Source organism: Pseudomonas fluorescens (genome assembly GCF_902497785.1).
GTDB lineage: Bacteria > Pseudomonadota > Gammaproteobacteria > Pseudomonadales > Pseudomonadaceae > Aquipseudomonas > Aquipseudomonas fluorescens_BO.
Genome location: NZ_CABVHK010000014.1, coordinates 112,661 through 167,394 on the forward strand (window position 1 = coordinate 112,661; position 54,734 = coordinate 167,394).

Here is a 54,734-nt window from a genome sequence, read left to right on the forward strand (position 1 = left end):
TCGGCGATGAAAACGCGCCGCAGCAGTGCGGGCATTGTTCGGTGTGTCACGGGAATGTGGCGCGCCTCCCCGAGCCACCGGAGTTGCCAGCGCTTGTGGATAAGAATTTTGCAGCGCTGTGCGCTGATTTTATCCACAAGCATCAACTGCACACGGGCGGTGTTCCCTCCGCTGAGCGGGTGACCCAGTTTTTGTGCGGGATCAGCGTGCCGCTGTTTACCAAGCTCAAGGCCCGATCGATTCCGGGGTTTGCGGCGCTGGAGGAGTATCCGTATGGCGAAGTCCGAGCCTGGTCCCAGTTACACCTCTAACCCGTAGGAGCTGCCGAAGGCTGCGATCTTTTGATCTGCGCCGCCGAAGATCAAAAGATCGCAGCCTTCGGCAGCTCCTACGTTGGTTTGTCGGGGGGGGGTCCGGCGCATCCATGCGCTGAATGTCCCCCATCACAGGAATAAATTTCAAAAATGCGCGGTGGCTGATTATGGTGGGGGTTGTCTTTGGATCGCCAACAAGAGAACAACTATGAGCCAGACACCGTTCAACATTCAGCGCGCTGCCGTGATCGGCGCGGGCACCATGGGTCGTGGCATTGTCATGTGCCTGGCCAATGCCGGGGTGCCGGTGCAGTGGGTCGATAACAATCCGCAGATGCTTGCGCAGGCGCTGGCCTCGGTGGCTGAGACATACGCGCACAATGTGCGTCAGGGCCGGATTGATCAGGATGAAGCTGATGCGCGCATAGCACGGGTCACGGCGGCTGCGGATTACGCGGCGATTCACGCTGTCGATCTTGTGATTGAAGCGGTTTACGAAAACCTGGAACTGAAGCAGAAAATTTTCCGCGAGCTGGATGACCTGCTCAAGCCCGAAGCCATTCTGGCCAGCAACACCTCGGCGCTGGATATCGACGCAATTGCCGCCGTCACGCGCCGCCCGCAGCAAGTCCTGGGCCTGCATTTTTTCAGCCCGGCGCACATCATGAAACTGCTGGAAATCGTTCGCGGCGCACAGACTGCGCCGGCGGTGCTCGATGCAGCACTGGCATTGGGCAAGCGCATGGGCAAAGTCAGTGTGGTGTCGGGTAACTGCCACGGTTTTATCGGCAATCGCATGCTGCATCCATATGTGCTCGAAGCCCGCAAGATGCTGCTCGAAGGTGCTTATCCACATCAGGTCGATGCGGCGTTGCAAGGTTTTGGTTTCGCCATGGGGCCTTTTCGCATGTACGACGTCGTCGGCATCGATCTGGAGTGGCGCGCCCGGGATCTGGCGGGCAAAGGGCAGGATGCTCCGGAAGTACAGGTTGATAACCGCCTGTGCGAGCTGGGTCGTTTTGGGCAGAAGAGCGGCAACGGTTATTACCACTACGAAGCGGGCAGTCGTCAGGCTGAGCACGATGCGGATGTTGATGCGCTGGTTTTGCAGGTCAGCGAAGGGCTGGGCTTCCAGCGTCGCGATATCGGGGCTGAGGAGATTCTGGAGCGTTGCTTGCTGGCACTGGTCAACGAAGGCGCGAAAATCCTCCAGGAAGGCATTGCCGAATCGGCGCACGACATCGATCTGGTGTACCTCAATGGCTATGGCTTTCCGGCGGACAAGGGCGGGCCGATGGCCTGGGCGGACCAGCAAGGGTTGGCGGATATTCATCAGCGGTTGTTGGCGCTGGAAACCAGGCAGGGTGATCACTGGCAACCTGCTCGGTTGATAGGCGAGTTGGCTGCGGTGGGCAAGGGGTTTACTGACAGGTGAATTATGTGCGTCTGTGATGACGCCTTCGCGAGCAGGCTCGCTCCCACAAGGGATCTCGGGCTCTGTGAAGATCAACTGTGGGAGCGAGCCTGCTCGCGAAGAACGATAACGCGGTTTAAACCTTAGACTGGTCATCCAACTTCAGGAATCGACGCTGATGCCTCAACGCACCGACTACCCACACTTCCAGCCCATCACTACGCGCTGGCACGACAACGACGCCTACGGTCACGTCAATAACGTCACCTATTACAGCTTCTTCGACACGGCAGTGAACACCTACCTGATCGAAGTCGGCGGTCTGGATATCCATGAGGGTGACGTGGTGGGGTTTGTGGTGAGTTCGGCGTGCGATTACTTTGCTTCCATCGCTTTCCCGGACCGCATTGAAATCGGCCTGCGCGTGGGCAAGCTCGGCAACAGCTCGGTGCAGTACGAACTGGCGGTATTCAAGGCCGGTGAAGATGATGCCTGCGCGGCGGGGCGTTTCGTGCATGTGTTTGTGGATCGTGCCTCTAATCAGCCGGTGTCGATTCCTGCCGGTTTACGGGGGGCGTTGGAGCGTCTGGTGGTTTGACCGGCAAAAAAAATCGCAGCCTTTTGGCTGCGATTTTCTATCTATCGGTAACGAGGCGATTCAAGCCTCAGTCGCGGTAGCGATGTTTGTATTTGTGTTTGTGTTTGCGGTGGCCGTAATGGTGGCCACGGTCATGGTGACCATCCCGGTAATGACGGCGGTCGCCACGACCACGATCATTGTCGTCGTCATCGCTCTTGTTACCCATATAGTTACCCAGCGCACCACCGGCGCCGCCGCCTGCTGCGGAGCCGATCAGGCTGCCGGTGGTGCCGCCCATGCTGCGGCCGACCACGTTACCGCCTGCTGCGCCCAACGCACCGCCAATGGCTGCTTCGCCACGGCTGCGTTTGTCTGCGCCGACTGCGCTACCACCGGCGCCGCCCAGGGCTGCACCAATGGTTGAACCTGTGTTGCCGCCTAACGATTGACCGACGACCGAGCCCAAAACCCCGCCCAATGCGCCGCCCACACCTGCTTCGGTGGTGCCTCCGGCAGAAGCGAAGCCACTGACCAGGCCAAGGGACAACAAGAGAATCGAGGAGAACTTCATAGAGGAACCTCAAGGGGATGACGGCGCGATCCTGAGGCTGTGTCGTGCCGGTGACAATCGAAATCCGACGAGTAACACGACTTGTACACAATTCTATAAGTTACTGTTTTTTGGGCGGAACTTAACTGTTTTTCGCCGGTCTTTAGCTACTTCGGACAGGCCGTTTTTGTGAAAAAACGGCCTTTTTTGTGGGCGATTGGAAAGTTTGAATCCTGCCGGGATTGATGGCGCCTGACCCGACCTCTTCGCGGGCAAGCCCGCTCCCACAGGGTTTTCTGTCGATCACAGATGACGTGTTCAAAACACGAATCCTGTGGGAGCGGGCTTGCCCGCGATGAGGCCAGAGCAGGCAAAGATTTAAGCCGACTTAGCCATGATGAGCCCTGAGTCACTCGCCGCTTCCAGCCGGATAGCCACAAACTTTGACGTTGGCGTATGGCTGCCATCCCCGGTGCTTTCCAGCGGCACCAACGGATTCACTTCCGGATAGTAAGCCGCCGCTTGCCCCGCAGGGATATCAAACGCCAACAGCGTGAAGCCCTTCACCCGACGCTCGCGGCCGTCGTCCCAGATTGAAACGATATCCGCCTTCTGCCCCGGTTTGAACCCCAGTCGAATGATGTCCGCCTCGTTCACGAACAACACATCGCGCTGCCCCTTTACCCCGCGATAACGGTCATCCAGCCCGTAAATGGTGGTGTTGTACTGATCGTGGGAGCGCATCGATTGCATGATCAGGTCCGGCAACACGCCGGTGGCGCGTGTGCGCTCATGCACCAAATCTTTCGGCAAGATATTCGCACGGAAATTGGCGCGCCCCGACGGTGTGTTCCAGCGGCGAGCGCCGGCGCTGTTGCCGAGGTAGAAACCACCCGGGTTCTTGATCTTCTCGTTGAAGTCCTTGAACCCCGGGATGGTGTCGGCGATCAGGTCGCGGATGCGCGCGTAATCCGCCACCAGCCAATGCCAGTCCACCGGTTTGCTGCCCAGGGTCGCGGCGGCGATGCCGGCAATAATCGCAGGCTCCGAGCGCATCTGGTTCGACAGCGGCTGCAACTGGCCGTTGGAGGCGTGGACCATGCTGAACGAATCTTCCACGGTCACCGCTTGCGCGCCCTCGGTCTGGAGGTCGATGTCGGTACGGCCCAGGCACGGCAGGATCAGCGCGTCCTTACCGTGGGCCAAATGGCTGCGGTTGAGCTTGGTGCTGATCTGCACGGTCAGGTCGCAGTTGCTCAGCGCCTGGAAGGTGCGCGAACTGTCCGGCGTCGCTTGGGCGAAGTTGCCACCGAGGCCGATGAAGACTTTTGCACGGCCGTCGGCCATGGCATGAATCGCCTCGACCACGTTGTGGCCGTTTTCGCGTGGCACCTTGAACTGGAAGCGCCGCTCCAGGGAATCGAGGAACGCCACCGGTGGACGCTCGTTGATGCCCATCGTGCGGTCGCCCTGCACGTTGCTGTGACCCCGCACCGGGCACAGACCGGCGCCCGGCCGGCCGATGTTGCCGCGCAGCAGCATCAGGTTGGCGATTTCCTGGATGGTCGGCACCGAGTGGCGATGCTGGGTGATGCCCATCGCCCAGCACATGATCACGTTCTTGCCTTTGGCGTACATGCGCGCCGCTTGCTCGATTTCCAGCAGGGTCAGGCCGGACTGCTCGACGATCTGTTCCCACGGGGTGTCATCGACGGCGCCGAGGTATTCCAGGACGTTGACGCTGTGCTCATTGAGGAAATCGTGATCGAACACGGCGGGCTCACCGGACTTCTGCGCATCGCGCTCCCATTGCAGCAGGAATTTTGCCATGCCGCGCAGTACCGCCATGTCGCCGCCCAAGGCAGGGCGGAAGTACGCGGTGTTGGTCGGTTTGTCGCCGTTGGTGAGCATTTCGATCGGGTGTTGCGGATGCTGGAAGCGTTCGAGGCCGCGCTCTTTCAACGGGTTGACGCACACCACCTGAGCGCCGCGTTTCACCGCTTCACGCAGCGGTTCGAGCATCCGTGGGTGATTGGTGCCCGGGTTCTGGCCCCAGACGAATATCGCATCGGCGTGTTCGAAGTCGCCGAAGGTCACGGTGCCTTTACCGACGCCAACGCTCTGCGCCAACGCGACACCGCTGGCCTCGTGGCACATGTTCGAACAGTCGGGGAAATTGTTGGTGCCATAGGCGCGCACGAACAATTGATAGAGGAAAGCCGCCTCGTTGCTGGCACGCCCCGAAGTGTAGAACTCAGCCTGATCCGGGCTCGACAAACCGCGAAGATGCCGGGCGATCAGAGCGAAGGCGTCATCCCAGCTGATAGGTTGGTAGCGATCGGTTTCGGCGTTATAGCTCATCGGCTCGGTCAGACGGCCCTGGTATTCCAGCCAGTAGTCGCTCTGTTCCAGCAACGAGGTGACGCTGTGTTTGGCGAAGAATGCCGGGTTGACAGCCCGTTTGGTCGCTTCCCAGTTCACCGCTTTGGCGCCGTTCTCGCAGAACATCACCATGCCCTTTTCCGGCGAATCGCCCCACGCACAACCGGGGCAGTCGAAGCCGCCGTTCTGGTTGGTCTTGAGCATGATGCGCAGGTTTTTCAGCGCATTGTCGCTGGTCAACCAGGCCTGGGCGACGCTGATCAGGGCGCCCCAGCCACCGGCCGGGCCTTTGTAAGGCTTGTAGCGGGGGACGGGTTTCTGGTCGGCTTGACGGTGTTGACTCACGCTTGATTCTCCAACGCTGGGCTATAGACCCGCGGCGCATTCTTCTGAGGCAGATGGATAAGGTTCAGGTTGTGACGGCGGGCCCATTGCACGGCAAGGCCCGTGGGGGATGAAAGGCTGACGAGGGTCTGGATGCCCGCGCGCAGCACTTTCTGGATCAATTCGAGGCTGCATCGGCTGGTAACGATGGCCAGGCCGCCGGAGGTCGGGATTTTTTGCCGGATCAGCCCGCCGATCAGCTTGTCGAGCGCGTTGTGCCGGCCAATGTCTTCACGGCCCAGCAACAACTCACCCTGACCATTCATGAACACCGCCGCATGCACCGCGCCGCTATGCTGGCCCAGTGGCTGGAAAGCGCTGATGCGGTGGCGTAAACCGTCGAGCCATTCGGCGGGTGGCAACGGCGCACCGGGCAACACTTTGAGGTCCGGCAACGCCTGCTCGACCGCTTCCACGCCACAGAGCCCGCAACCGCTGGTGCCGGCCAGTTGCCGACGCTGCTGTTTGAGGTTCCAGAAGGCGCGGTTGGCGATGGTCACTTGCGCGTACTGCGCCGACCCGGACCCGCTGAGTTGCAGGTCATAAATCTCGGAGGCGTCTTCGATGATGCCGCTCCCGAGGCTGAACCCGACGATGAAGTCTTCCAGGTCCGTCGGCGTTATCAGCATGACAGCCTGACTGATGCCGTTATAGGCAATCGCCAGCGCGACTTCCTCGGCCAGCGCGGTGCTGTCCGATTCGGAGTACTGGAGGTTGCTGTAGCTGTACGTCTGGCTGGCGGTGGGCGCGGGCGTTTCGAGGGCTGGCGCCGCGCTGACAGGGCGCTTGGCGTTCATGAGGCATCACCGACGGTTTGGTCAGCTTTAAGCCTATGCGCGTCAAGTTGTCGCGTCTAATCGCTAATACTGATCTGCCGATAGATGGCGTCGATCAAGACTTTGCCGTTGATTGTTGATAGATCGCGAAACAGGCTTCCGCCAGCGCCGATCGAGGCGCGCTGCGACGCATGATCAGCCCCAGTCGACCGAGGGTCTGGGCGTTTTCGATTGGTTGCAGACGCAAATGGTCGGTGAGGTTTTCGAGTCCGCCGTCCAGTGGCATCACGGCGCAACACAAACCGCCGTGCACCGCCTGTAACAATTGATGCACGGCATCGGTCTGCAACAGCGGCTGGGGCGTGAGGCCGCGGCTGTGGAAGTTATGGTCGATGGACTGGCGGAAATGCATGCCGCTGGTGAGCATGCCCAATGGCAGTTCAATCAACGACTCCCAGCTCAGCGGCGCCTCACTGAACGTGAAGAAGCGCTGATCGTAAAGCAGGCCCATCAGCGTTTCGCTGAAGGCCAGGGAATCGAAGCGTTCGGCGTCCAGCCGCTCCAGGTACGACACGCCAAGGTCCAGGCGATTGTTTGCCAGCTGTTCGAGAATCTGCTCGGAGCTCAGCGCCGAGAGTTCGAAACGCAAGTTTGGGTGTTCACGGTGCAGGCGTTGCATCAGCGGCACTGGATCGAAGCTCGACAATGGCACCACGCCCAGCCGCAACGTGCCGACCAGGTTACCGCGACAGGCAGCGGCTTCAGCCTGCAAACCGTCATAGGCCGCCAGCACCGTGCGGGCCCAGGCCAACACTCGCTCGCCGGGCGCGGTGAAACTCTCGAAACGCTGCCCCCGGTTGACCAACGGCAACTCGAGTTCTTCCTCAAGGCTGCGCAGGCGCATGGACAGGGTCGGTTGCGTGATGTGACAGCGCGCGGCGGCCTGGCCGAAGTGCCGGGTTTCGTCGAGGGCGATGAGGAATTTCAGCTGCTTGATGTCCATCTTCGCTCCAGGGCGCGGTCAGGTCAGGATTCTAGCGCCTGGGAGTCAGCGGCGTCATTGGTCGGGTGGGAACCGTGTGTTGCAACCTTGGTCTAGGCTTTCGTGTCTGGACAACCTTTATTCCATGGAGAGCACACGATGAGCCTTTTCAGTTTTCTCAAAGAAGCCGGTGAAAAAATCCTTGATGCGCTGACGCCGGACAAGGCCGAAGCTAACAGCGAGGCGCTGACCAAGCATGTGAAGGATGCGCTGACGGGCATCGATACTTCGAAGATTCAGGTGAAGGTCGAGGGCGATAAAGTCATCGCCAGTGGCGAGGCCGCGACCCAGGAAGAGAAAGAAAAGATCCTGCTCTCGCTGGGGAACGTGGCTGGCGTGAGTGGTGTTGAAGACCAGATCACCGTAACGGGCCCCGTGGTCGTGGCGGCGAAATTCGTCGTTGTCGAAAAAGGCGACACTCTCAGTGCGATCTCATTGCGCGTGTATGGCGATGCCAACAAGTATCAAAAGATCTTCGAGGCCAACAAGCCGATGCTCAAGGATGTGAACAAGATTTATCCGGGGCAGTCGTTGCGGATTCCCGAATAATGTGAGGCCGTAGGAGCTGCCGCAGGCTGCGATCTTTTGATCTGATGGCTTTGGACCTACCGAAGATCAAGATCAAAAGATCGCAGCCTGCGGCAGCTCCTACAGGGGATCAAAGCCCTGCAATGAGCTCGCGATAATCGACCACCGCCGCAAATTCAGCAGTGTCCTTCGGCCCCTTGCGGCTGTCCGGCTCGCGCACGGCCAGTAGATGCACCACGCCAAAATCCCGCGCACTGCGCAATATTGGCAACGTGTCATCGATAAACAGGCTGCGTGCCGGATCGAAACCGATATCCGCCTGCAATGCTTGCCAGAACTGCGGATTCTCCTTGGGGAAACCGTAATCGTGGGAGCTGATCAACCGTTCGAAGTAAGGCGCCAGTTCAATTCTTTCCAGCTTCAATGACAGTGAATCACGGTGCGCATTGGTGATCATCACCACACGTTTGCCAGCCTGTTTGATCGCCTCCAGAAACGTGTCCGCATCCGGGCGCAACGCGATCAGGTGCGCGGTTTCCAGTTTCAATTCACGCACCGGCAACTTCAATTCGGCGCTCCAGAAATCCAGGCAATACCACTGCAACTGACCCGCGTTGCGCTCAAACAGCGGCTGCAGTTCCATTTCGGCCATGGCCCGGCTCACCCCGTGCAACTCGGCATAACGCTGGGGCAAATGTTCCAGCCAGAAATGGTTGTCGAAGTGCAGGTCCAGCAGCGTGCCGTCCATGTCCAGCAGAACAGTGTCGATGTCGCGCCATGGCAGCAGTGACATAAAAAACTTCTCCAGCGGTAAAAAAATATCCGGGGTCAACAATGAGGATAGGCCGGGTATAGTAACGCGTTCACGTCCAGGAGCTCTTCATGCGCCAGAAACCCACCATACTCGCCCGCGAAATCGTCGCCACCAGCCGTTTGTTCTGCGTCGAAGAGCTGAAATTGCGCTTTTCCAATGGCGTAGAGCGCACCTATGAGCGCCTGGTGGGCAAGGGCGCCGGGTATGGCGCGGTGATGATCGTGGCGATGCTCGATTCGGATCACGCGGTGCTGGTTGAGGAATATTGCGGCGGCACCGATGAGTACGAAATGTCACTGCCCAAAGGCTTGATCGAGCCGGGCGAAGACGTGCTGGCTGCGGCGGAGCGCGAGCTCAAGGAAGAAGCCGGGTATGGCGCGCGACAGTTGGAGCATTTGACCGAGTTGTCGCTGTCGCCCGGTTACATGAGTCAGAAAATCCAGGTGGTACTGGCCACCGATCTCTATGAAGAACGTCTTGAAGGTGACGAGCCTGAGCCGATGGGCGTGGACAAGGTCAATTTGCGAGAGTTGTCGGCGCTGGCGCAGAACCCGAGGTTCACCGAAGGCCGCGCCTTGGCGGCGTTGTACCTGGCCCGTGACTTATTGACTCAGCGCGGGGTGTTCCTGCCATGAATTTCCCTAATCCGTTGATGGCGCCGGTGATCGAGCTGGCGTTGAAGGCTGGCGACGCGATCCTGCCGTTTTGGCGTACCGGCACGGCGGTGACCGCTAAGGCGGATGACTCCCCGGTGACCGCCGCTGATCTGGCGGCTCATCATTTGATCCTGGCCGGGCTGACCGCACTGGACCCGAGTATTCCGGTGTTGTCCGAAGAAGACGCCAACATTCCTCAGAGCGTGCGCGCCGGGTGGCAGCGCTGGTGGCTGGTCGATCCTCTGGACGGCACCAAGGAGTTCATCGCCGGCAGCGAAGAATTTACCGTCAATATTGCTTTGATCGAGCAGGGCCGCGTGGTGTTTGGCGTGGTGTCGATGCCGACCAACGGACGCTACTACGTCGGGGGTGCCGGGCTGGGCGCATGGCGAGGCGATAAAGGTGACGAGCCGCTGCCGATCCATGTTCGCGAACTGCCGCCAGCCGGTGAGGCTTTCACCGTGGTCGCCAGCCGCCGACATTCGAGCCCCGAGCAGGAGCGCTTGCTGGCCGGGTTGAGTGACAGCCTCGGTGAGCTGCAACTGGCCAATATTGGTAGTTCGCTGAAATTTTGTCTGCTGGCGGAAGGCGCGGCGGATTGTTATCCGCGACTCGCACCGACTTCGCAATGGGACACGGCGGCGGCGCAGGGTGTTCTGGAAGGCGCGGGTGGCGAGGTTGTCGAGTTGAGTGGTGTGCCGTTCAGCTATCCGGCGCGGGAATCTTTGCGCAACGAGTTTTTTCTGGCATTGCCGGCTAAAGCAGCTTGGCGCCAAAAATTGTTGGCGTTGGCTCGGGCCTGAAAGTCAACGGATCGCAGCCTCGTTGCACTCGACAGCTCCTACCCGTAGGAGCTGTCGAGTGCAACGAGGCTGCGATTTTTTGCGTTACCGGTGCAACACGAATTGCCCGGAAAATTTCACGGCTTCTTCATCGCTCTCGGCATTCACAATCCGCGAATGCAACGTCAACCGCGCTCGTCCATAGCGCTGATACATCGCCAGAAACTTTTTCCACACCGCTTCACTCGGTGCCTGACAGATCGCAATGGCGTCCATGGTCACCGGCAGCGGGTAGCTGATCTGCCCTTCGTGGATCACGATGTGCCCGTCTTCGATCCCTTCCTCGCGCAGGCGCAAATGCAGCCAGCCCCAACCCGCCAGTACGGCGCCGCAATACAAGCTGCCGCCGAACATGGTGCTCTTGTGATTGACGTTGGCTTCCAGCGGCAGGTGCAAACGCAGTTGCCGGTCATGCCAGTCGAGCACTTTGACGCCCATGGCCTGCGTCAGGGGAATGTCGCGGTGCAGAACTGATTCCAGGTGACGACTGTCGCGATTCATGAGGGGCCTCTAGGTTGAAGTGACGGCTCAGTCGAGTTCATCAGTGTGGCTGGCGCCGCTGTCGGCGAAGTTCAGCCCGTGCTTGCGCAGTTTGTCGTGCAAGGTTTTGCGCGGAATGCCGAGGGCTTCGGCGAGGCTGCGTACGGAGCCGTGCGAGCGCGTCAGTTCGGCGGCAATCAACGATTTCTCGAAATTTTCCACCTGCTCGCTCAAGCCGCCACTGACCACTTCGACCATCGTGCCGGCCCCGCCATCGGGCGCGTTGTTGTCCAGCGCCAGTTCCAGGCCGAGGGCAAAGCGTTCGGCAGCGTTTTGCAATTCGCGCACGTTACCCGGCCAGGTGTGTCGCAGCAGCAAGGCGCGTTGCCCCGGCTGCAGTTCATGGGGCGGCAAGCCGTGGCGGGCGCTGGCTTCATCGGCAAAATGCTGGAACAACATCAGCGCGTCTTCACCGCGTTCGCGCAATGGGGGAATGCGCAGCGGCGCGACGTTCAGGCGGTAATACAAGTCGGCACGGAAGCGGCCCTGATCGGCAGATTGACGCAGGTCTTCCTTGGTCGCGGCGATGATGCGGATGTCCAGCGGGATCAGCTGATTGCCGCCCAGACGCTCGACCACCCGCTCTTGCAGCAAGCGCAGCAATTTCACCTGCACGTCCAGGCTCATGCTTTCGATTTCATCGAGGAACAGCGTGCCGCCATTGGCGAATTCAAACTTGCCGATGCGGCGTTTTTGCGCGCCGGTAAAAGCCCCCGGCTCATGTCCGAACAATTCGCTTTCCACCACCGATTCGGCCAGCGCTCCGGCGTTGATCGCCACGAACGGGCCGTTACGCCGACTGGATAAATCGTGCAGCGCCCGGGCCACGACTTCTTTGCCGGCACCGGTTTCGCCGAGGATCAGCACGTCGGCCTTGGTCGCCGCCAACGCACCGATCTGCTCGCGCAGGCGCAACATCGGCGCCGATTGGCCGACCAGGCGGGTGCTCAATTGGTTGCGATCGCTGAGAGCCAGGCGCAGGCTGCGGTTGTCCAGCACCAACCGGCGCAACGCCAGCGCGCGGCGTACGCTGTCGAGCAACGCATCGCTGGCGAAGGGTTTTTCGAGGAAGTCATACGCCCCGGCGCGCATCGCTTGCACTGCCAGCGGCACATCGCCGTGCCCGGTAATCAGCAGCACCGGCAGCTCCGGGTCCTGGGCGTGCAGTTCGCTCAGCAGTTCGAGGCCGTCCATGCCGGGCATGCGGATGTCGCTGACCACCACGCCCGGCCAGTCGCGTTCCAGTTGCCCGGCCAGGCCCTTGGCTTCGGCCAGCGGGAGGATTTTCAGACCGGCCAGATCCAGCGTCTGGCTCAAGGCTTGACGCAGGTGGGGATCGTCGTCGATCAGCACGACCTGAATGCGGTTGTCGATGGTCATGCACTTCGGTCCTCGGACGGTTGCAGGCTTACGCCCGGTGCGCCGGCGCGCAGTTTCAGGGTAATCAGGGCGCCCCCTTCCTTGTGGTTGGCGAACGACAGCTCACCACCAAAGGCGCGCATCAGCGTTTCGCAAATCGCCAGCCCCAAACCCAGCCCCTGGGTGCGGGTCTTGGTGGTGTAAAAGGGCTCGCTGGCACGACCGAGGGCTTCCATGCAAAACCCCGGGCCGTTGTCGCGAATGTACAGAGTGACGCCTTCGGCCGTGGATTGGGCACTCAACCAGAGTTTACGCGGCGGGCCTTTTTCCGTCAGCGCGTCGAGGGCGTTGGCCAACAGGTTGCCGAGCACCTGACGCAGGCGGGTTTCGCCGGCCTCGACCCACAGCGCCGCCGCCGGCAGGTCGCGGATCAATTCCACTTCCATGCTCCGTCGGCGCTTGGCCAACAGCGCCAGCGCGTCATCCAGCGCCGGTTGCAGCGCCACGCTTTCCGGGGCGTGGCGGTCGCGCCGGGCAAAGGCGCGCAGGTGCGCAATGATCGAGGCCATGCGCCCGGTCAGTTCGCTGATCAGCTTGAGGTTGCCCCGCGCATCGTCGGTGCGCTGATGATCGAGCAGCACTTCGGCGTTTTCCGCGTAGCTGCGGATCGCGGCCAGCGGTTGATTGAGTTCGTGGCTGATGCTGGCCGACATGGTGCCGAGCGCCGAGAGCTTGCCGGCCTGCACCAGATCGTCCTGGGCGCGGACCAGTTCCTGCTGCGCGTGTTCGCGCTCCAGCACTTCCTGTTTCAGGCGGCGGTTGAGGCCTTCGAGGTCGCTGGTGCGCTCGGCTACGCGGGCCTCCAGCTCCCGGCGAGCCTTGGCTTCAAAGGCGATCCGTTCCAGGTAGTGGCGACGACGTTGCATCATCAGGCCCAGCAACAACATCAACACCAGCAGCGTCGCACCACCGATGGCGACCACCGTGCGCACCGGGCGATCGATCAGGGTGCGGGGCGCGAGAATGCTGACGCTCCAGCCGGTTTCGTCGATCTGCCGGGTCTGCGTCAGCCAGGCGTTGGGGGTGAGGTTTAACGGCTGCGGATCACGGGTCGGGTAAGGTTGAATCGCGGTGATCGCCTTGCGCTCGGCATCGGTCAACGGCCGGGTCGAGCCGAACCGCCATTCCGGCCGCGACGTGAGAATGACCACGCCGTTGTGGTCGGTCACCAGCAGTTGCTCCGGGGTTTTGCCCCACAGGCTTTCGGTGTGGTCGAGGTCGACCTTGACCACCAGCACGCCGAGTATTCTCTCGCCGTCGCGCACCGCCGCAGCAAAGAAATAACCGCGTTTGGCCGAAGTGGTGCCCAGCCCGAAGAAGCGCCCGAGCCGTCCGGCCATGGCCTCGCTGAAATACGGGCGGAACGAAAAATTGCGGCCGACAAAGCTGTCGTGTTTGTCCCAGTTGGACGCCGCGAGCGTCTTGCCGCGGGTGTCCATCAGGTACATGACTTCGGCACCGGTCTGCGCGCTGATGTTTTTCAGCAGGCGGTTGGCGTTGCCTTGGGTCACCCCGTCGTCGGGAGCCCCGAGCACGCTGCGCAGGGCGGGTAGTTCGCCGAGGATCTGCGGCAGCACTTCATAACGGTGCAGGGTGCCCAGCAGGTTGGCGACGTACAGGTCGAGGGTCTGACGGTTCTGCCCCGCCAGTTCGCTGCGGTAGTAACGCTCGGCCAGGTGCTCCAGCGGCCACAGCAACGGCGCCAGGCACAGCGCGAGCAGTGCGAGGCTGCGCCAGCGGGGTCTGCGGGGGAGGGTCGGGGTCATGAGCATCAGGCGCCTGGGGGTACAGGCGCATTATGCCTAGGCTTGCCCGGCAAGACACTCGCGCAGCGCTGTTTGCCAGTCCGGCTGACTGACGCCCCATTCGCGCAGCAGCAGTGAGCAATCCAGCCGCGAGTTCAGCGGGCGTGCGGCCGGTGTCGGGTATTCGCTGGACGGAATCGGCAGCAAGTTGGCGCAAGGCTTTCCTTGGTCGCGCAGCGCTTCGCCAATGGCCTGGGCGAAACCGAACCAGGACGTTTCACCTTGGGCAGTCAGGTGATAGGTGCCCCAGGCGCCAGTTTCGCCGGCCTGCCAGCGCTCGATCAGGGCGAGGGTGCTGTTGGCGATCGTGCCGGCCCAGGTAGGCGCTCCGATCTGGTCAGCAACGATGCGCATCTCCGGTTTTTCTTGCAGCAGACGTTGCATGGTCAACAGGAAGTTGTGGCCGTGGGCCGAGTAAACCCAACTGGTGCGCAGGATCAGGTGCTGGCCCTGTACGGCGCTGATAGCCCGTTCGCCCGCCAGTTTGCTCTGGCCGTAAACGCCCAGCGGGTTGGTCGCGTCGGCTTCGGTGTACGGCGCGCTTTTGCGACCGTCGAACACGTAGTCGGTGGAGTAGTGAATCAGCGGAATGCCGAGCGCCAAGGCTTCTTCAGCCAGAATGCCCGGCGCCTCGGCGTTGACCGCGAACGCGGTCAGCGGATCGTTTTCAGCCTTGTCGACTGCGGTATACGCGGCGGCGTTGATGATCAGGTCGGGACGGACCTGCCGCACCTGCTGACGAATCTGCCCGGGTTGAGACAGGTCAAGCTGACTCCGCCCTGGAACCACTACCTCGCCCAGTACACCCAGGCGCTTTTGCAACTCACTCGAAACCTGTCCATGTTGACCGCTAATAAGAATTCTCATGGAAACAGATCGATCTCTTGCAAGGTTTTGCCTAGTTTATCTTTGGCCGACAGTTGCGGGGCTTCTTCCAGTTCCCAATCGATGGCGAGGGTCGGGTCGTCCCAACGGATACAACGTTCGGCGGACGGGTTGTAGTAGTCGGTGGTCTTGTAGAGAAATTCGGCGAAGTCACTCAACACCGCGAACCCGTGGGCAAACCCTTCCGGCACCCACAGTTGACGGCGGTTTTCTGCGGACAAACGCACCGCCACCCACTGGCCAAAATTCGCCGAGTCGCGACGAACATCGACGGCCACATCCAGCACTTCACCGGCGGTCACCCGCACCAGTTTTCCCTGGGTGTTTTCCAGTTGATAGTGCAGGCCGCGCAGCACGCCTTTTTGCGAGCGGGAATGGTTGTCCTGAACGAACTCGCGCTTCAGGCCCGTCGCGTCTTCGAACGCCTTGGCGTTGAAGCTTTCGTAGAAAAAGCCGCGCTCGTCGCCGAAGACCTTGGGCTCAAGGATCAACACTTCCGGCAGCGCGGTTTCAATCACCTTCATTGTCCACCCTCAGCCAGTTTGTAGAGGTACTGACCATACCCGGTCTTGCCAAAATACTTGGCGCGTTCAAGCAAATGTTCGCGGTCGATCCAGCCTTTTTCGTAGGCGATTTCTTCGAGGCAAGCGACTTTCAGCCCTTGGCGATGCTCGATGGTCTGCACGTACTGAGACGCTTCGAGCAAGCTGTCGTGGGTGCCGGTGTCCAGCCAGGCGAAGCCGCGACCGAAACGCTCGACTTGCAGGTCGCCACGCTTGAGGTAGGCATTGTTGACGTCGGTGATTTCCAGCTCGCCGCGTGGCGACGGCTTCACAGCCTTGGCGATCTCGATCACGTCGTTGTCGTAGAAATACAGGCCGGTGACGGCATAGCTGGATTTCGGGACTTTCGGCTTTTCTTCAATCGACAGGGCGCGGCCTTCGTCGTCGAAATCAATCACACCGAAGCGCTCCGGGTCTTTGACCCAGTAGCCGAACACGGTGGCGCCTGACGGGCGATTGACCGCGTTATTCAATTGTTCGCTGAAACGCTGACCATGGAAGATGTTGTCGCCGAGGATCAGGCACACCGGGTTCTTGCCGATGAATTGCTCACCAATCAGAAACGCCTGGGCCAGGCCATCCGGCTTAGGCTGTTCGGCGTAGCTGAACTGCACGCCGAACTGACTGCCATCGCCCAGCAGGTTGCGATATTGCGGCAGGTCCTGCGGGGTGGAAATCACCAGGATTTCCTTGATGCCGGCCAGCATCAGCACCGAGATCGGGTAATAGATCATCGGTTTGTCGTAGATCGGCAGCAGTTGTTTGGACACGCCCAGCGTGATCGGGTGCAGACGTGTGCCCGAACCCCCGGCCAAAACAATTCCTTTCATCATGCGAGCAACTCCTTGGTGTTGATGGCGCCCAGTCGTTCACCCTGATAGCTGCCGTCCTGAACGCGACGGCACCACTCCAGATTATCCAGATACCACTGAACGGTTTTGCGCAGGCCGGTCTCGAAAGTCTCTTCGGGCACCCAGCCCAGTTCGCGCTCAATCTTGCTGGCATCGATCGCGTAGCGCAGGTCATGGCCAGGACGATCCTGGACGAAGGTGATCAGGTCGGCAAAGTGCGCGACGCCTTCAGGCTTGTGCGGCGCCAACTCTTCCAGCAGCGCGCAAATGCCACGTACCACGTCGATGTTCTTCTGCTCGTTGTGCCCGCCGATGTTGTAGGTCTCGCCGACCACGCCTTCGGTGACCACTTTGAACAGCGCGCGGGCGTGATCTTCGACAAACAGCCAGTCGCGAACCTGCAGGCCGTTCCCGTAGACCGGCAGCGGTTTGCCGGCCAGGGCGTTGAGGATCACCAGCGGGATCAGTTTTTCGGGGAAGTGAAACGGCCCGTAATTGTTCGAGCAATTGGTCAGCAACACCGGCAGGCCGTAGGTGCGCTGCCAGGCGCGGACAAGGTGGTCGGAGGCCGCTTTGCTCGCCGAGTAGGGCGAGCTTGGCGCATAGGGCGTCGTTTCGGTAAACAGGTCATCGACGCCGTGCAGGTCGCCATAGACCTCATCGGTGGAGATGTGGTGGAAGCGAAACGCGCTTTTTTCCGGCTCGGCCAGGGTTTGCCAGTAGGCGCGGGTTGCTTCCAGCAGGCTGTAAGTGCCGACGATATTGGTTTGAATGAAATCCGACGGACCGTCAATGGAACGGTCGACGTGGGATTCCGCCGCCAGGTGCATGATCGCGTGGGGCTGGAAACGTGCCAGGACTTCGCTGACGGTCGCCTGATCAACGATATCGGCCTGGACGAATTCGTAGCGCGTGTCAGTGGCGATGCTGGTCAGCGATTCCAGATTGCCGGCATAGGTCAGTTTGTCGAGATTGAGCACTTCGTGCTCTGTGTGTCGGATCAGGTGGCGAATCAGGGCAGAACCAATGAACCCGGCACCGCCGGTGATGAGAATTCGCATGTAGGCCAGCCTTTATCTGTAAGACGATTGAAGCAAATGAGCATAGCTTGTCGGCAGTAGAGGGGTGGTGCAAGAGGGTTGTGTCGGCTATTTGAGTTTTGCCCCTTTAACAGGGGGTTGATTATCCACCGACGCGGTGGCGATATAGGCGCCTAATACCATTTCAGGGGTCGTTGTATGCCGCTCGCCACGTTGATTCATCGCGCCAGTTTGCCCAGCCCGCAGGTGTCTGCGACGCAAGCGCTTGAGCTGCTCGAGGGGCATTACGGGCTGAGCGGAAGGTTGCAGGCCCTCGGCAGTCAGCAGGATCTCAACTACCGGGTCGACAGCAACGAGGGGCGTTTCGTCCTGAAAATCTGCCGTGGTGATTATTCGGCGCTGGAACTGCAAGCCCAACACGCCGGGCTCAAGCATCTGGCGCAGCACTCGGGTGTACCGGTGCCGCGCGTGATTGCGGCCCGGACGGGTTCCGACCTGCTTTCACTGGAAGTCGGTGGACAAGCCGTGCACGTGCGCCTGCTCGAATACATCGAAGGCCAGTCGCTCACCCATCTGGACCATCTGCCCGGTTCCGTGGTGGCCGGTTTCGGCCGGCTCTGCGGTGAAATGGACCTGGCGCTGGCCGATTTCGACCATCCGGGCCTTGAACGCACCCTGCAATGGGACGCTCGCCACGCCAACGCGTTGATCGCGCATCTGCTGCCGGTGATTAAAGATGACGCGCAGCGCGTGTTGATCGCACAAGTGGCCGAACAGGCCGAGCGGCATTTGCAGCCGTTGGTCGGCAAGCTGCCAGTGCAGGCCATTCACATGGACATCACCGATGACAACGTGGTCTGGCAGCGCGATTCGCAACGCCAGTGGCAACTTCAGGGCGTGATCGACTTTGGCGACCTGATCCGCACCTGGCGCATTACTGATCTGTCGGTCACTTGTGCGGCACTGTTGCACCATGCCGGTGGCGATCCGTTCTACATAGTGCCGGCGGTCCAGGCGTATCACGCCGTCAATCCGTTGCAACATGAAGAGCTGCTGGCGCTGTGGCCGTTGATCGTCGCGCGGGCGGCGGTGTTGGTACTCAGCGGTGAGCAGCAGGTGAACATCGATCCGGCTAACCAATACAGTCGCGACAACCTGACCCACGAGTGGGAGATTTTCCGCGTGGCGACGTCGGTGCCGTTGGCGTTGATGGAAGCGGCGATCCTCACGGCCGTCGGCCACAGCCTGCCAGACATCGGCAGCGAAGGTTTTGCGCCGTTGCTGCCGAGCCTGGTGGGGCGTGAATTTGCCTTGATTGACCTGGGGGTGCTCAGCCCGCATTTCGAGGCCGGAAACTGGGAACAGCCAGGGATCGATCAACGGCTGTTGAGTGAAGCGGCTGCGGCGCATGGCTTGGCGGCCAGCCGTTACGGACAGTACCGTTTGTCCCGCACTCAGCCGGACAGCGCCAGCGAACCGGACACCTGCCCGTTGCATGTGGAGTTGCGAGTGCCTGACGGCACGGCGGTGGAATCGCCGTTTGCCGGGGTCGTCCATCAACCGGCGCCCGGCCTGTTGCAGCTGGATGGCCCGCAACTGAGTGTGCGGCTGTGGGGTGTAAAGCCTTCGCTGCACGCAGGCGCGGCGCTGGTCAAAGGCCAGGTGCTGGGAACGGTCAGCGGGCCGTTGATCGTGCAGTTGTGCCGAGGCGCTGCGTTCGATGCGCCGTTGTTTTGCACGCCATCTCGCGCGGCGGCCTGGCAAGCGCTGTGCCCGTCACCCGCGGCGCTGCTGGGGCTGGCGTGTGACGCCGAGGCCGAGCTCGATGCGCAAACGCTGCTGGCGCGCCGCGACGCCAGTTTTGCCCGCACGCAAAAGCACTACTACGTCGACCCGCCGCGCATCGAGCGCGGCTGGCGCAATCACCTGATCGACATGCAGGGCCGCTCCTACCTCGACATGCTCAACAACGTTGCAGTGCTCGGTCACGGCCATCCACGCATGGCGGCGGTGGCGAGCCGGCAGTGGTCGTTGCTCAACACCAACTCGCGGTTCAACTATGCGGCGGTTGCCGAGTTTTCCGAGCGGCTGCTGAAGTTGTCGCCCGATGGCATGGACCGCGTATTTCTGGTCAACAGCGGCAGTGAGGCCAATGACCTGGCGATCCGTCTGGCATGGGCCTACAGCGGCGGTCGCGACATCGTCAGCGTGCTTGAGGCCTATCACGGCTGGACGGTGGGCGCGGACGCGGTCTCGACCTCGATTGCCGACAATCCCAAGGCGCTGAGCAGCCGTCCGGACTGGGTGCATCCGGTCTCCGCGCCAAATACCTATCGCGGCGAATTCCGCGGCCCCGACAGTGCGCCGGATTACGTGCGCAGCGTTGAACACACCCTTGCGAAAATTACCGCGCAAGGCCGCCCGTTGGCCGGTTTTATTTGCGAGCCGGTGTATGGCAATGCCGGCGGCATCTCGCTGCCGCCGGGTTATTTGCAGCAGGTCTACGGGTTGGTTCGCGCTAAGGGCGGCGTGTGCATCGCCGACGAAGTGCAGGTCGGTTACGGGCGCATGGGCAACTTCTTCTGGGGCTTCGAAGAGCAAGGCGTGGTGCCGGACATCATCACCATGGCCAAAGGCATGGGCAACGGCCAGCCGCTGGGTGCAGTGATCACCCGCCGGGAAATCGCTGAAGCGCTGGAGGCCGAGGGTTATTTCTTCTCATCGGCCGGTGGTAGCCCGGTCAGTTGCCAGATCGGCATGGCGGTTCTGGATGTGATGGAGGAGGAGAAGCTCTGGGAAAACGCCCAGGTGGTGGGCGGGTATTTCAAGGAGCGCCTGGAAGCGTTGATCGATAGCCATCCGCTGGTGGGCGCGGTGCATGGCTCGGGTTTCTATCTGGGCGTTGAATTGATCCGCGATCGGGAAACGCTGGAACCGGCGACTGAAGAAACGACAGCGTTGTGTGATCGTCTGCGGGAGTTGGGGATTTTCATGCAGCCGACCGGTGATTTCCTCAACGTTCTCAAAATCAAGCCGCCAATGGTCACCTCGCGCCAGAGCGTGGATTTCTTTGTCGACATGCTGGCGAAGGTGCTCGCAGAAGGACTGTGAGTCGGATGTCCACTTCCCTGTAGGAGCTGTCGAGTGCAACGAGGCTGCGATCTTTTGATCTTGTTTTCAAAGCAGCATCAAAAGATCGCAGCCTCGTTGCACTCGGCAGCTCCTACGGTGATCGCCTAAGACGGATTATTATCGGTGATTAAAGTATAAATATTCTAAATCTAGGAATTAATTGCTTTTAAAGCCGATTTTTATCGGATATAAAGTCGCCATTGCCGCGACGCGTCTCATCACGCCCGGCGCTTCCCGTTTCTGTCATCGGTCGATGCCCCACTCGACCCACAGCACTTGCCCGGAGATGATTCATGAGCCGTATCGTTACCGTCGCCGCCACCCAGATGGCCTGTTCCTGGGACCTTGAAGCCAACCTCGAAACCGCTGAAAGGCTGGTCCGCGACGCTGCGGCCAAAGGCGCGCAGATCATCCTGATCCAGGAACTGTTCGAGGCACCGTACTTCTGCCAGAAGCCGAACGCCGATTACCTGCAGTTGGCGACCACGGTCGAAGACAACGTCGCCATCAAGCATTTCCAGAAAGTCGCCAGGGAACTGCAAGTGGTTTTGCCGATCAGCTTTTACGAACTGGCTGGCCGCGCGCGCTTCAACAGCATCGCGATCATCGACGCCGACGGCTCCAACCTCGGGATTTATCGTAAAAGCCACATCCCGGACGGCCCCGGCTACCACGAAAAGTACTACTTCAACCCCGGCGACACCGGTTTCAAAGTGTGGAACACCCGCTACGCAAAAATTGGCGTGGGCATCTGCTGGGATCAGTGGTTCCCGGAGTGCGCGCGCAGCATGGCGTTGCTCGGCGCGGAAATTCTGTTCTACCCGACCGCCATCGGCAGCGAGCCGCACGACAAGACCATCTCCTCCCGTGACCACTGGCAGCGGGTGCAACAGGGTCATGCTGGCGCGAACTTGATGCCGCTGATCGCCAGCAATCGCATCGGCAACGAAGAGCAGGACGGCTACGACATCACGTTCTACGGTTCCTCGTTCATCGCCAACCAGTTCGGCGAAAAGGTCCAGGAACTCGGCGAGACCGAAGAAGGCGTACTGGTTCACCGCTTCGACCTTGACGAACTGGAGCACATTCGCAGCGCCTGGGGTTCGTTCCGTGATCGTCGCCCGAACCTATACAATGCGATCAAAACCCTCGACGGTTCCCTGGAGTCCTGACCGCATGACCACTTTAAACAGCACCCCGCGCGCCGACGGCTTCTACATGCCCGCCGAGTGGGCGCCACAAACCCAGACCTGGATGATCTGGCCCGAGCGCCCGGACAACTGGCGCCTGGGCGGCAAACCCGCGCAAGCCGCGCACGTGGCCGTGGCCAAGGCCATCGCGCGTTTTGAACCGGTGACCGTGGCGGTTTCCGCCGGCCAGTACGAAAACGCCCGTGCCCGACTCGATGTGCCGAATATTCGTGTGGTCGAGATGTCCAGCGACGACGCCTGGGTTCGCGATACGGGCCCGACATTTGTCATCAATAACAACGGTGAAGTCCGCGGTGTGAACTGGGATTTCAATTCCTGGGGCGGCTTTGACGGTGGCCTGTATTCGCCGTGGAACCGTGATTCGCAAGTCGGCGGCAAGATCCTCGAAATCGAGCGCAGCCAGCGTTATCGCACCGAGGGCTTCGTGCTCGAAGGCGGTTCGATTCACGTTGATGGCGAAGGCACCCTGATCACCACCGAAGAATGCCTGCTCAACCGCAATCGCAACCCGCACCTGACCCGTGCTGACATCGAAGCGGTACTCAGCGCCCATCTGGCTGTGGATAAAATCATCTGGCTGCCAGACGGTTTGTTCAACGACGAAACCGATGGTCATGTGGATAACTTCTGCTGCTACGTGCGTCCCGGTGAAGTATTGCTGGCCTGGACTGACGACCCGCAAGACCCGAACTACCCGCGCTGTCAGGCCGCGATGAACGTGCTGCAAAGCAGCACCGACGCCAAGGGCCGCCCGTTCACCGTGCACAAGATGCCGATTCCGGGGCCGCTGTATGCGACCGAAGAAGAGTGCGCCGGTGTCGACCCGGTAGACGGTACCCAGGAGCGCAATCCGTCGGTGCGTCTGGCCGGTTCCTATGTGAACTTCTTGATCGTCAACGGCGGCATCATCGCGCCGAGCTTCGACGATCCTTTGGACGGCCCTGCCAAAGAGATTTTGCAGAGCCTGTTCCCGCAGCACGAAGTGGTCATGGTGCCTGGACGCGAACTGTTACTGGGCGGCGGTAACATCCACTGCCTTACCCAACAGCAGCCTGCGCCGCATAAAGAGTGAGTGGAGATGTAACAGGCTGAGTTGACTGCATAAATCTTCTTTCCTTTCACCGCGTGCACAAAGCCCGCAGCCCATTGGGACTGCGGGCTTTTTTGTCTCCGCCTGTCGACCGTCGCAACACATTGGCACAGCTCTTGTATCTCTCCTGATGCAAAACAGGGAGGGGAGAACGGCGATGTTCTGTCATAAACCTTGGATAAGTTAGCCGCTCACACACCAGGAGAGAGCGCGGAAATGAACGCCGAAGTGAATGTAGTGAGCGAGCGGGCGTTGCATCCCCTGGCAGTAAACAGCGATTCGCTCCAGGTCCTGGCGCACTGGTTGAAATCCAATGGAACGCGTCAGATCAGAAAACCTGATCCGCGCCGGATGATGATCGAGCGCTACCCCGCTGGTTTGTTCAGCGAAGCGGAACTGGATGCGTTGCGGGATGTGATGGAAGGATAAGAAGAATAAACAACGGATTGATAAAAGCGCTGCCGGGATGGCGGCGCTTTTTTTATGGGTGCAGGGAGAGGGCAGCGTCGGTTATGCCGTTCGGGTCAGAAGATCGCAGCCTGCGGCAGCTCCTACAGAGCCCGGCGTTGGAGCTGCCGCAGGCTGCGATCTTTTTGATCTTGCCGTTAAAAACTATAAATTCGATCCTGCCCTGGCTGCACGGCCGGCCACAGAGCCGGGCCAGCGCCCTCCGTCCTGATTTTGCCTTAGACAATTTTTGTCTATCTTCAGACGATTCATGAAATTGACACAGGGTTCCGGGCGCGACTAGGATTCGCCCCAACGCCTGTGGCTAACCGCCATGACTCAAAAATAATAAGAAGGCCCGCCGCGATTTTTCGTGGGCGGGCCTTTTTGTTTCGGGTGAAAAAAGAGTGCGATAGCGTCGTTTCCGCGGTTCGACACAGCGCGTATCAACCCGCAATAAGGAAAAAAATAAAATGTTGAATAAGCGAATCAGCCTGATCGCTCTGGGGATGTTGAGCGCTACACAGGCCATGGCTAACGACCAGGCCGAATCCAAGGGTTTTGTTGAAGACAGCAGCCTCAAAGTGCTGCTGCGCAACGCCTACATCAATCGTGACTACAAAGACGGTCGTCCGGACAAAGCCGAGTGGGGCCAAGCGGCGATCGGTACGTTCTCGTCCGGTTTCACCCAGGGCACCGTCGGTGTGGGTGTGGACGCTTTTGGCCTGTACGCATTGCGTCTGGATGGTGGCAAAGGTCGCACCGGCGCGCAAGGCATCGACTTCTTCGTCAAGGGCGATCACGGCACCAGCGACGCCTCCGAAGACTTGGCCAAGGGCGGCGCAGCCGTCAAATTCCGTGTCTCCAACACCGTGTTGACCTACGGTGATCAGATGCCGGCCCTGCCGGTGCTGAGCTACGACAACGGGCGCCTGCTGCCGGAAAGCTACACCGGTACCCTGATCACCTCGAAAGAGATCAAAGGTCTGGAACTGAACGCTGGTCGCTTCACCGCCGAATCGCGCAAAAGCGCTGAAGGTCGTGACAGCGGTGGCCTGAAGTCGATCAACGTATTGGGCGGTAGCTACCAGTTCACCGAACAGTTCAAGGCTGCGGTGTACGCGTCCGACGTTGAAGACGTGTTGAAAAAACAATACGTGAACGCCAACTACGTGGTCCCGATCGACAAAGATCAGTCCCTGACCCTGGACTTCAACGGCTACCGCACCAAGCTGGAAGATTCCTACGTGCGCGAAAGCGGCGCCACCGGCGACGACAACAAGATCTGGAGCCTGGCAGCGACCTTCGCCACCGGCCCACACTCGTTCACTCTCGCTCACCAGCGCAGCACCGGCGACAGCAACCTGGGCTACGCCTACGGCGGCTATCAGAAGGATCAAGGTCGCGTCGGCGATGGCGGCAACACCATCTACCTGGCGAACTCCTACTGGTCCGACTTCAACGCCGAAGACGAACGCAGCTGGCAGCTGGGCTACGGTCTGGATTTCAGCACCTTCGGCGTTCCAGGTCTGAGCTACAACGTGGCTTACGTGCGCGGCGACAACATCACCACTTCCACCAGCGAAGGTGGCACCGAGCGCGAAATCTTCAACCAGTTCAAATACGTCGTGCAAGGCGGCCCGGCCAAAGACCTCAGCGTGAGACTGCGCAGCTCGGTCCTGCGCGTTTCGCAGAAGTCGAGCGAGTACAACGTCAGTGGTAACGAACTGCGTGTGTTTGTGGATTACCCGATCAACGTTTTCTGATGATGGATTGCGGTATCGAGGCCTGATTCAAGGCTGAGGAAGAAGAAAGCCCCGACTGGTTCGGGGTTTTTTTTCGGCTGTGAATTGGCGTTCAGGCTCATCGGCTTTTTCCTTCGTTTTGCCGGGACCATTCCCATGAGCGAATAGGATCAGGCTGATTTTCATCCCAAGCTCAATCGATTGAAATGCAGGACGAGAAATTTAGCTGACATTGACCACCCTTAGTTATTGAGGCCGTCCATCACGCTGAAGTTGACCCTCACGATCCCGCTCACCCACAATGTTCGAGGTAGCGCCAATGTAGCTACAACTCACCAAGAGGTTATTAACATGAGTGCATTGCTGAAAACCACGGACGTGCGTTGCCGCATTGATGAGGATTTGAAGGCGCGTGCTACTGAAGTCTTGAGCGCTTGCGGCCTGAGCATCAGTGATGCCATGCGACTTTTTCTTCGTCAGGTCGTGGCGACTCAGGGTTTGCCATTTGAGGTCCGCGTTCCTTCGGAAAAAACCGCCCGCGCCATGGTGCAAGCACGCGAAATTCGCCAGCGGTTCGATTCGATAGACGACATGCTGAGGGATGCTGATGGCGAAACCGGAGAAAAAGCGAAAACGCGCTGAGCTGCCCAGGCAGTGCTCGCAAACATCGGAATTCAAGAAGTCTTGGGAGCGTTACAAGCGCGCCGGACGCCGTGACATGAATGAAGTTCGCCAAGTGATGGTCATGCTTTTTCTGGGTGAGGAGCTACCGCCGGAATATCTGGATCATCCTCTATCGGGCGATTGGAGTGGTTTTCGAGAATGTCACATAGGCGGCGATTTCTTAATGATTTATCAACACGCGCGGCCCGATCTGGTGACGTTTGTTGATCTTGGAAGCCATTCCGAATTGTTCAAATGAGATACAGATAGCCCTGACTGGCCCGGGGTTTCTCCGTTGAATCAACAAGCGACTCAAGCGGTTAAAGAGTGACACTTCACCACATCCATTACACCGCGTAACTAATGATGTTCCCGCCCCCACCTTTATCCCCTGCCTGCTTACTTCTACATTGAGCTCCAACACCTACCCATCATCCCGATGAGCAGGTCACTGGAGATTTTCCTCATGCCTTTTGTAAGCGTTCGCATCACCCGCGACGGCGTTACCTCTGAGCAGAAAGCTCAGGTGATCGCTGAAATCACTGAAACACTGGAACGCGTCCTCAAAAAGGACCCGCACCTGACCCACATCGTGATCGAAGAAGTCGACACCGATAACTGGGGCTACGCCGGCATCACCACCACCCAGTACCGAAAGCAGCTGGCTGAAGAGGAGGGCAAGTCGTGACGGCGTCGGTTTCCATCGATTTCATCTCTGACGTGGTGTGCCCGTGGTGCGCCTTGGGTGCAACGGCGCTGGAGCAGGCAATCGAAAACGTGGCGGGTGAAGTCTCGGTCGAGCTGACCTACAAGCCGTTCGAGTTGAACCCGAACATGCCCGCCGAAGGCGAGAAAGCCGTCGAGCATTTGATGCGCAAATACGGCCGCACCGCCGCAGACGTCGCCGCCGGTAAAGCGATGCAGATCGAACGCGGCGAGGCCCTCGGTTTCACCTTCGATCTGGAGAAACGCAGCCACTTCTACAACACCTTTGATGCACATCGGTTGCTGTTGTGGGCATTGCAGGAAGGGCGCCAGGTCGAGCTGAAAAAGATCCTGCTAAGCGCTTACTTCACCGACGGCCAGAACCCGAGTGACCGCGAGACGCTGGTTCGACTGGCCGCCGAAGCGGGGCTGGATGCAGCGGCGGCCCAAACGGTATTGGCGTCCGGAGCATTCGCCGAGGAAGTACGAGCGCTTGAAGCGTTTTACCAACAGCGCGGCATCAATTCGGTCCCGGCCATGGTCCTCAACGGTCGCCACCTGGTGTCGGGTTCGCAATCGGTCGAGTACTACGAACAAATGTTGCGACAAATGGCGAAGGAACCCGCCGAAGCCTGATTCATTAGTTTTCTAAACCATCATTATTAGTAGAGGTTCATCATGAGCAATTCGAAAAAAGTCATCGTTATCACAGGCGCCTCCCAAGGTCTCGGCGCAGGCATGGTCAAAGCTTTCCGTGATCTGGATTACAAAGTGGTCGCCACTTCGCGTTCGATCAAACCGTCTACCGATCCGGACATCCTCACCGTCGCTGGCGACATCGGCGACCCGGCAGTCGCACAACAAGTCATTCGTGAAGCCATCGCCCGTTTCGGCCGTATCGACACCTTAGTCAACAACGCCGGGATCTTCGTTGCCAAACCCTTCACCGCCTACACCGCCGAAGACTATGCCGCAGTGCTCTCGGTGAACCTGAATGGCTTCTTCTACATTACCCAGCTCGCAATCACCGAGATGGAAAAGCAGGGCAGCGGCCACGTCGTCAGCATCACCACCAGTCTGGTCGACCACGCGATTGACGGCGTGCCGTCGGTACTGGCTTCGCTGACCAAAGGTGGTTTGAACGCGGCGACCAAATCCCTGGCCATCGAATACGCCAAGCGTGGGATTCGGGTGAACGCGGTTTCCCCAGGCATCATCAAGACGCCAATGCATGGTGAAGAAACCCACGCAGCGCTGGGCGCTCTGCACCCGATGGGGCACATGGGCGAGATCAGCGACATTGCGAATGCGGTTGTGTACCTGGACAGCGCCAATTTTGTCACTGGCGAAATCCTGCACGTGGATGGTGGGCAGAGCGCGGGTCACTAAGACTCAGTTTTACCAATCGCGTGCCTAGTCCTGAAATATGTTTACACCGCATTCCCCTGTAGGAGCGAGCTTGCTCGCGAAAATCTTAAGGTCATCAGGGGCATCGGTTTTTACGCATTATCGTTCAAGACCACCGCGAGCCAGCTCGCTCCTACAATGTCCGCGGAAACAACAAAGCCCTCGTATGAGGGCTTTGTCTTGCAGGGACGAAAATCAATCCGACGCTGTTCTGCCGCGTTCTATCCAATGGGGTCGAGGTGGTCCAGTGCACGGTTCACCGAAATTTCAATCGAGGAGATGATCAGGTGAACGCCCAGCAGCGTGTTGCGACTTGGCCCGGTTTCTCGGTCTGCCTGATCCATGATCATCACGCAGGCAGAGGCCAGCGCCTCGCTTGAAAAGCCAAGCAGATCTTGAACATCGACATCAGGGTTGGCGATAAACATCGTGGAAGGCGTGCGCGGGGTGGCTCGGATGTGGGCGAAGGAGGCTCGGTATTCATCGTCATCGCGTGGGGTGGCTTCGTCGAGCGGTTCGGTTTTGGGGCTTTCGTTGGCGGATGCGGTGTGGGCTGCATCCGGGGGGTTGGGAGTTACTTTAGGCATGAGATCGTTACCCTATTGGGTGCCAATCATTTCGCTGCTAAACGAAAAGGGTGGCAGCTGCACGCAGGTTAGCAGACCGGGGAACGTCTCAAAGCCGGCGCGCCCGAAGGCGCCCTGCGTACAGCCACCATCAAACCCCAGGCATAAAAAACCTGAGTGATGGATGCACGTGCAAAAGACAAACCCCGAGCTGCTAAACCCGACCACTGATGAGCAGTGGCAGGTCAACGATAGAGCCCGAGGTAAAGCCGCACAAGCCGGCGGATTCTGAGGTAACCGTAGGCAACGCCGCAAGGTTTTGTAGCTTTCAGGACGTGACGCGGGAAGGGATTAAACAAGCGTCGTTGAGCGAGGGATGCGTCCGACATGAAAGATGTTCAAGGGCGCATTTCCACCGAACACTGAGGGAATTTCCGACATTTTTTCGGTTTGCCGGTCGGTTCAGCGCCGCTACGTGGCTAACTCCCTTTTTATGGATACGCCATAATTATTGCCAATTCATAATTCTGCATAAAGGTCGTTTTGAAGGGCGAGCGACCAGTAGGGGCCATGTAGGGCGGGCAGGCGTTGTTTTTTGAGAGGACGTGGCAGTGCCGAAAATTTCAACACTCCAGAAACAACAAAGCCCTCACATTTCTGCGAGGGCTTCGTTTTGTATGGTGCCGGCACCAGGAGTCGAACCCGGGACCTACTGATTACAAGTAAGTTGCTTTGTCCTTTAAAATCAATTGGTTGAGGTTATTTCTGTTACGTGCTGAGCAGACGCATTGTCAGTGTAGTCGTCCTCACAAAAGCACTTGTTACGTGCCTGACGACGGGGGCCCTACGACATCGACAATCTACTCTCACATCATTCCACATCGGGATCCGACTTGAATTTCGAAAATCTGCTTGGGTAGCCACGATGGTGCAGTAAAACTCGGAACTTATCTTGGAAGAACTCGCCTACGTATATTTCGGTGATAGGGTTTTGCTTTAACATAAACTCAATTCTTTCTCTTAGTGTTAGCATTTGATCATTTCTAAGAAGATATTCGGTTTCAAGGTCATCTAAAATAAATAACACGGTGAGTGCTGAAAGCTTTCCATCGAGCACTTGGAAAAGAGCTTTTCTAACCCTAGTGGGAATCTGAGTGCTTTCAATGTCTCCGCTGACTTGTAATCCTCGGCTGAGTATGTAGCCATGTTTGCCTTTGGGTGTTGAGGCTATAAATTCCGGACTGCCTGTTGGGTTCGGTAAAAGATTTTGAACAGTCCTGGATAACCAATGGAATAACATATTTTCTTGATGTGTTATGTCGATTTCTTTTCTAAAGTGTTCGTGCCTATACAATGTCGTTAAAGAGTTCTCCATATCATTGTTATACGCTTTAGGATACGCGTGGTCGGCGTCGAATTGTGCGACCTGCTCAATTTCCGCGACCGATTCCGTTGAGACTTTTGCTTTGGAGTATTTGTTCGCGTGTTCAACGAATTGCACTGAAGAATACATCCAGAATAGTTCTACTTCCCCCTCTCGCTTAATTTCCCGCATCAGTTCGGGATGAGGGCCAATAGTTTTACCCTGCTCTCGCCACCACCAATCCTCCTTGCGATCCGCAGTGATAAAGAGGACTTTTTTGACCTTGGTCTCCTTGACGTGATGGAGTAGCTGCTTCCACAAAATCAGGTCGCCAAACTTTCTCTGGTACTTTATATGGTCGTATATAAAGTATGCGTCGTTTGGATTCTTATCTTTGTCGCTATCAGCAAATCCTGGAGGAATTTTGTTATTAAATCGCTCCTCGCCGTCAGAAACTAACGCATCGAGATCTTGTTGGGATGACGGTGCGCTACCAACCTTTTGATCCAAGAGTAGATCGAGTTTTTGTCGGACAACATCTGTTGATGAAACGTCCAGCTGGGAGTTATGTATAGCGGTGATAGCGTCAATGAGCTTTTGGTTCGAACGTTCGAGTTCATCCAGTAGTGGCTTAGACTCAATTCCAAGGCCACGCTTGTCAATCTGTAGTCCTTCCACCTTGCTTTTTACTTGACCTACTACATTCTGCGCCGCTGACAATGCCTCTTCGGTGGATTTCCTCTCATTTGCAATAACGGTTAATCTGCCGCGTTGAAATTCGAGGCCAACCTGATGAGGAATCCAGAGGCGATCTTTCAGTAACTCTAAAACTCCAATTAGCTCGTCTCTCGCTAAAGTCGGTAGTCGATATAAGTTTAATAGAACGTTTGTGTCGAGGACAAAGAGAGCGTCTTTCCATAAGACTTCATATTGCTCTGTAGTAGGAGCGTAGTAACCGGTGAAGCTGCTCTTCATATAAAGCTCCTATCCATTTTCGTTTTATTCACCTGAAGGCGAGACGATGGGAATGCTGTGGTCGTAGACATCCATCATCTTCGCGTCACGGTGACCGCTTGCTTCCTGTTTTTCTGCCCTGGTGCCGATCGTGTCGGTAATTCCGCGCCGCTTCAAGTCATGCAAAGCAAAACGATCCTCCTGATCAATGTTTCCATCTGCAATCGCTAACGTGATGAATAGTTGCCACGCAGTGTCGAGGCTAGTTTTCCGCAGTGGGCCACCGTGGCTGGCCACGATGATGAAGGAGAAAAGGTGACTGATTTGTTTTTTGCGTGTGAAAATTAATTTGTCCCCTTCCCACTTTTAGGCGCGCCAATCTGATTCACGAATCCGTATGGAGTGAAATGCCTCTGCCGGTGGCGCTCCAAACACCGGCTTCACCAACCCATGATCAACCACCACTCTAACTCCCCTCAATCAAAGCCCGCTCTTCCAGCCAAATCTCTTGAACAAACTGATCCGTAATCGCGTAAATCCCGTGTCCGCGCCGCATGATGATGTTCTCCGCTACCAGCGCAATGACCACCGGTTGAATCTCTTCAACCCGCACCTCTCGCCCCACTGACTTTGAATACTCAGCCGCTGCGTCGATGGAGAAAATGCCTCGTGCATCGCCTTCCGTAGACGCGATTTTGTTGAAAATGGCTTGAGCCAGACTACCCAGTTGCTCGACTTTTTCCAGCTCAATACTCGCCGCCGCCGAGCGTAAGGTGCTGGCGATGACGGGTAGAAATAGGTCGGGCTCACCCTCCTGCTGTAGGAGTTGGCGTAGTGCTTTGAGCATTTCCTCAGGTCGATTCCCCAAGGTGTTGAACGCTTCGATAGCGGCTTCGAGGGACGGCAGTTTTTCCTTCTGCACGGTCATGGCGAGTCGATTGAGCAGGAACTCAACGTAATCACCTTTCAGCAACGGATAGGCAGCTGAGGTGGCACCGGAAAACGCGTGGTTGCGTTTGGCGGTTAGTTCGCTCACTTGCGCCCTGTGGGAGCCGGTTCCGATAAACAGGAAATAGCCTGGCGTATTCGGGCGAGGGTTGATTGCATCGCGAGCGGCCTTGAGTGCCAACAGCAGCTGATTGCCGTCGTCGGACGAAATGGCGTGTTGCACTTCGTCGATGATTAACACCAAATCGGTTTTCGCTTGATCGACAACCTCTGTAAGCGCATGCGCCAGTGTCGGGCCGTCGGCGTTGCCAATGCTGTCGAGTTTGAACCCGAATTTGAATCCTGCGGCGCCTACATCAACATTGCTGACGCGCTTGAACATTTCCAGGGCAGAGGAGCCCGGCGTTTGCAGATCTTTCAGTGTTTTATGGATGGCGTTGTGCACGAGGGTTGCAGGGTTGGCCAGCGTGTCGCTCCATAGGTCGACATAAATGACCAGAGCGCCGGCTTCTTCCAGGGCAGGGATGAGGTCATTTCTAAGAAATGTCGTTTTGCCGGTGCGACGCAGGCCAGACAGAAACAGGCCTGAGCGCAAACCTTCATCGAGCACGCCAGGATTGAGAAGCTGATTTGCCATTGATTCAGCCAGTTCAGGGCGCTGAAATATGCTGCTCATGCAATTATCCCTCTTTATGGATACGCCATAATTATTGCCAGTTCATAATTTAGCATAAAGATCGAACGTGGACGGTTGGTCCAATAAGTCGAGGTATTCGAGGGGTGGAAAAGCGAGCGAAGCGTCTGTCGCAGTGGGGCGGGGATGGGTTGGGTTTCAGAGAGGGCGAGGCGTCGACAAAATGTGCACACCCCAGAAACAACAAAGCCCTCACATTTCTGCGAGGGCTTCGTTTTGTATGGTGCCGGCACCAGGAGTCGAACCCGGGACCTACTGATTACAAGTCAGTTGCTCTACCAACTGAGCTATACCGGCGTGTTAGGGCGACGATTATAGCGATTGGGTTGGTTCTGTAAACCCCTGAATTCAGACTATTTTTAAGCAGCTGTCAGACCAGCTCCGCAGATGCTTCTGCAGAGTTCGCCGGTGAAGCATTACACGCCGTTTTTTGACCGCGTTAATCAGGTCCAGACTCAGCACTTGCGCGGGCGCTACTTGCACGCTTTGCAGGTTGGACGGCGAAATTGCGACTGGTTCTCGGCACCTCCCAGGCACACCAGAAGGTTGCCAAACGGATTGCAGTCCTTGTTGTCCCTGACATCAGACAATTCTGACGCTCGGGAAAGATAGTTGAGGATTTCGCGGTCGTTTATGTTGTTTCGGCTTAACGCTTATGCACAACGGGGACCTGGAACTCATAAGGCCAATGGAGAAAATGTGGAGCCGTTCTCATTGGGTCGCAAATGCCTGTTTTTGCGGTTTTTTCTGCGCGTGTACGAAAATTGAACAGTTTAGTTTCATGCCTGAAACAGCTGTAAATATTGGATCCAGGATAATTTCATCAACAGAGTTATCCACAGGCTGCGACGGTTAGACGCGTTCCGCCAGCACCAGGAAATTACGCGGCGTGAGCGGGGCTTCGCAGAAGGTTCCGAGACGAACGGTATAGCCCTGCTTTGAGAGGAAAAGCGCCCGATCGAGTACCAGCCAAAGCTCCAGAGGGCGTCGGAAAAGTCCACGCAGCAGCTCCAGATTGCGCACTTCAGCCAGTCGCTGCCAGCCGGCGGCTTCGATGGTGGACCAGTCTTGCGGGCCGATTGTGGATAACTCTTTGACTGAGGCCAAATGATGGCAGTAATCGGCGAAAGGTTTTTCCAGCCACGTGCTGGGGAGGGAGGGGGTTGGCAGGTATTCGTCGATGCCGCGCAGTTGCCGTTGCAACAGGTCGAACGCCAGGCGTCGGGCCATGGAGGTGTCGCGCTGACGTCGGACACGGGCACCGGCGGTGACGGTTTCGCTCATTGGCATTGAAAGGTCATCGAGCGACAGCTGTAAGTCGGATCGCAAACCCGCATCGGAAAGTGGCTGATACGCCGGCAGACTGATCCGGTTATAGCAGCACGGCGCGATGGCGAGTTGTTTGCAACCGACGGCGCTGGCGAGCTGGATCAGACGCACATGCAGATCACCGCAAGCGTGCAATGCGATGGGAGTGTGAGAGGCATTCAACAGAGAATCCGGCGCAAGCACATCCTGTTCGACATGCAGCGCATGCAATTGATGGCGTTGGCTAAGTGCCTGTCCGCTAAGCACCAGTGCGGGATCGTATTCAAGGCACGTCAGCTGCTGGCCGGTTTGCAGCAAGCGCCGTCCCAAGTGGCCCTTGCCCGAACACCAATCCAGCCAATGCTTGGGCGGCGTTGAAAACGACAAGCGACTGGCAAACGCCTCGATCTGCTGCCACTTGCGCCCCGGCACATCGACATTCAGGCGATGCCCAGCCGCTTCAATGGAGTGAACCGGCAACTCACCGACCGCGCTCAGCTCAACGGACAACGCCGCCAGTGACGCAAATGGCTGCGGCGCGTTCAGTAAGCTCGGTTGGTTATGACTACTTTCCGCCTCCTCCAGCGACCGCCCGCGTAGCCAGATTGCCAATTCCGGGTAGGACGCTTCCCACGGCAGTTGCAGATGAGTAAACGGTCGAGGCTTCCACAGCGCCTGATGCTTGATCAGAAAAGCGTCCAGCGCCATGAAACGGGCGAGTAAGTCATCGCCCGTCAGCACGTGGGAATCAACGCCCTTGGCAGGCATCGACGCGCAACCAGCGCTCCAGCAGCTTGAAGCCGCGCACCAGTACGTAAGCCATCAACAGATAGAACATGCCCGCCGCGAAGAAGATCTCCACCGGCAGATAGGTCCGGGCAATGATGGTGCGAGCCATACCGGTCAATTCAAGCAAGGTCACGGTACTGGCGAGGGCACTGGCCTTGAGCATCAGAATCACTTCGTTGCTGTAGGCCGGCAGGCCGATACGCGCTGCACGGGGCAGGATGATGTAGAACAGCGCTTTCGGCCGGGACATGCCCAGGGCGCGCGCCGCTTCGATCTCGCCCGGTGGAATGGCCTGGATCGCGCCGCGCAGAATCTCGGCGATGTAGGCCGCGGTGTGCAGGGTCATGGTTGCCGTGGCGCACCAGAACGGATTGCGCAGGTACGGCCACATCGCGCTGTTACGGACAGCATCAAACTGCGCCAGGCCGTAGTAGACCAGGAACAGTTGAACCAGCAACGGCGTGCCGCGGAAAAAGAAGATGTAGCCGTAGGGAAATGCGCGCACCCACCACAGGCGTGACGAGCGAGCGATGCCCAGGGGAATGGCCAGCAGCAAGCCGGCAATCACGGCGATGGCGACCAGTTCCAGGGTAAGCGTCGCGCCCTGAGCCAGTTTCGGCAGCCACTTGATGATGACTTCCCAGTTCATTGGGTGCTCCTTGCGAAGCCGCGAGCGGCGCGTTTTTCCATGAAGTGCATGCCGGTCATGGCCAGAATGGTCAGGCCCAGGTACATGAACGCGGCCACCATATAGAAGGTGAATGGCTGCTTGGACACGGTCACGCCGATTTGCGCATGCCGCATGATTTCTTCCAGGCCGATGACCGATACCAGCGCGGTGTCTTTCATCAGAATCATGAACAGATTGCCCAGGCCGGGCAGGGCGATGCGCCACATCTGCGGTATGATCAGCCGGGTGAAGATGCGAAATTTCGACAGGCCCAACGCTACGCCGGCCTCGCGATGACCTTTGGGAATGGCCAGAATCGCACCGCGAAACACTTCCGTGGCATAGGCGCCGAAGCACAGCCCCAGCGCAATCACACCGGCGGCAAAGGCGTTGAGCTCAAGGTCTGGGTTGCCGAAAAATTCGCCCAAGGCACGCATCAGGTTGACCGTGCCGAAATAGATCAACAGCACCCAGAGCAATTCCGGGATACCGCGAACCAGTGTCGAATACGTACCGCCAAGCCATTGCAGCGGCTTGTACGGGGAGGTTTTAGCCAAGGCGCCGAGCAAACCGAGCACCAGCCCGAGGCACAGGGCCGAGAGTGCCAGTTTCACAGTCATCAGCGCGCCGGCGGCGAGCGCCGGGCCGAATCCGTAGAGGTCGATAATCATGGATTTCTTTTCAAATCGCGGCAGGCAATGCCGGGGACCGGCGCCGTCAGAAAACGACGCCGGCCTGGCAGGTCAGAATCAATAGATGCTGAACGGGAAGTACTTGTCGTTGATCTTTTTGTAGGTGCCGTCAGCAACGATTTCTTTCAGCGCGAGGTTGAGCCTCGTGCGGATCTGGTCGCCTTTACGCACAGCGATACCGATCTTGTCGCTTTCTTCCACCGGGTCGCCTTTGAACTCGTAAGACTTGCCAGCGTCGCTTTTCAGCCACTCGTAGTTGACGTATTTGTCCGCCAGGATGCCGTCCAGACGCCCGGAGGTCAGGTCGAGGTAGGCGTTTTCCTGGGTGTCGTAGAGTTTGATGTCAACGCCTTCCATGTTGTCTTCGAGCCAGGTGCCGGCCAAGGTCGCACGTTGGGCGCCGATCACTTTGCCTTGCATGGATTCTTTGTCGGTTTTGAATTCGACGTCTTTCTTGGCGATGAACTGCAGCTTGTTCGAGTAGTACGGGTCGGTGAAGTCCACCGCTTGCTTGCGCTCTTCGGTGATCGACATCGAGGAGATCAGGAAGTCGAACTTCTTGGCGTTCAGGGCCGGGATGATGCCGTCCCAGTCAGACGTGACCACGGTGCATTCGACTTTCATCTTGGCGCACAGGGCGTCACCGATTTCCTTGTCGAAGCCGACGACATTGCCACTGGCATCTTTGTTGTTGAACGGCGGGTAGGCCGCTTCGATGCCCATCTTCAACGTCTCGGCGGCGGCACCGGCGCTGAACGCCAGGGTGACGGCGGCAGCCAGGAAGATTTTTTTGTAGTTCTGCATGTGGGTAGCTCCGTTAGCGGTTGCTGGACATGAATTGTTTGCAGCGTGCCGAAAGCGGGTTTTCGAACACCTGCTGTGGCGATCCTTGCTCTTCTACCAGGCCCTGGTGGAGAAACACCACTTCGCTGGACACCTGACGGGCGAAACCCATTTCATGGGTGACCAGCAGCATGGTGCGGCCTTCTTCGGCCAATGCGCGGATGACATTAAGTACTTCCTGAACCATTTCCGGGTCAAGGGCGGAGGTGGGCTCGTCGAACAAGATGACCTTGGGCTGCATCGCCAGCGTGCGGGCAATGGCTGCGCGCTGTTGCTGACCGCCGGACAGTTGCGCCGGATAAGCGTGACGTTTATCGGCGATGCCGACCTTGGCCAGCAAGGCTTCGGCGACTTCAATGGCCTCGGCCTTGCTCTGGCCGAGTACACGACGCGGGGCTTCGATGATGTTGTCGAGCACGCTCATGTGCGGCCACAGATTAAAGTTTTGAAACACAAAACCAATCTGGCTGCGCAGGCGATTGATCTGCTTGCCGTCGGCCGCAACCAGTTCGCCGTTCTTCGCGGCTTTGAGTTTGAGTTCTTCGCCGGCCACCAGAATCTGGCCCTGATGCGGGTTTTCCAGCAGGTTGATACAACGCAGGAACGTGGACTTGCCGGAACCGGAGGAACCCAGGATCGAGATCACATCGCCGTCGCGGGCGGTCAGCGAGATGCCTTTAAGCACCTCAAGCTGTCCGTAGCGTTTGTGCAAGTTGCGGATTTCAAGCGCGGGCGTGGCCTCAGCCATGTGCGTTCCTCATAGTGTGTTGCGCTCCTGCTGTTGGCGGGCCTTCCTGGCGAGGCGGCCAACCTAGCATAGCGTCTGAATGGCAGCCAACAGCGCTACGGGCGGTAAACGGGTGGCATGCGGCAGGTTGTCGCATCGGTACAGCTGACTGTCGCGCTGCTATCAACCGAACAGCCGTTTGAACCCGCCTTTTTAGTAATAGACGCGGCGGCTATCGCAAAAAGGGCGCGATGTTGCCAGCTTTGGCGGGGTGTTGGAAGCGCTAACCGGCCAAACGTTCCAGATCCGTACTTTTATTGTGCGCCGGGTATTTTGTGTGTGTGTTTCCGGTGCGCGGTTTCATTCCAAATGTGGGTCACAGGGTAACGCTCTGGCGAATTGCCATTAATCTCAATGACTTGCGATGACTGTCCGGTCACGCCACAGCCCCCGAAGTTAAAGAGTCTGAAACATTTTGGCGCAATTATTGCGTGCAGAATCCAGAACGCCCCGTTGGTTTCTTTTTACGAGAAGGAACGCCAGACGGGATGGATGCAAATCGCTTTCCCTCACAAAGGTAGTTTGAATGAGCAGTTCTCCAAGCTCCAATGGCCTCGAACAGGGGCTCAAACCGCGTCATGTGACTATGTTGTCGATCGCCGGGGTTATCGGCGCCGGGCTGTTCGTCGGTTCTGGTCACGCCATCGCTGCAGCAGGCCCGGCCGTGCTGCTGGCTTACGCCGCCGCGGGTGCGCTGGTGGTTCTGGTGATGCGCATGCTCGGCGAGATGGCGGTGGCTTCGCCGGACACAGGCTCGTTCTCGACTTACGCCGATCGCGCGATTGGCCACTGGGCCGGTTTCACCATTGGCTGGCTCTACTGGTGGTTCTGGGTGCTGGTCATCCCGCTGGAAGCGAACGCCGCCGCGACGATCCTGCATGCCTGGTTCCCGAATGTGGCGATCTGGGCCTTCACCCTCGTCATCACGTTGCTGCTGACAGTGACCAACCTGTTCAGCGTGAAGAACTACGGTGAATTCGAATTCTGGTTTGCCCTGGTCAAAGTCATCGCGATCATCGGTTTTATCGGCCTCGGCGTTATGGCGATCTTCGGCTTTCTGCCGAACAGCCAGGTCAGCGGCGTATCGCACCTGTTCGACACCCAAGGGTTCCTGCCAAACGGCATGGGCGCGGTGCTGGGCGCGATTTTGACCACGATGTTCTCCTTCATGGGCACCGAAATCGTCACCATCGCGGCAGCGGAATCGAAGAACCCTGGTCAGCAAATCTCCAAGGCCACCAACTCGGTGATCTGGCGGATCGGCTTGTTCTACCTCGTGTCGATCTTCATTGTTGTGGCGCTGGTGCCTTGGAATGATCCGGTGCTGGCCGCTGTGGGTTCCTACCAGACCGTGCTCGAACGCATGGGCATCCCGAACGCCAAGCTGATCGTCGATATCGTGGTGCTCGTCGCGGTAACCAGCTGCCTGAACTCGGCGCTCTACACCGCTTCGCGCATGATGTTCTCGTTGGGCAAGCGCGGCGATGCGCCGGCCGTTTCCCAGCGCACCAACAACAGCGGCACGCCTTACTGGGCCGTGATGCTGTCGACCGGCGCGGCTTTCCTCGCGGTATTCGCCAACTACGTGGCTCCGGCCGCCGTGTTCGAATTCCTGCTGGCCAGCTCTGGCGCCATCGCGTTGCTGGTGTACCTGGTGATCGCATTTTCTCAACTGCGGATGCGCAAACAGCGCATGGCTCGCGGCGAAAAAATCGCCTTCAGTATGTGGCTGTTTCCGGGCCTGACCTACGCGGTGATCATCTTCATCGTCGCGGCCCTGACCATCATGCTGTTCCAGGAGGCTCATCGCGTGGAGATTCTCTCGACCGGTCTGCTGAGCCTGTGTGTGGTGGCTGCCGGATTGTTCGTGGCTCGCCGTCGCAGGTTGCAAAAAGTTGGAGCGGCGGTGCTGAATTGATCGGTATCGCGTGATGCAAAACGGCCGCTGTCAGTGATGACGAGCGGCCGTTTTTGTTTGTGCCTGTTGTGGTCGTTTCATTTGGAGTGAACCCAGTCCTCTACGCGTAAACCTGGCACCTTTTCAAATTCCCGCAGGTTGTTCGTGACGACTATGAACCCGCGAGAGCGCGCGTGACCGGCAATCATGTGGTCGTAAGGCCCAATGGGTGTCCCGGCCTTGGCCAGCTCCGCACGAATCATTCCAGTATGCGCAGCGGCTTCATTGTCGAAAGGCAAAACCTCAACGCGTGCGGCCAATCCCTCGATGACAGCGAGGTTCTTTTCCGGTGCTGCCGATTTTTCGGCGCCGTAGATCAACTCCATCAGTGTCACAGCACTGATGCACAACTGCCCGTCATGACGATTGAAGGCTTCTCTTACGATTTGCGGCTTGTTCTTGATGGTGAAGATGCAGATGTTGGTATCGAGCATGAATTTGATCATCAGAACGACTCACGCTCCTGATCGACGGGCTGGTCACGATCGGTCATAAAGTCTGTGCTTGCGCTATCGCCATCGAACCAGCTATCCCATGTCTCGTCCGCAGGAGTAATGATGCGGGCTCGGCCGATGGCGACAACGTTGACTCTTTTAACGTCGCCAGGCATTGCAACCGCCTTGGGCAGGCGGACAGCCTGGCTGCGGTTGCTCATGAAAATTGTTGTCTGTTCCATCTGGCCTCCTTTGTTTCCAATTGGTAAATCCAAAGAGTAGATTCTTAGGGGGATATGTCAATGGGATATACGTCGTCGACTGACGAGAGGTCAGGTTCATTCTTTGCTTGTTGCTTCCACAAAAAACGGCCGCTGTCAGTGATGACGAGCGGCCGTTTTTGTTTCTGAAGGGAAGTATTTACTCGCCCTTTTCTTCCTGCTCATCCAGCGTCTTGCGATAGCTGTCCAGTGCATCGCCGAAGTCGGTGATGAACTGTGGATCGGTCAGCCACGCTTGAGCGGTTTCGCGGTCCATGCCGTCGGCCCACATGCGGTAGTCGAGCAGCATGTCGGCGGCCAGGTGGGTGGCGGCCATGGCTTCGTTGTCGGCGTTTTCCATGTCCAGCAGTTCTGGTTGGTCGCTGATGATCGCGGCAAGCTCCGACAGCAGGGTCAGCAACATGTCATTGCGGCTGGTGGCTTCTGCGTCGCGCATTTTGCTGAACATTGCCAGGGTGTATTCCGGGATCGGCTCGCCGATATCATCCAGATCGTCATCCAGTGCGGCGGGTTTTCTGCCGTGGATATTGATCTGTTTGGCTTTGATCTTGGCGCGCTTGGCGCGTTTTTGTTGCTTGTTCAGGGATGCCATGGGAACTCAGTTCGGTTTCTGTGGGTTTTGGGCTGCGATGGCTTCTGACGCCGCCACATAGTCAACCTGGAAGGCAGGGGACTCGATCCAGGCCAGGGCGCCGGCTTCGTCGACTTCTTTGGACCATTGGCGGTACTCGATTAGCGCGCCGATGATGAAGTCTGTCGCGGTTTCTTCGCCCTCCTGTTGCAACACGAGCGCGAGCAGAGGATGTTCGAGGAAAGCCGTGCACATGGCTTGCTGACTGATCTTTTCCGCGTCGATCATTTCTTTGAACAGGTCGGTCAGGTCGACCGAGTCGAAATCGATACGATCGTCGTTAGGGTCCAATTCGACCGGCGCGACAGCCTTTTGGGTGCGGTTCTGTTTGGCCTTGGCTTTGGCGCGGGTGGCGCGTTTTTGCTGTTTGTTGGCGGAGGCCATGTCGTTTGATCCGTCGTGCGTTAAAAGGGCTCGCCGCGCGGTACTGTCCGCCCGGGTGTGTCGGGGGGCAATTCACCGTTTTGCAGCCAGGACAATGCAATGGGCCATAGTGTGGCTTGGTATGCGCTGCGAAAAAAGGCGAAATGTCCGACTTCTTCTTCGCCGATGTCTGCGGGGGCGATTCGCAGATGGGTGGTCGTGCTGTTGGTGAAGTAGTCCAGCAGGCGTTCGATGGCGGGGATCGTGCCGTACGGATCGTCGCTGATGCTGATGGCCAGGGTTTTCGCGGTCACGTAAACGAACGGGAGTTGACCGGGCTTTGCGTGGACGACGCGACCGCTTGGGCGCTTTTCGTAGCGGGCGGTGGGCGTGCTCCAGTCGCGAACCACGCCGGCCGGCGTATCTTCCAGCCAGCCAAGACGCTTCCCGGGGAAGTAGCCGCACATCATGGTGAGCAGCGGCATCACCACATGCCACTTGCCGAACATGCGCCAGCGATGAGCGGGCGCGTAATCGCGCCAGTAAGCGAACTGCGCGCCGACGGTCACCAAGCGCCGAATCAGATGCCCGGAGGCTCCCAGGCCCGCCGCACAGCCACCAAAGCTGTGACCGACAACGTCGATGGGTTGCCCGGGGCACTCACGCTCAGCGCGCTTGAGCATCGCCTCGAAATCCAGCGCTCCCCAGTCGGTCCATGAGGCCTGCAATCCTTTCAGCGATGCGGGGCGTGATTCGCCGATGCCGCGGTAGTCATAGCTGATGACATCGAAGCCGTTGCTGAACAGGTAATCGGCGAAGCGCGAGTAGTGGCGGCAGCGAACCGAGGTGGCGGCGTTGATGATGACTACCGGGCGCGCAGCGTCCTGAGGGGCGTGGCGCCAGGTGAAGCCACCGAGGATGAAACCGTCTGCGGCGGGTTCTTTGAAGGGTTCGCCAGAAACGGAAGTTGGCAGCGGCAACTCCATTTGAGCAGGTGCCAATGACATGTCCTGCAAATTCATCGGGTGCGGACCTTTGCGGATAGCTGCCAACGATAGTCTTTGCGCGGCGGGTGAACAATCCATGCGCGGTTATAGCGGGATCTGATCGAGCAGTCGTTCTTCGATTGCCGCCTGTTCCCGTTCCAGTTCCGTGCGCAATTCATCTTCGGTGGGCAGTACGGTTTTGTATTTGCTGGCGAAGAGTTGTTCGTTGTCTTTGAGCACCGAGTAACGGACCACTGATTCATCCTTTCGCGCACAAAGAATGATGCCGACGGTGGGGCCATCCTCCGGTCCACGTTTGAGGTCATCGTACATTCGCACGTACATGTCCATCTGGCCGACATCCTGATGGGTCAGTTCGCCGCGCTTCAGATCGAAAATGACAAAGCACTTGAGCAAGTAGTTGTAGAACACCAGATCGATGTAGAAGTCTTTGCTGTCGGTGCTAATACGTTGCTGGCGAGCAATGAAGGCAAAGCCTTTGCCCAGTTCAAGCAGAAAGGCTTGAAGCTGTTGGATCAATGCCTGCTCCAGGTTGGTTTCCTGAGTCAAGCCGGCATTGGGCAAGCCAAGAAACTCCAACATTACTGGATCCCGTATGAAATCCCGGGGGTGCGCTTTCATTTTCTGGATGTCGGTTTCGGCTTCCTGAGCAACGGCAGGCCGGTCGCGGCTTGTTAGCAAGCGTTCGTAATAGAGGGTGTTGATCTGGCGTTCCAAAGCGCGGGATGACCAGTTTTGAATGGCCGATTCATTCATGTACCAGCGGCGAGCGTGTTCGTTATCGACGCGTAACAACCTGCGGTAATGGGTCCAGCTCAATTCGGAACGCACTGCGTCCCAAATTGGAAAGGTTTGATAAAAATCCCGCATGTAGCGCAGGTTGCGCTCATCAAAACCTTTTCCATACTGGCTAGTGAGACTTGTGGCCAGTGTTGGAAGCAAGCGTTTTCCGTAAGCTGCCCGCCGAGCCCCTTCCTGCTCGAACTCCACAATATGCCTTCCAATTTGCCAGCAAGTTTGCACCTGCACCGTATCAACCGCACGCAGCACCTTCTGTCGTGCCTCGCGAATCAGTTCACCAAGATTCCCAAGCAGCGAGACGAGTTGTGGGTCTTGAGTGTTTACAGGTTTGAGTGCGCTCATGAAGTCTTCCGCCGATGGATGAACAGGCAGACGAGGATTGCAGAGGCGGGTGGGTGTGCGATGCCGGGCGTAGCTGATAAAGCCGAAGGAATGTCCGTATGAATTTGCGGGATTGCTCCGACGGCAATCTGCATTCTCGGAATACAACCTGTAGTCCAATTCGCAGTGACCCCAAGTACTAATCAATCTAAAACCAGTGCGAGCCATGGCAAATCCAATAGGAGTCAGGATTGAACACGGGAGCTCCTTATGAAACACGCTCATGCATTTCTGCTACCCATCGCCGCCGTCACCCTGCTGATGTTCCCGGTCATGTTGCAGGCCGCCACTCTCGAGCCTGTTGACACTTCAGGCGTGCAGATTCAGCGACAAGACCAAAACGGCGTGGCTTATCTTTCCGGTGGTATCGGCGAGGATGAGGCGAAGGCGATCCAGCAAGCCACGGGTTACAACTTGCACATGACATTTTCGGTCGGGGCGGAAGGTAAATACGTTCCCGATGTCGACGTGATCATTCAGAAGGCCCAAGGGCAAACCGTGCTGACGCTGAGCCAGGCCGGCCCGCTGGTTTACGTTCAGCTGCCGCCCGGCAAGTACACAGTGATCGCAACGCGTAACGGAGAGGAGCGGCGTGACACCGCGGATGTTGAAAGCGGCGCGGCTCGCAACATGGTTTTCAACTGGAAGGGGGACGAATAGTCGAGGTCCCACCAAATCCCAGGCATAAAAAAACCCTGAATCTTGCGATTCAGGGTTTTCGGTATTTGGTGCCCAGAGACGGAATCGAACCGCCGACACGGGGATTTTCAATCCCCTGCTCTACCGACTGAGCTATCTGGGCAACGGGGCGCATTAAACTGGTTTTTCAGGGGGTCGTCAAGCAAGTTTGCAAAAAATATTTAATTATTACCGTCGCTTACGTTCCGACCCTCGAAAATACGGGATTACTCAGCTGGCGGAACGTAGCCGTCAGCCTTGGCGTATTCCTCGCCGGAGAAGTACTTGTCCATCTCGCCCTGAAGGTATTTGCGGTCTTCGGCGTTCATCATGTTCAAGCGTTTTTCGTTGATCAGCAGGGTCTGGTGTTTCTGCCAGTCGGACCAGGCCTTGGCCGAGACGTGGTCAAAAATGTCCTGGCCTTTGGCGCCGGGGAAGGGCGCGCGCTCCAGGGCGGGCAATTCTTCTTTGTACTTGCGGCACATGATGGTGCGGGTCATGACGACTCTCCTGCGTTCAATACGGCAGCCGCGCGTTCGAGCAAGGTTTTGACCGGGGCGGCAAGGCCCAGGCGCGGCGGGGTGGCGAGGTTATACCAGAGCCAGTCGGCCTCGGCCACGTGATGGCCGGCCTCCTGAACCTGAACCAGCCAGGGTTCGATGGATAACTGGAAATGGCTGAAGGTGTGCACCAGGCTCGGCAGCGCTTGCTGCGTGCCCAATGCCAGCGAGTGCTGTGAGGCCAGATGTTGCAGGTCGTCGAGGTCGTCGAGCTCCGGCAGGCTCCAAAGTCCGCCCCACAAGCCCGTGGAAGGGCGACGGTAAAGCAGAATCGCGCCTTCGCCATTGGCGAGCATCGGCATCAGCGTGCGCTTCTGTGGCACGGTTTTGCGCGGTTTGGGGATCGGGTACCGGGTTTCCAGGCCGAGCATGTGCGCTTCGCAGCCCTTTTCCAGGGGGCACAGCAGACAGCTCGGTTTACTGCGGGTGCAGAGCGTGGCACCCAGGTCCATCATGGCCTGGGTGTAAGCGTTGACCCGGTCATGCGGCGTGAAGCGTTCAGCGTTGGCCCACAGCTGTTTGGCGACCTTCGGCTCTCCCGGGTAACCCTCTTGCGCGGTAAACCGCGCCAGCACCCGTTTGACGTTGCCGTCGAGGATCGGCGCCCGCAGGCCCATGCTCAGGCTGGCGATGGCGCCCGCGGTGGACAACCCGATACCCGGCAGCTCAACCAGCTTTTCTACATCGCGGGGAAATTCGCCGCCGTACTGCGCGACGACGATCTTTGCGGTCTTCTGCAAATTGCGCGCGCGAGTGTAGTAACCGAGGCCGGTCCACAGGTGCAGCACTTCGTCTTCGGGCGCGGCGGCCAGCGCTTCGACCGTCGGCAGCGACGCCATGAAGCGGTCGAAGTAGTTCAGCACGGTGCTGACCTGGGTTTGCTGCAGCATGATTTCCGAGACCCACACCCGATACGGCGTGATGCCCTGTTGCCAGGGCAGGTCGTGGCGGCCGTGGCGGTCGTACCAGTCCAGCACCGCCGATGAAAACTGCTCGGCTTTCATCGCTTGAACAGCCCCTTCAGCGCGTTTTTCAGTTCAGGGCTGACCTTGTCGCCGAGCTTCTCGTCGATCTTTTCGCTGAGTTTGTCGCCCGCAAGTTTGCTGGCGACCTGGCCCATGCGTTCGTTATCGAGGCGGCATGCCTTGGCGCCGAGTTCCAGCGGGCCCCGGCAGCGCAGCGGCCATTCAATGCCGACGAACTTGTCACCGACCTGGCACGCCGGATCGGGCATGGCGCTGGTGTCGCCCTCGACGACAATGCCGACGCGGTAATCCATGCCCAGCACCCGCAGGTCGACATCGCCGTCACCGTTGACGGTCATGCCCGGGATGCGCACTTTCAGGTCCGGATTACTGGCTACGCCATTGCGCAAGGTCAGGTTGCCCTTGAGCTCCTGGAAGGGCGTGTCCTTGCCACGTGGCTCGCCGCTGAGGGTTTTGCGATTGAGCGTGGCGATGCCTTTGCACAGCTGCTGTTCGAGGTTGGCATTGAGCAGCACGCCATTGTTGATGACGAAACTGGCGTTGCCGTTGAGTGTTTCGATCAGCGCTTTCTGGCTGTTGCCGGTGCCGGTCAGGTTGCTGTCGAGGGTGACCAGGCCTTTCACTGGCGGATTTTTACCCTGGCTTTCGAGGATTTTTTCCACAGGCACTTTGCTGATGCGTGTCTGCATGCTCAGCGCCGGTGTCTGTTGGCGCAGATCGAGGGTGCCCTTGGCTTCGAAGTTACCGTCGTAGAGGTCACCGCGCAGATTCTCGAGGGTCAGCAGACCTTCTTTGCCTGTGGCCTTGAGCGCGGCATTCTGGATCGGCAATTTCTCGAGGGTCAGTTGGCCGAAGGTCAGGTCAGCGTCCACGTCGAGTTTGCTCAGGCGTTCCACCGGCAACAGTCGATCGGTGCTCCACGCCTCTTTTGTCGGTTTGTCCGGCAGCGGCGTGCTGCCCGCGCCGGCCATTGCACCGGCTTCGGTGCTGGCCACCTCGGCCTGACGCACTTGCGTCGCGCTGTTGGCTTCGGCAGATTTTGGCGGCAGGTAGCGGTCGACGTTGAAGGTGTCGGCCTTGAGCACTGCGCGCAGCGACTGCCGGGCGAAATCCTCGACAGCGATACGGCCGCTGAAGCTGCTGTCATCGACTTTCAGGTTGATGTTGTCAAACGACATGCTGTTCGGCGTGCCGGTTACGCGGCTGACCAGTTCGACCTTGCTCAGACTGCCTTCAGCCATGGCCGGAAGCGTCTGGCCGATGCTGTCGACGAATTTCGCCAGGTCAAATTGTGCGATGGAAATTGCGCCGTTGATTTGCGGGGTTTTGTCGAGATCGTTCACCTTCAGCTCGCCCAATGCGCGCAGCTGGTTGGCAGAAATCTTGATGCCAGTCCATTCGGCGACGTTCGCCGCTTTATCCAGCAACAACTGGCCTTGCGCGGCGAAGGTCATGGTTTTGCCTTGCAGCGGATCGCCAGCCACTTCACCCGAGAGTTTCATGTCTTCGAACTTGTAGCGCTGCAGTGCGCGTTCAAAACGCAGCTCGCCATTCAGTTCGGTACGCACGCGCAGAACCGGCTGATTGGTGCCGAGGAACGCGGTGAGTTTGACCGGGATGTTGGTGGAATCGTGGACCGGTCCGGTGCTCAACTGGATGCTTTCGGCGCTGAACTGCTTGCCGGTCTTCTCGTCGCTGTATTCAACGCGAGCGTTGTTGACGGTCAGGCTGTCGATGTCCAGGCGAATCGGTTGCGCCGGTTTTTCCACCTGTACGGTGGTCTCCGGTGCTGGTACGCCAGGGGTAGCGGCAGGCGTGGTCGGGGTGGTAGTCACCGGCACTTTGCCGATATCTTCCCAGTTGCCGTGGCCATCCTTGTCGCGGGTCAGGCGCAGGTTCAGGCCTTCGACGCGCACATCGCTCATCTGCACTTCGCGGCGCAGCAGCGGCAGCACGCGCACCGACAGACCAAGCATCTGCAAGTCAGCGAACGGCTCGGCAGGCTTGGCCAGGGTCGCGACACTGGCTTCGTGCAATTCCAGACCGAGCCACGGGAACAGGCTCCAGCCGATATCGCCATTGAGCGTCAGCTCGATGTGGGCCTTGTCGCGGGCAATCTGGCGGATCTCGTCTTTATAGTCGTTGGGATCGAAGAGGTGGGTCAGGGCAAAGCCCAGCGCCACAATGATCAGCAACAGCCCGAGAAGCACCAGACCCAGGATTTTGCCGAACGCTTTCATGGGCGAGTCCTTGTAGTAGTCGAATTCGAATTTAGCCGGGGAGTATAGCGCCCTGAAGTGGACGACCGGTCAGCGATCAGCCCGGTAATACATCCAGCGGCATTTTCAGTTTGGCGGCCAGCGCCTGGGCTTCGAGGTGCCCGGCCGGTGCCAGCAGGCGCAATGTCGCTCCCGATTGCGACGCCATTTTCTGTGCTTCGTTCACCAGTCGTTCCGCCACCCCGCGACGACGAGTGATTTTTCGCACACACAATTGGGACAGATGCCACACATCCTGATGTCTTTGCAGGCGTGCCGCGCCCAGCAGGCGATCGTTGAACCGACCGCCGATCAGTGAGCCATCCTGCAAACAACATTCGATCAACTGCACGTCTGCGGCAAACGGCGCAAACAGCCAGTCCGGCGCATCGCGGTAGATCTTCTGCAAATCCTGCTGATCCTGATACGTGGCTTCGTTGAGCAACTCGACAATGATCGGCATTGCAATCTCCTGAATACGGCGTAGGAGCTGCCGAAGGCTGCGATCTTTGATTCTGTCATCTGAAATCAAGATCAAAAGATCGCAGCCTTCGGCAGCTCCTACGGTTAAACAAAACGGATGACAGGAAAAGTGATGTCAGTTTGGTTTTTCTGTCACGTGCAAATGGTAACCTCTGCGGGTTCGCCCGTCCTTCTGCGACGTGATGTCGCACCAAAATGGAGCTTCGCCCTCGAAAACAGTCATGCGTGCGCATAAAGGCTGTGGGTGAGCAGTGACTGGCGAACCATACTAATAATTGGGGGATACACAATGACCACGAGCATCACGGCGGACGACCTTAACGTCGCCCAGCCCGGGTTCCTGTCCAAGGAACGCATCATCGCCAAGCCCGGTTTCAACCGTTGGCTGGTACCACCGGCCGCGCTGGCCATCCACCTCTGCATCGGCATGGCCTACGGCTTTTCGGTGTTCTGGTTGCCACTGTCCAAAGCGTTGGGCGTGACCAAACCGGTCGCCTGTGCGCCGGACATGAGCTTCATCTCGCAAGTATTCTCGTCGCAATGCGACTGGCCGATCTCGATGCTCGGCTGGATCTACACCCTGTTCTTCATCTTCCTCGGCTGCTCGGCAGCGATCTGGGGCGGCTGGCTGGAACACGCCGGGCCACGCAAGGCCGGTGTTGTGTCGGCTCTGTGCTGGTGTGGCGGTCTGCTGATTTCGGCGCTGGGGATTTATACCCACCAGATCTGGCTGATGTGGGTCGGCTCCGGGGTCATTGGCGGTATCGGCCTGGGCCTGGGTTACATCTCGCCGGTCTCGACCCTGATCAAGTGGTTCCCGGACAAGCGCGGCATGGCGACCGGCATGGCGATCATGGGTTTCGGCGGTGGCGCGATGGTCGGTGCTCCGCTGGCAGCAGCCCTGATGGGGCATTTCGCTACGGCAGACAGCGTCGGCGTGTGGCAGAGCTTCCTGGTCATGGCCGCGATCTACTTCGTGTTCATGATCGGTGGCGCATTGTCCTACCGCGTTCCGCCAACCGGCTGGAAGCCTGAGGGCTGGACCGCTCCGGCGAAAAAAGCTTCGAATGCGATGATCACCCATCGTCACGTGCATGTGAATGTGGCCTGGAAAACACCGCAATTCCGTCTGGTGTGGCTGGTGCTGTGCCTGAACGTATCCGCCGGTATCGGCATCCTCGGCATGGCTTCGCCGCTGTTGCAGGAAGTGTTCGGCGGCAAACTGATCGGTGTTGACCTGCCATTTGGTCAGCTGGATGCCGGGCAACTGGCTTCGATTGCTGCGATTGCTGCCGGCTTCACCGGTTTGTTGAGCCTGTTCAACATCGGCGGTCGTTTCTTCTGGGCCTCGTTCTCGGATTACCTGGGTCGCAAAAACACCTATTTCGTGTTCTTCGCCCTGGGTTTCGCGCTGTATGCGTTGATCCCGAACCTCGGTCACCTGGGCAACGTTGCGCTGTTCGTGGCGGCGTTCTGCATCATCCTGTCGATGTACGGCGGTGGTTTTGCGACCGTTCCGGCTTATCTCGCGGACCTGTTCGGTACGCAAATGGTCGGTGCGATCCATGGTCGTCTGCTGACTGCCTGGGCGGCGGCGGGCGTGTTGGGTCCGGTGCTGGTGAACTACCTGCGTGAGTATCAGCTGAGCATCGGCGTTGAACGCGCTGCCGCGTATGACATCACGCTGTACATTCTCGCGGGCTTGCTGGTGCTGGGTTTCCTCTGCAACTTGCTGGTGCGCCCGGTGGCGGACAAGTACTTCATGACCGACGCCGAACTGGCCGCCGAACAGGCGCTGGGCCACGACAAGGGTGCTGACAACAGCACCGTGCTGGAGTGGAAAGCTGCGCCGGGCACCAAGCCGTTGGCAGTTGCTGCGTGGCTGGTGGTCGGGATTCCGTTGGCGTGGGGTGTTTGGGTGACCCTGCAGAAAACCGCGGTTCTGTTCCACTAAGTAAGCGATAACCGCATAACCATTGTGGGAGCGAGCCTGCTCGCGAAAGCGGTGTATCAGTCAGCGTAACATCGACTGATACTCCCTCTTCGCGAGCAGGCTCGCTCCCACATTTGTTTTGGTGTTTTCAAATCCACTTGTATGGACATGTCTATCCCCAGCCGCGCGGGAGTCTGTCCGTCAGCGATATCACGTAGCGTGTTTCTGTTTCCCGCCCGCGCCCCTATAATGGTTGCCTTTTTCGCCCAATGATTTTGCGGAGCTGGTGATGACCCAACGCATGGCGTCAGTCGAGCGCGACACTCTGGAAACCCAGATCAAAGCCTCGATCAACCTGGATGGCACCGGAAAGGCCCGATTTGATATCGGCGTTCCTTTTCTTGAGCACATGCTGGACCAGATCGCCCGTCACGGGCTGATCGACCTGGATATCGTCAGCAAGGGCGACCTGCATATCGACGACCACCACACCGTGGAAGACGTCGGCATCACCCTGGGTCAGGCCTTTGCCAAAGCCATCGGCGACAAAAAAGGCATCCGTCGCTACGGCCACGCCTACGTGCCGCTCGATGAAGCGCTGTCGCGCGTGGTGATCGACTTCTCCGGCCGCCCGGGCCTGCAGATGCATGTTCCCTATACTCGCGCCACCGTGGGCGGCTTCGACGTTGACCTGTTCCAGGAGTTTTTCCAGGGCTTCGTCAACCATGCACTCGTCAGCCTGCACATCGACAACCTGCGCGGCACCAACACTCACCACCAGATCGAAACCGTGTTCAAGGCTTTCGGCCGCGCGCTGCGCATGGCCGTCGAGCTGGATGACCGCATGGCCGGTCAGATGCCGTCGACCAAAGGCGTTCTGTAATGCAGACGGTGGCGGTTATCGATTACGGCATGGGCAACCTGCACTCGGTGGCCAAGGCCCTCGAGCACGTCGGTGCCGGCAAGGTCTTGATTACCAGCGATGCCGCTGTGATTCGCGAAGCCGACCGGGTGGTTTTCCCCGGCGTCGGCGCGATTCGTGATTGCATGGCGGAGATCCGTCGCCTCGGCTTCGACTCTCTGGTGCGTGAAGTCAGCCAGGACCGTCCGTTTCTCGGCATCTGCGTCGGCATGCAAGCCTTGCTCGACAGCAGCGAAGAGAACGACGGCGTCGATTGCATCGGCCTGTTTCCGGGCGCGGTGAAGTTTTTCGGCAAAGACCTGCATGAAGACGGCGAACACCTGAAAGTCCCGCACATGGGCTGGAACGAAGTGAAGCAGACGGTGAGTCACCCGCTGTGGCACAACATTGCGGACATGGCGCGGTTCTACTTTGTGCACAGCTACTACATCGCCGCCGGCAATGCGCGGCAAGTGGTGGGTGGCGGTCACTACGGTGTCGATTTCGCCGCAGCGCTGGCCGAAGGCTCGCGTTTCGCCGTGCAATTTCACCCGGAGAAGAGCCATACCCATGGCCTGCAATTGCTGCAGAACTTCGCTGCGTGGGACGGTCGCTGGTAAATGGCAGCCAAGAAGAAGCCGCCGATCCTGACCCTCACTCCCGAACAGGAGAGCGAGGCCAATCACAAGATCAAGCGCTTCATGGCGGATCGCTTCGAGTTGGACCTGGGTTCGTTCGAAGCGGCCGAAATCCTTGAGTTGTTTACCCGTGAAATTGCTCCGCACTATTACAACAGGGCGATTTTCGATGTGCAGACGCACCTCAAAGAGAGGTTCGAAAGCATCGAAAGCGACCTGTGGGCGCTCGAGAAAAACTGATTTTCGAGCGAAGCTGAACAATCGAATTTGAAGGTTTGCCAGATGCTGATTATTCCCGCTATCGATCTTAAAGACGGTGCCTGTGTTCGTCTGCGCCAGGGCCGCATGGAAGATTCCACGGTGTTTTCCGATGACCCGGTGAGCATGGCTGCCAAGTGGGTGGAGGGCGGTTGCCGCCGTCTGCATCTGGTCGACCTGAATGGTGCATTCGAAGGCCAGCCGGTCAACGGCGAAGTGGTCACCGCCATCGCCAGGCGCTACCCGAACCTGCCGATTCAGATTGGTGGCGGTATCCGCTCGCTGGAGACCATCGAGCACTACGTGAAAGCCGGCGTGAGCTACGTGATCATTGGTACCAAAGCGGTGAAAGATCCGGCCTTCGTCGCTGAGGCCTGCCGCGCGTTTCCGGGCAAAGTAATCGTCGGTCTGGACGCCAAAGACGGTTTTGTCGCCACCGATGGCTGGGCTGAAATCAGCACCGTTCAGGTGATTGATCTGGCAAAGCAATTCGAAGCCGACGGCGTCTCCGCGATCGTTTACACCGACATCGCCAAAGACGGCATGATGCAGGGCTGCAACGTACCGTTCACTGCGGCGCTGGCGGCGGCTACGAAGATTCCGGTCATCGCGTCCGGCGGCATCCACAATCTGGGCGACATCAAGTCGCTGCTCGACGCCAAGGCGCCAGGCATCATCGGCGCGATCACCGGCCGTGCGATCTACGAAGGCACCCTCGACGTCGCTGAAGCGCAAGCTTTCTGCGATTCGTATAAAGGCTGAGGACTGACCATGGCGCTGGCCAAACGCATCATCCCTTGCCTGGACGTGGACAACGGCCGGGTTGTCAAAGGCGTGAAGTTTGAGAACATCCGCGACGCCGGCGACCCGGTGGAAATTGCTCGTCGCTACGACGAGCAGGGTGCCGACGAGATTACTTTTCTCGACATCACCGCCAGCGTCGACGGCCGCGACACCACGCTACACACCGTCGAGCGCATGGCCAGCCAGGTATTTATCCCGCTGACCGTGGGCGGTGGCGTGCGTACCGTGCAGGACATTCGCAACCTGCTGAATGCCGGTGCGGACAAGGTTTCGATCAACACCGCCGCCGTGTTCAACCCGGAATTCGTCGGTGAAGCGGCACAGCATTTCGGTTCGCAATGCATCGTTGTGGCCATCGATGCGAAGAAAGTCTCCGGTCCGGGCGAAACCCCACGCTGGGAAATCTTCACCCACGGCGGGCGCAAGCCTACCGGGCTCGACGCGGTCGAGTGGGCGAAAAAAATGGAAGGCCTGGGCGCCGGTGAAATCCTCCTGACCAGCATGGACCAGGACGGCATGAAAAACGGCTTCGACCTCGGCGTCACCCGTGCCATCAGCGATGCGCTGGGCATTCCGGTGATTGCGTCCGGCGGCGTCGGCAACCTGCAGCATTTAGCCGACGGAATCATTGAAGGTCACGCCAGTGCAGTATTGGCCGCGAGTATTTTCCATTTCGGCGAATACACCGTGCAGGAAGCCAAGGCCTACATGGCCCATCGCGGCATCGTGATGCGCTAAACAAACCGATACAGGCCAGTGGACATCATGGCGGGCTCAAGGCACTCTTGGGTACGCCATGGATCTCGGTAGCCAGACATGATCAAACGCCTTCTTCTTGCCCTCGCCAGCGCTGCTCTGTTGTTGATCAATGGAGCGCATGCCGCAGAAAATCCCGATGTCGACCTGGTGTTGCTGACGGAAAACTTCCCTCCGTACAACATGGCCAGAAACGGCAAGAACTTCGCTCAGGACGAGAACATCAACGGCATCGCGGTGGACATCGTCCGCGAGATGTTCAAACGTGCTGACGTTTCCTACAGCCTGACCCTGCGTTTTCCCTGGGAGCGTATCTACAAACTCGCCCTCGAGAAGCCGGGTTACGGTGTATTCGTGATGGCGCGGTTACCGGATCGCGAGCAGCTCTTCAAATGGGTCGGGCCTATTGGCCCGGACGACTGGATCATGCTGGCCAAGGCGGACAGCAAGATCAGCATCGAAACGCTCGACCAGGCGCGCAAATACAAGATTGGCGCGTACAAGGGCGATGCAATTGCCGAGACGCTCACCAGGCAGGGCGTCAAACCCATCGTCGTTCTACGAGATCAGGACAACGCGAAGAAACTGGTCAACGGCCAGATCGACCTCTGGGCCACCGGCGACCCCGCCGGGCGCTATCTGGCGCGTCAGGACGGGGTAACCGGGCTCAAGACCGTGCTTCGCTTCAACAGCGCCGAGTTGTACCTGGCGCTGAACAGGCAGGTGCCGGACGAAACCGTTGCCAAACTTCAGGCAGCGCTGGATCAGCTGCGCAAAGAAGGCGTGGTGGACGAGATCATGGGGCGGTATCTGTAGCGACTGGCAATTCTTCCATCGGCTGCGGGATGACGGTGACATCACTGACGGTCTCAGAAGCGTTTTCGCTCAACGGTGAGTGCGCTGTTGGCGGAGGCGCAACAGTGACTGCGCAGTTTACCTCTGGCGGATATTCGCTCAGGTGCAGGCTCTCGTCATCGGTGTACTGGATGCTGGAAGTCACTGGCGTGCCGTCTTCGCGCAGCAGCTGATATGTACTCTCCATTTGATATATCGCAACAGCTTTGTTTTTTGCAGCCATGGCGATGACTTCCTGTGGCCACGATTTCAACCATCCTGCAGCTGATTTTTCGGTGTGCGTGAATCGTTTGGTCAAGTTTGCCGAAAAATTGAATGCGCGCCTGGGAAAGTCGATCGGCCATGCACCTTCAAATTCAATAGATGTGAA

The 54,734-nt window shown here is 58.5% G+C and carries 57 protein-coding genes, 2 tRNA genes and 1 pseudogene (2 of these 60 running past the window's edge); 25 read left to right on the forward strand and 35 right to left on the reverse strand.

Annotated features, from left to right (window positions below):
• The 3 genes from F8N62_RS20995 to F8N62_RS21005 all read left to right on the forward strand — a co-directional run.
• Nucleotides 1–311, forward strand: the 3' end of a protein-coding gene (locus tag F8N62_RS20995) for an ATP-dependent DNA helicase RecQ (protein ID WP_150712473.1). The gene continues 1,618 nt to the left of window position 1, outside the view; 311 of the gene's 1,929 nt are visible here — the last part of the coding sequence; its start codon lies beyond the left edge, outside the window; it ends in the stop codon at nt 309–311.
• A gap of 211 nt (nt 312–522) precedes the next feature.
• Nucleotides 523–1,749, forward strand: coding sequence for a 3-hydroxyacyl-CoA dehydrogenase (locus F8N62_RS21000; protein WP_150712474.1), 1,227 nt, complete (start codon nt 523–525; stop codon nt 1,747–1,749).
• Nucleotides 1,750–1,906: 157 nt separating this feature from the next.
• Nucleotides 1,907–2,326, forward strand: a complete 420-nt coding sequence (locus F8N62_RS21005) for an acyl-CoA thioesterase (protein ID WP_150712475.1) — start codon at nt 1,907–1,909, stop codon at nt 2,324–2,326.
• A gap of 67 nt (nt 2,327–2,393) precedes the next feature.
• On the opposite strand, the gene F8N62_RS21010 is transcribed toward F8N62_RS21005, so the two are convergent.
• From F8N62_RS21010 to F8N62_RS21025, 4 genes are all read right to left on the reverse strand, one after another.
• Nucleotides 2,394–2,879 (reverse strand): glycine zipper domain-containing protein, encoded by a 486-nt coding sequence (locus tag F8N62_RS21010; protein ID WP_150712476.1) that lies wholly within the window; start codon nt 2,877–2,879, stop codon nt 2,394–2,396.
• 357 nt (nt 2,880–3,236) lie between these two features.
• Nucleotides 3,237–5,585, reverse strand: a complete 2,349-nt coding sequence (locus F8N62_RS21015) for an FdhF/YdeP family oxidoreductase (RefSeq protein ID WP_150712477.1) — start codon at nt 5,583–5,585, stop codon at nt 3,237–3,239.
• Entirely contained in the window at nt 5,582–6,421 is an 840-nt protein-coding gene (gene fdhD, locus F8N62_RS21020) for a formate dehydrogenase accessory sulfurtransferase FdhD (protein ID WP_150712478.1), read from the reverse strand. Before fdhD ends, F8N62_RS21015 begins: the two co-directional genes overlap by 4 nt.
• A gap of 94 nt (nt 6,422–6,515) precedes the next feature.
• Nucleotides 6,516–7,403: a LysR family transcriptional regulator gene (locus F8N62_RS21025; protein WP_150712479.1), complete on the reverse strand. Its 888-nt coding sequence runs from the start codon at nt 7,401–7,403 to the stop codon at nt 6,516–6,518.
• 138 nt (nt 7,404–7,541) lie between these two features.
• Here F8N62_RS21025 and lysM point away from each other — a divergent pair, with 138 nt between their 5' ends.
• On the forward strand, nt 7,542–7,991 hold the full coding sequence (gene lysM, locus F8N62_RS21030) for a peptidoglycan-binding protein LysM (protein WP_150712480.1): 450 nt from the start codon (nt 7,542–7,544) through the stop codon (nt 7,989–7,991).
• 109 nt (nt 7,992–8,100) lie between these two features.
• Here lysM and yrfG read toward each other — a convergent pair whose 3' ends face one another.
• Complete coding sequence (gene yrfG / locus F8N62_RS21035) at nt 8,101–8,763, reverse strand: GMP/IMP nucleotidase (protein ID WP_150712481.1); 663 nt, start codon at nt 8,761–8,763, stop codon at nt 8,101–8,103.
• Nucleotides 8,764–8,852: 89 nt separating this feature from the next.
• Between yrfG and nudE the strand changes: the two genes are divergently transcribed.
• Both nudE and cysQ read left to right on the forward strand, forming a co-directional pair.
• Nucleotides 8,853–9,419: an ADP compounds hydrolase NudE gene (gene nudE / locus F8N62_RS21040; RefSeq protein ID WP_150712482.1), complete on the forward strand. Its 567-nt coding sequence runs from the start codon at nt 8,853–8,855 to the stop codon at nt 9,417–9,419.
• Complete coding sequence (gene cysQ / locus F8N62_RS21045) at nt 9,416–10,243, forward strand: 3'(2'),5'-bisphosphate nucleotidase CysQ (RefSeq protein WP_150712483.1); 828 nt, start codon at nt 9,416–9,418, stop codon at nt 10,241–10,243. Before nudE ends, cysQ begins: the two co-directional genes overlap by 4 nt.
• Nucleotides 10,244–10,327: 84 nt before the next feature.
• Here cysQ and F8N62_RS21050 read toward each other — a convergent pair whose 3' ends face one another.
• From F8N62_RS21050 to rfbB, 7 genes are read right to left on the reverse strand one after another with little or no spacing between them, the layout of a single operon-like run.
• A complete protein-coding gene (locus tag F8N62_RS21050) occupies nt 10,328–10,783 on the reverse strand; it encodes a YiiD C-terminal domain-containing protein (protein WP_150712484.1) in 456 nt (151 codons plus the stop codon).
• A gap of 27 nt (nt 10,784–10,810) precedes the next feature.
• Complete coding sequence (locus tag F8N62_RS21055; protein ID WP_150712485.1) at nt 10,811–12,202, reverse strand: sigma-54-dependent transcriptional regulator; 1,392 nt, start codon at nt 12,200–12,202, stop codon at nt 10,811–10,813.
• On the reverse strand, nt 12,199–14,007 hold the full coding sequence (locus F8N62_RS21060; protein WP_150712486.1) for a sensor histidine kinase: 1,809 nt from the start codon (nt 14,005–14,007) through the stop codon (nt 12,199–12,201). Before F8N62_RS21060 ends, F8N62_RS21055 begins: the two co-directional genes overlap by 4 nt.
• 36 nt (nt 14,008–14,043) lie before the next feature.
• A complete protein-coding gene (rfbD, locus tag F8N62_RS21065) occupies nt 14,044–14,913 on the reverse strand; it encodes a dTDP-4-dehydrorhamnose reductase (RefSeq protein ID WP_150712487.1) in 870 nt (289 codons plus the stop codon).
• A complete protein-coding gene (rfbC, locus tag F8N62_RS21070) occupies nt 14,910–15,455 on the reverse strand; it encodes a dTDP-4-dehydrorhamnose 3,5-epimerase (protein WP_150712488.1) in 546 nt (181 codons plus the stop codon). The genes rfbD and rfbC overlap by 4 nt, the downstream gene beginning before the upstream one ends.
• Nucleotides 15,452–16,327, reverse strand: coding sequence for a glucose-1-phosphate thymidylyltransferase RfbA (gene rfbA, locus F8N62_RS21075; protein WP_150712489.1), 876 nt, complete (start codon nt 16,325–16,327; stop codon nt 15,452–15,454). Before rfbA ends, rfbC begins: the two co-directional genes overlap by 4 nt.
• Nucleotides 16,324–17,406, reverse strand: coding sequence for a dTDP-glucose 4,6-dehydratase (gene rfbB, locus F8N62_RS21080; RefSeq protein ID WP_150712490.1), 1,083 nt, complete (start codon nt 17,404–17,406; stop codon nt 16,324–16,326). Before rfbB ends, rfbA begins: the two co-directional genes overlap by 4 nt.
• Before the next feature lie 177 nt (nt 17,407–17,583).
• Here rfbB and F8N62_RS21085 point away from each other — a divergent pair, with 177 nt between their 5' ends.
• The 5 genes from F8N62_RS21085 (at nt 17,584) to F8N62_RS21105 (ending at nt 25,031) form a co-directional block, all read left to right on the forward strand.
• Nucleotides 17,584–20,496 carry an aminotransferase gene (locus F8N62_RS21085; RefSeq protein WP_150712491.1) on the forward strand — a complete coding sequence of 971 codons (2,913 nt, stop codon included), beginning with the start codon at nt 17,584–17,586 and terminating at the stop codon, nt 20,494–20,496.
• Between the two features lie 314 nt (nt 20,497–20,810).
• Entirely contained in the window at nt 20,811–21,689 is an 879-nt protein-coding gene (gene aguB, locus F8N62_RS21090; protein ID WP_150712492.1) for an N-carbamoylputrescine amidase, read from the forward strand.
• A 4-nt stretch (nt 21,690–21,693) separates the two neighbouring features.
• Nucleotides 21,694–22,800 carry an agmatine deiminase gene (aguA, locus tag F8N62_RS21095; RefSeq protein ID WP_150712493.1) on the forward strand — a complete coding sequence of 369 codons (1,107 nt, stop codon included), beginning with the start codon at nt 21,694–21,696 and terminating at the stop codon, nt 22,798–22,800.
• Nucleotides 22,801–23,034: 234 nt separating this feature from the next.
• On the forward strand, nt 23,035–23,247 hold the full coding sequence (locus F8N62_RS21100; protein WP_150712494.1) for a hypothetical protein: 213 nt from the start codon (nt 23,035–23,037) through the stop codon (nt 23,245–23,247).
• A gap of 491 nt (nt 23,248–23,738) precedes the next feature.
• The gene (locus F8N62_RS21105) at nt 23,739–25,031 is read left to right on the forward strand and encodes an OprD family porin (protein WP_150712495.1); all 1,293 of its coding nucleotides are present in this window, start codon (nt 23,739–23,741) and stop codon (nt 25,029–25,031) included.
• On the opposite strand, the gene F8N62_RS32080 is transcribed toward F8N62_RS21105, so the two are convergent.
• On the reverse strand, nt 25,010–25,132 hold the full coding sequence (locus F8N62_RS32080) for a hypothetical protein (protein WP_263597225.1): 123 nt from the start codon (nt 25,130–25,132) through the stop codon (nt 25,010–25,012). The two genes, F8N62_RS21105 and F8N62_RS32080, sit on opposite strands and share 22 nt — an antisense overlap.
• 229 nt (nt 25,133–25,361) lie before the next feature.
• Here F8N62_RS32080 and F8N62_RS21110 point away from each other — a divergent pair, with 229 nt between their 5' ends.
• The 5 genes from F8N62_RS21110 (at nt 25,362) to F8N62_RS21130 (ending at nt 27,767) form a co-directional block, all read left to right on the forward strand.
• On the forward strand, nt 25,362–25,652 hold the full coding sequence (locus F8N62_RS21110) for a type II toxin-antitoxin system RelB/DinJ family antitoxin (protein ID WP_150712496.1): 291 nt from the start codon (nt 25,362–25,364) through the stop codon (nt 25,650–25,652).
• Complete coding sequence (locus F8N62_RS21115; protein ID WP_150712497.1) at nt 25,618–25,932, forward strand: type II toxin-antitoxin system YafQ family toxin; 315 nt, start codon at nt 25,618–25,620, stop codon at nt 25,930–25,932. Before F8N62_RS21110 ends, F8N62_RS21115 begins: the two co-directional genes overlap by 35 nt.
• A 207-nt stretch (nt 25,933–26,139) precedes the next feature.
• Nucleotides 26,140–26,361, forward strand: a complete 222-nt coding sequence (locus F8N62_RS21120) for a tautomerase family protein (RefSeq protein ID WP_138963756.1) — start codon at nt 26,140–26,142, stop codon at nt 26,359–26,361.
• Nucleotides 26,358–27,014: a DsbA family oxidoreductase gene (locus tag F8N62_RS21125; RefSeq protein WP_150712498.1), complete on the forward strand. Its 657-nt coding sequence runs from the start codon at nt 26,358–26,360 to the stop codon at nt 27,012–27,014. The genes F8N62_RS21120 and F8N62_RS21125 overlap by 4 nt, the downstream gene beginning before the upstream one ends.
• Nucleotides 27,015–27,056: 42 nt before the next feature.
• Nucleotides 27,057–27,767: an SDR family NAD(P)-dependent oxidoreductase gene (locus F8N62_RS21130; protein ID WP_150712499.1), complete on the forward strand. Its 711-nt coding sequence runs from the start codon at nt 27,057–27,059 to the stop codon at nt 27,765–27,767.
• A 239-nt stretch (nt 27,768–28,006) separates the two neighbouring features.
• On the opposite strand, the gene F8N62_RS21135 is transcribed toward F8N62_RS21130, so the two are convergent.
• From F8N62_RS21135 to F8N62_RS21180, 10 genes and pseudogenes are all read right to left on the reverse strand, one after another.
• The gene (locus F8N62_RS21135; protein ID WP_150712500.1) at nt 28,007–28,372 is read right to left on the reverse strand and encodes a DUF6124 family protein; all 366 of its coding nucleotides are present in this window, start codon (nt 28,370–28,372) and stop codon (nt 28,007–28,009) included.
• Nucleotides 28,373–29,222: 850 nt separating this feature from the next.
• Complete coding sequence (locus tag F8N62_RS21140; RefSeq protein WP_150712501.1) at nt 29,223–30,689, reverse strand: PIN-like domain-containing protein; 1,467 nt, start codon at nt 30,687–30,689, stop codon at nt 29,223–29,225.
• A gap of 24 nt (nt 30,690–30,713) precedes the next feature.
• A pseudogene (locus F8N62_RS32175) lies at nt 30,714–30,974 on the reverse strand (integrase); the annotation flags it as partial.
• Between the two features lie 160 nt (nt 30,975–31,134).
• Nucleotides 31,135–32,292, reverse strand: a complete 1,158-nt coding sequence (locus F8N62_RS21150) for an AAA family ATPase (RefSeq protein ID WP_150712503.1) — start codon at nt 32,290–32,292, stop codon at nt 31,135–31,137.
• 239 nt (nt 32,293–32,531) lie between these two features.
• A tRNA-Thr gene (locus F8N62_RS21155) sits at nt 32,532–32,607 on the reverse strand.
• Between the two features lie 555 nt (nt 32,608–33,162).
• Nucleotides 33,163–34,386 (reverse strand): methyltransferase, encoded by a 1,224-nt coding sequence (locus F8N62_RS21160; RefSeq protein ID WP_150712504.1) that lies wholly within the window; start codon nt 34,384–34,386, stop codon nt 33,163–33,165.
• Complete coding sequence (locus F8N62_RS21165; RefSeq protein WP_150712505.1) at nt 34,367–35,056, reverse strand: ABC transporter permease; 690 nt, start codon at nt 35,054–35,056, stop codon at nt 34,367–34,369. Before F8N62_RS21165 ends, F8N62_RS21160 begins: the two co-directional genes overlap by 20 nt.
• The gene (locus F8N62_RS21170) at nt 35,053–35,748 is read right to left on the reverse strand and encodes an ABC transporter permease (RefSeq protein ID WP_150712506.1); all 696 of its coding nucleotides are present in this window, start codon (nt 35,746–35,748) and stop codon (nt 35,053–35,055) included. Before F8N62_RS21170 ends, F8N62_RS21165 begins: the two co-directional genes overlap by 4 nt.
• A 78-nt stretch (nt 35,749–35,826) precedes the next feature.
• Nucleotides 35,827–36,573 (reverse strand): ABC transporter substrate-binding protein, encoded by a 747-nt coding sequence (locus F8N62_RS21175; protein ID WP_150712507.1) that lies wholly within the window; start codon nt 36,571–36,573, stop codon nt 35,827–35,829.
• Nucleotides 36,574–36,586: 13 nt separating this feature from the next.
• Nucleotides 36,587–37,360, reverse strand: a complete 774-nt coding sequence (locus F8N62_RS21180; protein ID WP_150712508.1) for an ABC transporter ATP-binding protein — start codon at nt 37,358–37,360, stop codon at nt 36,587–36,589.
• 565 nt (nt 37,361–37,925) lie between these two features.
• Between F8N62_RS21180 and gabP the strand changes: the two genes are divergently transcribed.
• Nucleotides 37,926–39,317 carry a GABA permease gene (gene gabP, locus F8N62_RS21185; RefSeq protein WP_150712509.1) on the forward strand — a complete coding sequence of 464 codons (1,392 nt, stop codon included), beginning with the start codon at nt 37,926–37,928 and terminating at the stop codon, nt 39,315–39,317.
• Nucleotides 39,318–39,394: 77 nt separating this feature from the next.
• Here gabP and vapC read toward each other — a convergent pair whose 3' ends face one another.
• From vapC to F8N62_RS21215, 6 genes are all read right to left on the reverse strand, one after another.
• Complete coding sequence (gene vapC, locus F8N62_RS21190) at nt 39,395–39,802, reverse strand: type II toxin-antitoxin system tRNA(fMet)-specific endonuclease VapC (RefSeq protein WP_150712510.1); 408 nt, start codon at nt 39,800–39,802, stop codon at nt 39,395–39,397.
• Nucleotides 39,802–40,032 (reverse strand): type II toxin-antitoxin system VapB family antitoxin, encoded by a 231-nt coding sequence (gene vapB / locus F8N62_RS21195; RefSeq protein ID WP_150712511.1) that lies wholly within the window; start codon nt 40,030–40,032, stop codon nt 39,802–39,804. The genes vapC and vapB overlap by 1 nt, the downstream gene beginning before the upstream one ends.
• Nucleotides 40,033–40,210: 178 nt before the next feature.
• Nucleotides 40,211–40,663, reverse strand: coding sequence for a hypothetical protein (locus F8N62_RS21200; RefSeq protein ID WP_150712512.1), 453 nt, complete (start codon nt 40,661–40,663; stop codon nt 40,211–40,213).
• Between the two features lie 6 nt (nt 40,664–40,669).
• Nucleotides 40,670–41,086, reverse strand: coding sequence for a hypothetical protein (locus F8N62_RS21205; RefSeq protein WP_150712513.1), 417 nt, complete (start codon nt 41,084–41,086; stop codon nt 40,670–40,672).
• Between the two features lie 20 nt (nt 41,087–41,106).
• Nucleotides 41,107–42,087: an alpha/beta fold hydrolase gene (locus tag F8N62_RS21210; protein WP_150712514.1), complete on the reverse strand. Its 981-nt coding sequence runs from the start codon at nt 42,085–42,087 to the stop codon at nt 41,107–41,109.
• Nucleotides 42,088–42,156: 69 nt separating this feature from the next.
• Nucleotides 42,157–43,215: a PDDEXK nuclease domain-containing protein gene (locus F8N62_RS21215; RefSeq protein ID WP_150712515.1), complete on the reverse strand. Its 1,059-nt coding sequence runs from the start codon at nt 43,213–43,215 to the stop codon at nt 42,157–42,159.
• A gap of 249 nt (nt 43,216–43,464) precedes the next feature.
• On the opposite strand from F8N62_RS21215, the gene F8N62_RS21220 reads away from it, so the two are divergent.
• Nucleotides 43,465–43,914 carry a carboxypeptidase regulatory-like domain-containing protein gene (locus tag F8N62_RS21220; RefSeq protein ID WP_150712516.1) on the forward strand — a complete coding sequence of 150 codons (450 nt, stop codon included), beginning with the start codon at nt 43,465–43,467 and terminating at the stop codon, nt 43,912–43,914.
• A gap of 66 nt (nt 43,915–43,980) precedes the next feature.
• On the opposite strand, the gene F8N62_RS21225 is transcribed toward F8N62_RS21220, so the two are convergent.
• The 5 genes from F8N62_RS21225 to F8N62_RS21245 all read right to left on the reverse strand — a co-directional run bounded on the left by F8N62_RS21225 (nt 43,981) and on the right by F8N62_RS21245 (nt 48,199).
• Nucleotides 43,981–44,056, reverse strand: a tRNA-Phe gene (locus F8N62_RS21225).
• Nucleotides 44,057–44,159: 103 nt separating this feature from the next.
• Complete coding sequence (locus F8N62_RS21230) at nt 44,160–44,432, reverse strand: oxidative damage protection protein (protein WP_150712517.1); 273 nt, start codon at nt 44,430–44,432, stop codon at nt 44,160–44,162.
• Nucleotides 44,429–45,496 (reverse strand): A/G-specific adenine glycosylase, encoded by a 1,068-nt coding sequence (gene mutY, locus F8N62_RS21235; protein WP_150712518.1) that lies wholly within the window; start codon nt 45,494–45,496, stop codon nt 44,429–44,431. Before mutY ends, F8N62_RS21230 begins: the two co-directional genes overlap by 4 nt.
• Nucleotides 45,493–47,718: an AsmA family protein gene (locus F8N62_RS21240; protein WP_150712519.1), complete on the reverse strand. Its 2,226-nt coding sequence runs from the start codon at nt 47,716–47,718 to the stop codon at nt 45,493–45,495. The genes mutY and F8N62_RS21240 overlap by 4 nt, the downstream gene beginning before the upstream one ends.
• A gap of 76 nt (nt 47,719–47,794) precedes the next feature.
• On the reverse strand, nt 47,795–48,199 hold the full coding sequence (locus F8N62_RS21245; protein ID WP_150712520.1) for an acetyl-CoA sensor PanZ family protein: 405 nt from the start codon (nt 48,197–48,199) through the stop codon (nt 47,795–47,797).
• Nucleotides 48,200–48,508: 309 nt separating this feature from the next.
• Here F8N62_RS21245 and F8N62_RS21250 point away from each other — a divergent pair, with 309 nt between their 5' ends.
• The 7 genes from F8N62_RS21250 (at nt 48,509) to F8N62_RS21280 (ending at nt 54,325) form a co-directional block, all read left to right on the forward strand.
• Entirely contained in the window at nt 48,509–50,173 is a 1,665-nt protein-coding gene (locus tag F8N62_RS21250) for an OFA family MFS transporter (RefSeq protein ID WP_150712521.1), read from the forward strand.
• Between the two features lie 268 nt (nt 50,174–50,441).
• Complete coding sequence (gene hisB, locus F8N62_RS21255; RefSeq protein ID WP_150712522.1) at nt 50,442–51,035, forward strand: imidazoleglycerol-phosphate dehydratase HisB; 594 nt, start codon at nt 50,442–50,444, stop codon at nt 51,033–51,035.
• A complete protein-coding gene (gene hisH, locus F8N62_RS21260; RefSeq protein ID WP_150712523.1) occupies nt 51,035–51,673 on the forward strand; it encodes an imidazole glycerol phosphate synthase subunit HisH in 639 nt (212 codons plus the stop codon). The genes hisB and hisH overlap by 1 nt, the downstream gene beginning before the upstream one ends.
• A complete protein-coding gene (locus tag F8N62_RS21265) occupies nt 51,674–51,931 on the forward strand; it encodes a DUF2164 domain-containing protein (protein ID WP_150712524.1) in 258 nt (85 codons plus the stop codon). It abuts the gene before it with no gap.
• 42 nt (nt 51,932–51,973) lie between these two features.
• Entirely contained in the window at nt 51,974–52,711 is a 738-nt protein-coding gene (gene hisA / locus F8N62_RS21270) for a 1-(5-phosphoribosyl)-5-[(5-phosphoribosylamino)methylideneamino]imidazole-4-carboxamide isomerase (protein ID WP_150712525.1), read from the forward strand.
• Between the two features lie 9 nt (nt 52,712–52,720).
• Nucleotides 52,721–53,491 (forward strand): imidazole glycerol phosphate synthase subunit HisF, encoded by a 771-nt coding sequence (gene hisF / locus F8N62_RS21275; RefSeq protein ID WP_007972752.1) that lies wholly within the window; start codon nt 52,721–52,723, stop codon nt 53,489–53,491.
• Between the two features lie 78 nt (nt 53,492–53,569).
• Nucleotides 53,570–54,325 carry a substrate-binding periplasmic protein gene (locus F8N62_RS21280; protein WP_150712526.1) on the forward strand — a complete coding sequence of 252 codons (756 nt, stop codon included), beginning with the start codon at nt 53,570–53,572 and terminating at the stop codon, nt 54,323–54,325.
• Here F8N62_RS21280 and F8N62_RS21285 read toward each other — a convergent pair.
• Nucleotides 54,306–54,734, reverse strand: partial view of a Vps62-related protein gene (locus F8N62_RS21285; RefSeq protein WP_150712527.1) — the 3' portion only. It continues 951 nt past the right edge of the window; only the last 429 of its 1,380 coding nucleotides appear in the window; the start codon falls outside the window, past its right edge; the stop codon is at nt 54,306–54,308. The genes F8N62_RS21280 and F8N62_RS21285 overlap by 20 nt on opposite strands.

What these genes read in the sequence shown, in the direction of transcription:
- F8N62_RS21245 (WP_150712520.1), bottom strand. Translation starts at nt 48,199, where the DNA reads ATGCCGATCATTGTCGAGTTGCTCAACGAAGCCACGTATCAGGATCAG.
- F8N62_RS21140 (WP_150712501.1), bottom strand. Translation starts at nt 30,689, where the DNA reads ATGAAGAGCAGCTTCACCGGTTACTACGCTCCTACTACAGAGCAATAT.
- F8N62_RS21110 (WP_150712496.1), top strand. Translation starts at nt 25,362, where the DNA reads ATGAGTGCATTGCTGAAAACCACGGACGTGCGTTGCCGCATTGATGAG.
- mutY (WP_150712518.1), bottom strand. Translation starts at nt 45,496, where the DNA reads ATGAAAGCCGAGCAGTTTTCATCGGCGGTGCTGGACTGGTACGACCGC.
- cysQ (WP_150712483.1), top strand. Translation starts at nt 9,416, where the DNA reads ATGAATTTCCCTAATCCGTTGATGGCGCCGGTGATCGAGCTGGCGTTG.
- F8N62_RS32080 (WP_263597225.1), bottom strand. Translation starts at nt 25,132, where the DNA reads ATGAGCCTGAACGCCAATTCACAGCCGAAAAAAAACCCCGAACCAGTC.
- F8N62_RS21205 (WP_150712513.1), bottom strand. Translation starts at nt 41,086, where the DNA reads ATGGCCTCCGCCAACAAACAGCAAAAACGCGCCACCCGCGCCAAAGCC.
- F8N62_RS21240 (WP_150712519.1), bottom strand. Translation starts at nt 47,718, where the DNA reads ATGAAAGCGTTCGGCAAAATCCTGGGTCTGGTGCTTCTCGGGCTGTTG.
- F8N62_RS21250 (WP_150712521.1), top strand. Translation starts at nt 48,509, where the DNA reads ATGACCACGAGCATCACGGCGGACGACCTTAACGTCGCCCAGCCCGGG.
- vapB (WP_150712511.1), bottom strand. Translation starts at nt 40,032, where the DNA reads ATGGAACAGACAACAATTTTCATGAGCAACCGCAGCCAGGCTGTCCGC.
- aguB (WP_150712492.1), top strand. Translation starts at nt 20,811, where the DNA reads ATGAGCCGTATCGTTACCGTCGCCGCCACCCAGATGGCCTGTTCCTGG.
- vapC (WP_150712510.1), bottom strand. Translation starts at nt 39,802, where the DNA reads ATGATCAAATTCATGCTCGATACCAACATCTGCATCTTCACCATCAAG.
- lysM (WP_150712480.1), top strand. Translation starts at nt 7,542, where the DNA reads ATGAGCCTTTTCAGTTTTCTCAAAGAAGCCGGTGAAAAAATCCTTGAT.
- F8N62_RS21115 (WP_150712497.1), top strand. Translation starts at nt 25,618, where the DNA reads ATGGCGAAACCGGAGAAAAAGCGAAAACGCGCTGAGCTGCCCAGGCAG.
- F8N62_RS21055 (WP_150712485.1), bottom strand. Translation starts at nt 12,202, where the DNA reads ATGACCATCGACAACCGCATTCAGGTCGTGCTGATCGACGACGATCCC.
- F8N62_RS21100 (WP_150712494.1), top strand. Translation starts at nt 23,035, where the DNA reads ATGAACGCCGAAGTGAATGTAGTGAGCGAGCGGGCGTTGCATCCCCTG.
- hisA (WP_150712525.1), top strand. Translation starts at nt 51,974, where the DNA reads ATGCTGATTATTCCCGCTATCGATCTTAAAGACGGTGCCTGTGTTCGT.
- F8N62_RS21210 (WP_150712514.1), bottom strand. Translation starts at nt 42,087, where the DNA reads ATGAATTTGCAGGACATGTCATTGGCACCTGCTCAAATGGAGTTGCCG.
- rfbC (WP_150712488.1), bottom strand. Translation starts at nt 15,455, where the DNA reads ATGAAGGTGATTGAAACCGCGCTGCCGGAAGTGTTGATCCTTGAGCCC.
- F8N62_RS21220 (WP_150712516.1), top strand. Translation starts at nt 43,465, where the DNA reads ATGAAACACGCTCATGCATTTCTGCTACCCATCGCCGCCGTCACCCTG.
- F8N62_RS21150 (WP_150712503.1), bottom strand. Translation starts at nt 32,292, where the DNA reads ATGAGCAGCATATTTCAGCGCCCTGAACTGGCTGAATCAATGGCAAAT.
- F8N62_RS21280 (WP_150712526.1), top strand. Translation starts at nt 53,570, where the DNA reads ATGATCAAACGCCTTCTTCTTGCCCTCGCCAGCGCTGCTCTGTTGTTG.
- F8N62_RS21060 (WP_150712486.1), bottom strand. Translation starts at nt 14,007, where the DNA reads ATGACCCCGACCCTCCCCCGCAGACCCCGCTGGCGCAGCCTCGCACTG.
- hisH (WP_150712523.1), top strand. Translation starts at nt 51,035, where the DNA reads ATGCAGACGGTGGCGGTTATCGATTACGGCATGGGCAACCTGCACTCG.
- F8N62_RS21085 (WP_150712491.1), top strand. Translation starts at nt 17,584, where the DNA reads ATGCCGCTCGCCACGTTGATTCATCGCGCCAGTTTGCCCAGCCCGCAG.
- F8N62_RS21120 (WP_138963756.1), top strand. Translation starts at nt 26,140, where the DNA reads ATGCCTTTTGTAAGCGTTCGCATCACCCGCGACGGCGTTACCTCTGAG.
- F8N62_RS21230 (WP_150712517.1), bottom strand. Translation starts at nt 44,432, where the DNA reads ATGACCCGCACCATCATGTGCCGCAAGTACAAAGAAGAATTGCCCGCC.
- F8N62_RS21175 (WP_150712507.1), bottom strand. Translation starts at nt 36,573, where the DNA reads ATGCAGAACTACAAAAAAATCTTCCTGGCTGCCGCCGTCACCCTGGCG.
- F8N62_RS21005 (WP_150712475.1), top strand. Translation starts at nt 1,907, where the DNA reads ATGCCTCAACGCACCGACTACCCACACTTCCAGCCCATCACTACGCGC.
- gabP (WP_150712509.1), top strand. Translation starts at nt 37,926, where the DNA reads ATGAGCAGTTCTCCAAGCTCCAATGGCCTCGAACAGGGGCTCAAACCG.
- F8N62_RS21000 (WP_150712474.1), top strand. Translation starts at nt 523, where the DNA reads ATGAGCCAGACACCGTTCAACATTCAGCGCGCTGCCGTGATCGGCGCG.
- nudE (WP_150712482.1), top strand. Translation starts at nt 8,853, where the DNA reads ATGCGCCAGAAACCCACCATACTCGCCCGCGAAATCGTCGCCACCAGC.
- rfbA (WP_150712489.1), bottom strand. Translation starts at nt 16,327, where the DNA reads ATGATGAAAGGAATTGTTTTGGCCGGGGGTTCGGGCACACGTCTGCAC.
- F8N62_RS21215 (WP_150712515.1), bottom strand. Translation starts at nt 43,215, where the DNA reads ATGAGCGCACTCAAACCTGTAAACACTCAAGACCCACAACTCGTCTCG.
- F8N62_RS21180 (WP_150712508.1), bottom strand. Translation starts at nt 37,360, where the DNA reads ATGGCTGAGGCCACGCCCGCGCTTGAAATCCGCAACTTGCACAAACGC.
- aguA (WP_150712493.1), top strand. Translation starts at nt 21,694, where the DNA reads ATGACCACTTTAAACAGCACCCCGCGCGCCGACGGCTTCTACATGCCC.
- F8N62_RS21165 (WP_150712505.1), bottom strand. Translation starts at nt 35,056, where the DNA reads ATGAACTGGGAAGTCATCATCAAGTGGCTGCCGAAACTGGCTCAGGGC.
- F8N62_RS21050 (WP_150712484.1), bottom strand. Translation starts at nt 10,783, where the DNA reads ATGAATCGCGACAGTCGTCACCTGGAATCAGTTCTGCACCGCGACATT.
- F8N62_RS21135 (WP_150712500.1), bottom strand. Translation starts at nt 28,372, where the DNA reads ATGCCTAAAGTAACTCCCAACCCCCCGGATGCAGCCCACACCGCATCC.
- F8N62_RS21200 (WP_150712512.1), bottom strand. Translation starts at nt 40,663, where the DNA reads ATGGCATCCCTGAACAAGCAACAAAAACGCGCCAAGCGCGCCAAGATC.
- fdhD (WP_150712478.1), bottom strand. Translation starts at nt 6,421, where the DNA reads ATGAACGCCAAGCGCCCTGTCAGCGCGGCGCCAGCCCTCGAAACGCCC.
- F8N62_RS21170 (WP_150712506.1), bottom strand. Translation starts at nt 35,748, where the DNA reads ATGATTATCGACCTCTACGGATTCGGCCCGGCGCTCGCCGCCGGCGCG.
- hisF (WP_007972752.1), top strand. Translation starts at nt 52,721, where the DNA reads ATGGCGCTGGCCAAACGCATCATCCCTTGCCTGGACGTGGACAACGGC.
- rfbB (WP_150712490.1), bottom strand. Translation starts at nt 17,406, where the DNA reads ATGCGAATTCTCATCACCGGCGGTGCCGGGTTCATTGGTTCTGCCCTG.
- F8N62_RS21130 (WP_150712499.1), top strand. Translation starts at nt 27,057, where the DNA reads ATGAGCAATTCGAAAAAAGTCATCGTTATCACAGGCGCCTCCCAAGGT.
- F8N62_RS21160 (WP_150712504.1), bottom strand. Translation starts at nt 34,386, where the DNA reads ATGCCTGCCAAGGGCGTTGATTCCCACGTGCTGACGGGCGATGACTTA.
- yrfG (WP_150712481.1), bottom strand. Translation starts at nt 8,763, where the DNA reads ATGTCACTGCTGCCATGGCGCGACATCGACACTGTTCTGCTGGACATG.
- F8N62_RS21010 (WP_150712476.1), bottom strand. Translation starts at nt 2,879, where the DNA reads ATGAAGTTCTCCTCGATTCTCTTGTTGTCCCTTGGCCTGGTCAGTGGC.
- F8N62_RS21025 (WP_150712479.1), bottom strand. Translation starts at nt 7,403, where the DNA reads ATGGACATCAAGCAGCTGAAATTCCTCATCGCCCTCGACGAAACCCGG.
- rfbD (WP_150712487.1), bottom strand. Translation starts at nt 14,913, where the DNA reads ATGAGAATTCTTATTAGCGGTCAACATGGACAGGTTTCGAGTGAGTTG.
- F8N62_RS21105 (WP_150712495.1), top strand. Translation starts at nt 23,739, where the DNA reads ATGTTGAATAAGCGAATCAGCCTGATCGCTCTGGGGATGTTGAGCGCT.
- hisB (WP_150712522.1), top strand. Translation starts at nt 50,442, where the DNA reads ATGACCCAACGCATGGCGTCAGTCGAGCGCGACACTCTGGAAACCCAG.
- F8N62_RS21265 (WP_150712524.1), top strand. Translation starts at nt 51,674, where the DNA reads ATGGCAGCCAAGAAGAAGCCGCCGATCCTGACCCTCACTCCCGAACAG.